We start from the raw sequence: 57,671 nt of genomic DNA, 5'->3' as shown, positions 1-57,671 counted from the left end.
GTAGGTGGTGGCAGCAACGCTATGGGTATCTTCTATCCGTTTATAGAAGATTCATCTGTAGAATTGATTGGCTGCGAAGCGGCAGGTGAAGGGATTGACACAGAAAAGCATGCTGCTTCTATCGCTCGCGGCAAACCGGGTGTCATACATGGGGCCATGACTTATTTAATGCAGGACGAATACGGACAAGTGACACCGGCGCACAGTATTTCCGCTGGACTGGATTATCCAGGTATTGGTCCGGAACACGCTTGGCTGCATCAGAGCGGGAGAGCTCGCTATGTACCAGTGACTGACCAACAGGCGCTTGAAGCTTTTTACATGCTCTCCCGTACAGAAGGCATTATTCCAGCGTTAGAGAGTGCCCATGCTGTGGCCCAAGTTGTAAAGGATGCTCCTACACTAAGTAAGGACGAGATTATTGTGGTCTGTCTATCTGGACGTGGAGACAAAGATGTGGAACAAGTTGCCGCCAGAGGAGGAATTTCGTTTGGAACGCATTCAGAAGGCGTTTGAAAAACGCAAGGGAAAAGCGGCTATCCTGCCCTTTTTGACAGCAGGTGATCCAAATTTTGACGATTCGCTCGCTTGTTTCCGCGCTCTTTTGCAAGCAGGGGCCGATCTCGTTGAAATTGGTATACCGTATTCTGACCCATTGGCAGATGGGAAAGTGATTCAAGACGCAGCATTGCGCAGTCTACAATCTGGGTTTTCATTGCCAAGAATCTTTGAAATGACACAGTTGTTACGTCGCGAATCGGAAGCAGGACTTATCTTATTCTCTTACGTTAATCCTGTCTTTCAATATGGATTTGAACGCTTCTTTCAGGATGCTAGGAAAGCAGGCGCAGATGGCATTATCATACCTGATTTGCCTTTTGAAGAGAGTGTGGACGTCCGTCAAGCTGCCGATGCAGCTGATATAGCCCTGATTCCCTTGGTTACGCCTACGTCAGGTCGAGACAGAATCGCGTCCATCAGCAGTGAGGCCCGCGGGTTTGTCTATTGTGTTTCATCGCTTGGTGTAACAGGTGAACGGGTACAAATGTCCGAACGTGTGGAAGAGTTAGTGCGTACGGTACGACAATCCACCCCATTGCCTGTGGCTGTTGGATTTGGTGTATCCACTCCTGAGCAGGCTCAAAATATTGCAGCTTATGCTGATGGAGTGATTGTGGGTAGCGCTTTTGTGCGACGCATTGGACAATCGCTGGATCAAGGTCAAGATGCGATGTTGTCAACAATCACAGAATTTTTCAAAGAATTACAGACGGCTGTTCAATAGCAGCGCAGAAAAAAGGAGTGGAGAGAAGCATGATTATCGTTTTGAAAACAGGAGCAACAGAACAAGATGTGGAGCGGGTCAGTGAGTTATTGCGCAGTAAAGGACTTGGTGTTCACGTCTCACAAGGAATTGAAAAAACAATTATTGGTGTAATCGGTGCCAAGGAACGTGTGGGTGAATTAGCAGTTGAATCGCTGGAATGCGTAGAAAAGGTGGTTTCTGTGAGTAATCCATTTAAATTAGCTTCGCGGGATTTTCATCCTCTTGACACTGTCATTTCTGTAGGCAACTTGAAAATTGGTGGTCCAGAACCGGTGTATATGGCGGGCCCCTGTTCTGTCGAGTCACGGACAGGGATGATTGAAATTGCTCAGCGTGTAAAAGAAGCAGGCGCTCACATTTTGCGCGGTGGGGCATTTAAACCGCGATCGTCCCCGTATTCTTTTCAAGGGCTTGGCGAAGAGGGACTTAAATATATGGCTGAAGCTCGTGAAATAACAGGACTGCCGATAATCAGCGAAGTGATGGAACCAGAAACCGTCAATCTGATGGTTGACTATGTAGACATTCTTCAAATTGGTGCACGCAATATGCAAAACTACGCGTTGCTGCGCGCTGTTGGACGTACACAAACACCTGTATTGCTAAAGCGTGGTTTTAGCAACACGATTGAAGAATGGCTGATGTCTGCAGAGTATATTTTGTCTGAAGGCAACCCTAATGTTATTCTTTGTGAACGAGGTATTCGCACATTTGAAACATATACGCGCAACACACTCGACTTAAACGCTGTACCTGTAGTGAAACACTTATCGCATCTACCCGTCATTGTCGATCCTTCACATGGAGTTGGAAAATGGCGCTATGTGACTGCCATGAGCCGGGCGGCTATGGCTGCTGGTGCGCACGGCTTAATTGTGGAAGTACATCCCAACCCGCAAGAAGCTCTCTCCGATGGACCACAATCTTTGACTTTGGAGAACTTTGAGAATCTTATAGAGGAAGTCAATCGCATTGTTCGCGTGCTAAATCCAGAAGTAACGTCGGCAAACACAAACCAATGAACGTGCGTGTACTTGTGGTAGGATGCGGCTTAATCGGGGTTTCACTAGCGCTTGCTTGGAAAGAAAAGCATCCTGACTGGATTTTTTATGGTTTGGAAAATCACCCTTCACATCGTCAGGAGGCAATGCAGTTAGACGTTTTTACTCATGTGTTTGCCTCCTGGGATGATATGGAGAAAACCGCCTCTGATAGGTCATACACGATTGGATTGCTCGCGGTGCCAGTTGAAGCGGCTATTTCACTTCTCCCTAAAATTTCTGCATACTGTGAATGGTGTATAGACGTTTGTTCTGTGAAAGGTTGCATATGTGAAGTTGCAGAGCAACTTGGATTGCGTCAAAGGTTTCTGCCCACACATCCGATGGCTGGAAAAAGTGTGGGCGGTCCGCAATCGGCCAATGCTGAATTGTTTCTTAATTGTTCTTGGATTGTCATAAAGAATTGGCCAGCATTAGATTATTTTCGAGATTTTCTTCAAGGCACAGGTGCTCATCTTGTGATACTCGACAATGCTGAATTGCATGATGAATGGATGGCTGTGGTCTCGCATACCGTTCATCTCACTTCACTGAGCGTCATGCTTGCCTATGAAGATTATTGGGTAAACAGCGGAGTCGATCCCAAACTGCTTGCTGCATGCACTGGGCCAGCATTTCGAGACATCACTCGACTTGCTTCTTCTCCTAGCCAATTTTGGTTAGAAACTATCCACCAAAACCGTGAACCCATACTTTTGCATTTACAACGTATTGAAGATACATTAAAACGTTTTAAATTTTTACTAGAAAATCAAGATTTTCAAGGTATAGAAAGCGAATTAAAGAGATCTCAAATAGCTAGAAACGAATGGGAGGAGTGGAAAAGTCATGACAATTTCTTTAACCCATCCGAATCGTAGAACTTTTAAAAAAACAGCCAACTTAAGTGGAACTGTGCGCGTTCCTGGAGACAAGTCCATGACCCATCGAGCCATCTTGTTTGCTTTACTGGCTGAGGGAACAACACGCATTGAAGGATGGTTGAATGCGGCTGATTGCCGTTCTTCTCTGGAAGTGGCCAAACAACTGGGCGCCTCTGTTTCTTTTGAGCAAGAGTCCTTACTCATTAAAGGTACAGGAGGGTCTTTGAAAGAACCTGAAAATGTATTGGATTGCGGTAATTCTGGGACAACCATTCGTCTTTTCAGCGGAGCTATTGCTAGTCAAGTTTCTTTTGCCTGCTTGACAGGAGATGACTCTCTGCGCCGTCGCCCCATGGGAAGAGTGCTGAAACCACTCGCAGAAATGGGAGCCATCGCTTACGCGCGCTCAGGCAGTTACGCACCTTTTGCTCTGATTGGCCAATCTCCACTCTCAGCCATTCGCTATACATTGCCCGTTCCCAGCGCACAAGTCAAATCGGCAGTGATGTTGGCTGGGTTACATGCACCAAAAGCTGGTGGAGTGACCACCATTATTGAATCTCAACCCAGCCGTGACCACACAGAACGGATGTTGCTTGGATTTGGAGTCCAGGTAGATATGGAAAAAGAGGGAGAAAAACGCTACATATCCATTCGAGCAGAACAACCCCTGCGTGCAACCTCAGTAGAAATACCTGGTGATGCATCTTCTGCTGCATTTCTGCTCGTGGCTGCCGCTATTGTTCCTGATAGCGATGTAACGATTGAGCATGTAGGGTTGAATCCTACACGTATTGGATTTTTAAAGGTATTACAAAGGATGGGCGCCCATGTGGAAATTTTGAATCAACGGGAGAGTGCGGGCGAACCTCTTGGAAACGTACGTGTACGTTATCAACCACTCAGTGGAACGGATATTCTTCCTGAGGAAATCCCGTCATTAATTGATGAAATCCCCATTTTGGCCATAGCCGCAGCAGTGGCAGAGGGAAAAACCACTATTCGCGGTGCAGGAGAATTGAGAGTTAAAGAAACAGACCGGATTTTAGCTATGGCTAAAGGACTTCAGACGCTCGGTGTACATGTCGAAGAAGCGGACGATGGGCTAACTATTATAGGAGGAAAATTAAACGGCGGAGTGGTGGATAGTTTTCATGACCATCGAATTGCGATGAGTTTTGCAGTGGCTGGTTTGGCCGCTGAGCAAGAAGTGACTATTGAAAATTGGTCAGCCGTTGATATTTCTTTTCCAACATTTTCAGATTTAATTTTGGAACTTCAAAGGGAAAGAAAATTCGAATAAAAAATGAAAATTTGCATTGACAGCGCTTCCATTCCGTTATATTCTTGTAGTCGAAGGGTGATTGTTCTGATTTCTCTCCACTCCTAGCTTTAATACTAGAGCCTGCGATTGCAGGCTCATTTTTTTGAAAACGCATTCATAAATACATTTTACCTCCCACATATAGACCTCACTCTACAGAATCCATGATTTTTCCCATACTGTCCATAAGCTGAATGTTATGCAAATAGGTATAAGCCTCTCGGCATCGTCCATAATGGATACTATATTCTGGCAAACCATGTATCCCTATACAAGTACCCAACAAAAACATGACCGAGAATCATACAAGCCCCAAAGGAGGAGTCGATGTGCGATTGGCAGACTGCCTGGTCCAAGCGGACATCCATACACTGCAGGCTATTGCTCGCCATTATCAATTCTCTTGCGCACTCTATTCCAAAAACGAGATGATCCAAGAAATTTTGCACCATTTTCGCATAAACCCACAATTTCAACTCGAGCAAACTGCTCAAGAATATTTGCAAAATCCAATTTACGCAAGATTAGCACTTCACAAAACAGGTTTTTTTGCTAAAGAAGAAATCCAAGCTATGTTCCAATCTAATCCAACAGATTCGCTGGATCTGCAAGAAGCAATTTCCAGAGGTTGGTTGATTCCTATCAGAAAGTATAACGGTGACACCATCTATGTCTTGCCAGATGAGCTTCGTGAGCATTTACTCTATAGCGTGATCGACCAAATGCGTGAGAAATTGGTTTTTCATGAAGACGATGAAAATATCTCTTTGGACAAAACATCAGTTCTGAGTGATTTGCATACATTTTTGCAATACACAGAGAGACACCAGGTACAACTCACTGTCAACGGTTCAATTTACAAACGGCAGTTAACACAAATACTCGAATTGATGTCAACTCCTGAAGAAATACCGGTCGAGAGCTGGCGCTTTGGTTATGGAAGAAGATTTCATGACTATCCAGATCGTTTTGCTTTACTTTATGATTTCAGCTACTTTACTGGACTGTTAGAAGAGCAAGAAGTTGGGCAACTCATTATAAATTCCAGCCATCCTTGGTTACAAAAGGGTAACTACGAACAGTTACAGTCGCTATTTGAATTTTATATTCGATCTTATCGTCGACCTTTGCCGCGCCTACCTCTGATTTTATCTTTACTTATACATTTGTCCGAAAGCTGGGTTCGGGAAGACACTGTATATGAGGTTATTCAACACTTTTTATCTGACTTTTATTTTGATTCCAAAGAACAGGTGTGGAAACAAAGAATTTTACAAATGCTTCATTATCTTGGAATTGTGCATCTTCATCAAGAAACTTTTTCAGATTCTATACACAACTGGTTTCAAATGAGCAAACTCGGTCTACAATTATTGCTAGGAGATATTAAGTTAAGTGAAGAGAAAATTCGTCCAAACGCGACACTCCATGTACACCCGAACTTTGAAATTGTGATAAGCTCTCCGACTCATCCCTTTTTTGTAGAATTGGGACGCTTTGCAGAAATGATGGAGAGTACGGAGAGTTATCTCCGTTTCAGAATTACCGAGCAACGTGTTCAGGATGGACTTGCGGCAGGTTACTCGCTCTCTGATTGGCTCGAACGCTTGTCTAAGCAAACGGCACTAGCCATTCCAGGCAATGTCGAGCGGACTTTGCAAAAGTGGAGTAACAGGGGTATACAAAAGGAGGTGAAAAGCCTCATCGAGGATTAAAGAAAGAAACCTTTTTGAACGTACACAATTTTGCGAAAAATAGGCGAGTTCTGTGAGGTTTAGCAGGAAAACCAGAAGAACCTCTCGAATAAAATATACAAAGAATTCTTACTACTGCAGAGTCGCATCTCACCAGACCGCTTTCGGATACGCCGCTTTACAAGGAGGAGTCGGCTATGGCCACAACCGTTACAATCGCCGAGAAGAAACATTTTCTCCGTTGGTTTCTCGCGAATTACCAGCTGCAAAGCCGTGAAGCCGAGATGCTGGTCCGGTATATGATGACACGCGAGAACGTATTGCGCCGAGTTCATTTTGTGGATAATTTTCGGCATCTGCCAAGAGTCATGGTCATTTCAACCACATGTGTGCAGGTTGCGCCGTTCCGCTATTATCGCCGCAATAAGCCCGTCAGTACAGATGTTGAACAAGCATTTTTAGACTTGTATCAACATCCAGACGAGGATGTGTATGTAGGATTCTTTTTTAAAGAACGCGCAACCAGTGCTGAATACGCCGCTGTTTTAGAAGAAACAGCGTCTCATGAACTTGAACCTGCAGTAAAAGAATTAATTTCTCTGCAGGCTGAATGGATTATTGATGTATCCCTTCGCAATTACCAGCGGGAACTGCTCATGCAAGCAGTTGACAGAGCACTTGATGGCGGAGACAAACAGGCTTTTATTGAAGCAAGCCGAGCATTGATTGAATTTGATCATATGCAGCCACTCGCTTCAACCAATTGATAAATCTGACGTAATCATCTTCATCCAGACACCACCTTATACCTCAGTCAACGGGGAAAGGTGGTGTCTTCTTGATATGGAGAAGCAGTTATTGCTTGCTCATCAAGGGCTAGGCTGTTGCTGCTCTGCAGGCTGGACAGCGTTTTCGTTGGAATCAAACGTGAACCCTTCACCGAGAACTTCATGAACATCATTGACAATGACAAACGCTGTCGGATCGAGCTTGGCCACAATCTGTTGCACGCGTATCACTTCTTCTCTCGATACAACAACATAGACAACAGGACGCTGTTGACCAGTATATCCGCCTTGACCACTTAAAATGGTAGTGCCTCGGCTCAAGCTATTGTGAATTTCCTGAACAATTTGCTGATACGATCCTGAGATGATATACAACGCTTTGCTTCGTGACATTCCTTCAATGACAAAATCAATCACTCGACTGGAGACAAATAACGCAACGAGCGAATACATGGCCGTCTCATATCCAATCATCAATGCCACCAGACCGATTACAATGACATCAATGATAAAAAGTAATCGTCCCATGGCAATGCCTCGCGCTTGACGTATCAATCGTGCAATAATATCGGCACCGCCAGTCGTTCCGCCAGCTCGAAAAATCAACCCTAGTCCAAGACCTGTAATGACACCGGCATAAAGTGCTGCTAGCAGTTTATCATGTGCATCAACCTGCCAATGAACCGTCAGCCAACTGAATAAAGATACAGAAAGGACACCCAATGTTGTTTTAATAACAAACTGATGGCCAAATTTTCTCCACGCAATCCAGAGTAATGGTAAATTCATGATTAAAAATGAAATACCAATAGCAATATGCAATCGATAAAGAAGCAGGACTGAAATACCGACAAAACCACCTTCCGCCAGGTGGTTTGCAACTAAAAACGCATTTAGTCCTACAGAATAAATCAATCCACCCAAAATAATGATGAAATACTCTCTTAGTACATTCCACATCAGCATGCCACTCACTTTCGCGGACCAGACTGCTGTTTGCGTTGTACGGTTAAGGTATCTGAACGCAAACGAGCCCTTTTTCCATGGTGAGGCAGATGTCCAAAAACTCTGCCGCTCTTTAGTATGGCTTAAATTTGTTCACGATGGAATGGGGCGTGGTAGGTACGCAAAAGTGCAACTAAAAAAAGTAACGATAAACAGCCGAATGCTGTATAGCCATATTGGACAATCGACTTAAATCCTACAGCCGATAAAAGACCAGCTAGGGAGAGAATGAGCGGTAACAACCAACGTCTTTGCTTACCTTGATTTGGTGACAAAAAGGCAAGCGCGTAAACATTGCTAACAATAGTGGAAAAAATTTCAGCCCAGAGTACCAAGGGAAAAATCCATTCCAACCAAGCTCCCGCGTGTGCCGCAACATAGGCCATAGGCAATGCGTAATTACGCGCCTCTTGTCCGTAACAAAGCAAGATAAACGTTACCGTCAACAACATCATTCCAAGTGCCAAAGATCCCAGTAGAGAGCCTAGTTTTAATTCCTTTTGATGATGGGCAGTCGCCCCAAGTGGAATAAGTACTCCGGCAGACAATCCTACATTTAATCCTATGTAAAATAGAACTGACAAAACTGCATGCAGAAAACCTGGATTTGTGTTACTGATTATCCATTGGGAATGAACGGGCCATTTATGTTGAAGAAATGTCTGCAAGCCAACGTAAATCACAAAACTGACCATGAGTGGAACAATAATCACATTGGCACGCATTAAGCCATGAATGCCATGACGCACGGTAAACCAAGAGAGCAAGGCTGTCAAAAAAACGCCTAAAAAGTACGGTGCATGCAACCTCTCCCGAAACAATTCACCAGCTCCGGCCAACATGGCGACTGTCAATCCAAACATCATCATCACATAAAGAATGTCAATCAGCCATGCACCACGTTTGCCAAACATAACTTTGGTAGCGTCACGAAATGTATGGGCTCGGAGAATACGACCTAGTCTGAGCATTCGATAGCCGAAAAAAATAAAAAGCAGCGTAGTCAATAAAACCATGGAAAATGCAGGAATACCAAAGCGAACAAAAAACTGATCCACCTCTCGGCCAGAGGCAAATCCTGCTCCTACCACTGTTCCGATATATACACATGCAATTTGTACACTGCGCCAGATGGAGCCATCTTGCATGCCGATGTCCCTCCCTTCTTTACTATCCTATTGAAGATATTGGACACCCATTCCACCACAATCCAGCTTGATGAAAAGAAATACTCTGCATAAATTTGCTCATTTTTTAGAATGATTGATTTCAGAATACATAGACAATTTTTTGAGAAAATAGCAATTGCTATAATGACCGTGGAGGTGGATGTCATAAACTTATCCTTCATTACGAGTCACGATGAAGAAAAGCATGCGTGGCTGGTCAAACTCTGTTTATACCAAGTTAACCATGTTAAATTCAGTTATCATGAAAAATCGGAGTTCACTTCATTCTAAGTTTCATGAAGAAGGGGATTGCAAAATGGAAAAAACACCTATAACAGTAGCTTATGGAGACGGAATTGGTCCGGAAATCATGACAGCAACATTACGTATCATACAAGCAGCAGGTGCCCAATTGGACATAGAGACGGTCGAAATTGGTGAAAAAGTTTACAAACGCGGCGTAGACTCCGGTATGGATCCAGGAGCTTGGGAAAGCATTCGCAAAACTCGAGTTTTTCTAAAGTCTCCGATTACCACTCCACAAGGTGGGGGATACAAAAGTCTTAACGTAACCATGCGCAAGGCTCTAAACTTATACGCTAACGTTCGTCCTACCATCGCTTACTCCCCATATGTAGAAACCAAACATCCTTCTATGGATTTGGTCATTATCCGAGAAAACGAAGAGGATTTGTATGCAGGCATTGAACACCGACAGACTCATCAGGTTTACCAATGCCTCAAACTCATTACACAACCAGGTTCGGAACGTGTCATTCGCTATGCATTTGAATATGCTAGAGTCAATCATCGCAAAAAGGTTACTTGCTTTGTGAAAGACAACATTATGAAACTGACAGACGGATTATTTCATAAAGTTTTTGATCAGGTTGCATCTGAATACCCAGATTTGGAACATGAAACGCTTATTGTTGACATTGGGGCAGCACGGTTGGCAAATACACCAGAAAAATTTGATGTGATTGTTATGCCAAATCTCTATGGTGATATTTTGTCTGATGTAACAGCAGAAATATCCGGATCTGTCGGTTTGGCCCCATCAGCCAACATTGGCGATGGTTTTGCCATGTTTGAAGCTATTCATGGTTCTGCACCAGATATTGCTGGACAGAATATTGCTAATCCGTCTGGCTTGTTGCTTGCAGCCGTGATGATGCTCGTTCACATTGGTCAGTCAAAAGTGGCAGAGCGCGTTCATCAAGCGTGGTTGCGAACAATTGAAGACGGTATACATACTCGGGACATCTATCGAGAAGAAATAAGCCGTCAACAAGTAGGCACAGACGAGTTTGCGGATGCCGTGATTGCTCGACTAGGACAGCATCCTCAAGTATTAAAACCCGTCTCCTATCGAGAAGATATTGTCATGGCTCGTCGCCATATCAAGCCTGTTGAAAATACGCTCAAACAATTGGTGGGTGTAGACATATTTCTTGATTGGCAGTCAGGAAGTGCTAACGATTTGGGCAGCCAGTTAAGCACCATTTCTGTAGGTGAACTCAAGCTTGAAGTGATCACCAATCGCGGTATCAAAGTGTGGCCAAACGGGTTGCCGGAGACGTTCTGCACCGACCACTGGCGGTGTCGATTCCGCAAAACAGATGGAAGCCATGTAACCGCTGATGAGGTGATTTTGATACAAAAGAATATTCTAAATGCTGGATTTGACATTATTAAAACAGAAAATCTCTACACATTTGATGGTGTACCCGGATTTTCTGCAGTACACGGTTAATTCATCAAAAAAGAACGTTTTCAAAATTGGCTGTGAAGCCCTATTGTGAATGACTTAGTGCACAAACCAAACTGCCTTCCTCGCACTACAAAGTGCCGAAGGCAGTTTTTAATTTTCAGAATACCAGACAACGGCTTTAAACAAACATAGGCTCCATTCAAAAGCAAAAAATTGGATTTCCTGGATGACCACAAAATTACGAGTTGAAATATGAAGCAAGCCCGGTATCTCACAGCGCTTGTCTCATATATATGAATTGAATTCTGATAGCTTGTCTGTGAAAGGGAGGTGATAGACGTGCTGTTCACTATGCTATGGTCCTCACTTCCCGTTTCATCAGGCATCCCTTAAAGGAGGTGCGCGATGAACGCGCTACAAGCAATGATTATGGGTATTGTGCAGGGAATCACGGAGTTCTTGCCTATTTCTTCATCAGGTCATCTCGTCATGCTCGCAAAAATCTGGCATTTGAATCCAGAGGCTTCCGGAACTCTATTTGTCCTTTTTTTACATCTTGGTTCCCTTATTGCCGTCATGTATGCTTTGCGTAAGGAACTGATGTGGTGGTATCGACATCCTAAGTCCCGCTTGACGTGGATGATTGGCGTCGCGCTTTTGCCAACAGCCGTGATTGGCGTTCTGTTTGAAGAATGGTTTGAACATCTTTTTTCTACAGGGGCTACAGTAGGTTTAGAATTTGTCATTACCGGATGCATTCTTTGGTGGATGGACAGTCGTACTGACGGAATGAAAACAGAAGAAACGATGCATGTCAAAGACAGTTTATGGATAGGTGCATTACAAGGCGCAGCCATCTTACCCGCTTTATCACGTTCTGGGCTTACCATAGCCGGAGGACTTTGGAGAGGAATGGAACGCCGAGCAGCTGCTCGTTTTTCTTTTTTGCTCAGCATTCCAGCTATTTTAGGAGGCATCTTAGTAGAATTGGACGATCTCTTTGAAGATCCGGTTGCTGCTCATCACTTGCCTTGGATGCCTATACTGGTAGGTACGGTTTCCGCAGCCGTTGCTGGATATATTGGCGTTCGTTTCACCTTTTGGCTGCTTGAAAAGTGTCGCATGCGGATTTTTGCAGTCTATACTTTTGTACTGGCTGCCTTTATTCTATCCGACCAGATCTTTTTTCACCGATTTTTTCCGCCGCTTTTTATTCTCCACTAAAAAGAATTTTCGCAATCCAACACATTCTTGGTATAAAAAAACCTCCAAATCCACACATTGTGGAGATGGAGGTCTTTTAACGCTTCTTTATCCATAGCTATCAACCATTGATTTGACGCCGCTGCCAACCGAGGAATGCAAATGCTGCAAAAAGCATGATCACCAGTGATAAAACCCAGATATGCAAATTTTTCCATGCCAGAGACCAATAGGGCATAGTGCTGGATTCGCTGGTTGTTGAATGAGTCCACATAGCAAAAGCTGGTGAAATATTAGCTATTGCTGGACCAACTTCCTTCGCAAGACCTGCTTTAAAGAGAATAACAGTAATCAATGCTGCCAGAACAGCATGCAACAGACGAGCCAAAAAATAAGGTTTCATGCGGATATCCGTTTGTGTCAGAACACTGGCAACCTGGGCATGAACTGCTAGACCGCTCCAAGCAATAATACCACTGATAACGGCTAATTTTTGAATCATAGGGGCCGCCACGGCTGCAGCTTGAGCCGATCCGATATCTAGCTCCAACACACCGGCAAGCATTGGATGTACCAATCCAGTATTCAGTCCGAAGAAATGAAATACATACATCAAAGGCCAGCCAATAAGCGTCATCAATCCAGACAGATGCAAGATTTCAATAAGTACTGCAAAAAAAACAATAAATCCACAAATCATAAGAAGGGTTTGAATGGATTCAGTAACAGAATTGCCCAGCAGTTTCCCAAAAGGCCGACCATCTTCTTCGTGAGCCTCCAACATCGCTTGATAAGCTCTTTTGAGAATAAAGGGACGAGGGCTTGATGGATTCGTTTGCTGTTCAGTATGGACGCTTACAGATGCCTGTTGTTTGTTGAGTCTTTCTTCCTTACGTCCCCAGAATTTAAAGAAAACACCTACCAAAAAGGAAGAAATGTAGTGTGCCAGCGCAATAAGTCCGCCGAGTGCAGGGGATTTGAGCATGCCCACAGCAACTGCCCCAAACATGAAAAGCGGATCGGCCGTATTCGTAAAAGCCAGTAAACGTTCTCCCTCTATACGCGAACACTGACCTGTTTCTCGAAAACGGGCTGTAATGACTGCATCCATGGGATACCCAGCAGCAAGCCCCATGGAAAGTGCAAAAGCACCTACCCCTGGAACACTAAAGAGTGGACGCATCAGAGGTTCTAATAAAACACCAAATCCTCGTACAACACCAAGACCTAGCAATAATTCTGACAAAATAAAAAACGGCAAGAGTGAGGGAAATACTACATCCCAAAATACTTTCAGTCCTGACATACCTGCTTCAAATCCCTGTTTGGGATACACGCACAACGCAATGGTAAAAATGATGGCCATGGCAGCCAAAAGCAATGTCGACCCCCTGCCTCTGCTTACCCTGCTCAAAACAACCAACTCCTTCGATTATGGCGCTCTCTTTGTCCACAGTTATCCGTTAAATCTTATGAGGCAAGTCCGCAAATATGTGAAAGTTACTTTTTTGCCAGTTGATAAGAAGAACCAGTATAATTTCTCAATGGGGCCTCGAGATTCATACTAGCTCGTCAGTTCATTCGATGATCCTAAAAGGAGAAGGTCATACAATGGAACTTGCCGCTGTTGCCAAACGAGTAGACGACTATATTTCTCAATTCAAGGAAGGTTATTTTCAGCCGATGACGTTGGTTGTCAGGTTGACGGAAGAATTGGGGGAACTTGCTCGCGAGATAAACCATGTCTATGGAGAGAAACCCAAAAAATCGAGTGAACCTGAAGGTAGTATTGCTTTAGAGATAGGGGATATATTGTTTGTCTTAACTTGTCTCGCTAATCGACTGAATATCTCGCTGGAAGAGGCTTTTGTCGCCGTCATGGAGAAATTTGAAACTCGCGATGCCAATCGTTGGACGCGCAAAAATGGGAAAGAGGCATAGGGATAGACGTACAAGCGATGTTCATTTCCGTCGGCATATGTTGCTGGTGGAGGGGAGTCGCTGTGAACGGCGAGGACTATTTGCAAGAAGGATACGCCTATCTCTATGAACAAAATTTTTATCGGGCGGAACAATCTTTTCTTCAGGCAATTCTTTGCGATCCTAGTAATCCAGAATATTATTTTCACGCTTCTGTGACTATGCATCGCAATCAGGCCTATCAAAAGGCGTTGCAACTCGCGCAGATAAGCGTGGAATTAGCGCCGGATTGTGAATTGTATGCACAAAATCTGCAAGAAATTGTCGCATCCATTCTTGTACAAAATGCCTATCGGGCGCTTTCAAATGGAAACAAGCTACAAGCGGCAAAAGATTTTGCCGAAGCTTGTCTTCGCGATCCGTTTAATGTAGAAGCATTTCATGGCTATGAGTATTTGCAACATCTTTTACGCAGGGAGTCGTAGAACTAGACTTCCTGTGCTGGACAAGCTAAGAAAAGAAGAAAGGAGTTCTGATGGATGACAAAACCCATTCGTGTAGTGGTTGCGGGCGCTGCAGGAAAAATGGGACAAGCTGCCTTAACCGCTATTCAATCTGATGAGCGATTGCAATTGGTTGGTTGTCTCGTTCGACATACTCCTAAGAATTTGCCAATAGAAAAAGGTCGAGAAGTGGTAGTGGGGAGTCAGGTCCAATCGCTCTTAAAACAGACAGAGCCTGATGTATGGCTCGATTTGACAGACGCTGAAAGTGTCAAAAAGCATGTAGATATCGCTATTAGTGAGGGAGTTTCACCTGTTGTCGGAGCTACAGGTTACAATATGGAACAAGTGGAGGCTTGGGATCAAGCATGTCGCGAAAAAGATATTGGCGGTCTGGCTTGCCCGAATTTTTCAGTGGGAGCTTTGCTGATGATGCGATTTGCCAAAGAAGCCGCTCGCTTTTTCCAACATATCGAGATTGTGGAATACCATCATGCTGGTAAAAAAGACGCACCTTCTGGTACTGCGCGCAGAACAGCAGAAATGATTTCAGACGAAGCCCTTCCATCTGAACGGATTGAACCGCCATTACAAAGTCGTGGCATGATGGTCGCTGGTATACCTATACATAGTGTGCGCTTACCGGGCCTTGTCGCTCATCAGGAAGTACTGTGTGGCGGAGTAGGAGAGTTATTAACTATCCGTCACGACTCCCTGTCCAGGGATAGTTTTATGCCAGGTATTCTCGAGGCTTGTGTGGCTGTAAAAGAATTAAAAGGTATGGTTTATGGATTGGAACATGTACTTTTTTGACAGAGAAGCGTTTGAGAGAGTATAGCCCTACGACATTCACACAGAAAGGAGGCCACAGCCATGCGCATTGGTATCAGTTGTTATGCTACAGTTGGCGGTTCAGGAGCCGTGGCTACAGAACTGGGCAAAGCATTAGCCACCAGAGGCCATGAAGTTCATTTTATCGTATCTGACGTTCCTTTTCGTTTGGGTGAATTTCGTAACAACCTATATATTCACGAAGTAGAAACTGTATCGTACCCGGTTTTGCGGACACCCCCATATGATTTCTCATTGGCTGCCAAGATGGCCGATGTTGTTGCCGAATACCATCTCGATATTTTACACGCTCATTACGCCTTGCCTTTTGCTGTCTGCGCTTTTCTTGCCAAAGAGATGCTTGGAGAGAATAAAGTGCGCACAGTAACCACGCTCCATGGAACAGACGTGACCGTTCTCGCGCAAGATCGCAGTCTCAAAAATGTCATGCGTCTTGGTATTGAGCGCAGCGATGCTGTAACCGCCGTCTCTCACAGTTTAATTGAGGAAACGCGTAGTCTGTTTGGCACGGAAAAGGAAATCGAATGTATATATAATTTTGTCGATCCGGATATCTTCCGTCCGCAAAGTGAACGACAAACGCGCGCCTGTCTCGCCAGACCTGGAGAGCGTGTGCTCATGCACGTTTCTAACTTTCGTAAAATTAAGCGAGTACCGGATGTCATTCTCGTCTTTCAAAAGGTTCTTCAACAAGTCGATAGTCGACTTATTTTAGTTGGTGAAGGGCCAGAACTTACAGCAGCAAGAGATTTGGTTCGTCAACTTGGTCTACAGGAAAAAGTCAACTTTCTGGGCAAACAAGATGAAGTAGCCTCGCTTTTTGCTGCAGCTGACGTATTCCTGTTGCCATCAGAAAAAGAGAGTTTCGGACTGGTTGCTCTGGAGAGTATGGCTTGCGGAGTTCCGGTCGTCGGTTCCATCGCAGGGGGCATTCCTGAAGTGGTGAAACCTAATGAAACTGGATTTTTGTTTCCCATTGGCGATGTCGATGGAATGGCTAATGCTGTCTTGCGTCTCTTTTCAGACGAAAATTTATATCACCGGTTATCCGGTGGTGCCAGAAAAACTGCCGAAACACAGTTTAATGTTGCAGAGCAAGTAGCTCATTATGAACGAATTTACCAACGACTCATTGAGGATGCAAGCCGGTGATTGACGTTCATTCTTTTGTACCGCCATCGATTCTTTCCATTCTTAAACGTATAGAAGATGATGGATACGAGGCAGTCATTGTTGGCGGTGCTATTCGCGATTATTTATTTGGCCGGAATATCAATGATTGGGACGTGGCAACTTCCGCACGTCCCGAACAAGTGCAGAAAATTTTTTCACATACAATTCCTACCGGATTGCGTCATGGAACCATTACAATAATTGAAGCAGGTGAAATTTGCGAGGTTACGTCCTATCGGAAAGAAAAGCATTATAACAATGGAAGACATCCTGAACTAGTGGAATATACAAAATCGCTTTATGAAGACTTAAGCCGACGGGATTATACAATAAACTCCATTGCTTTATATCGCGATGGAAGGTTGTTTGACCCGTTCGATGGTAGAATAGATATTCAAAATAAGATCCTTCGTACGGTAGGCAATCCGCAACAACGTTTAGCAGAAGACGCCTTGCGTCATCTGCGTGCTTTTCGTCTAGCGGCTGATTATGACTTGGAAATAGAATCCATGACTTGGCAAGCTATGTGTCAAAACGCACACATGACCTCGTGCTTATCACGAGAGCGGATGAACCAAGAGTTATTACGCTTTGCCAAATGTGATTGGACCGCCTGGGCTCCTAAGCTTGGTGCTGGACTCTGGTTACGTCATCCACTTTATCCAGGTTTGTCTATACTAGCAGATGGCATGATAGCAACAAGAGAGCATGATGAGCACAATTGGCTGCAAGTATTACAGTCTTTTACTGCAAAAGAATGTCAAGAAATTGCGATTGGACTTTGGCTCCTACGTGCTTATTCTGCAACGAAAACCAAACCAAGTTTGGAATCATTGCAAAATTTGCAAAGAAGCCTTGGAAAATCTAAACATTGGTTGACAAGTTGGATGGAACGATTGGAGTTATTGGAAGAACTGCTTCCGCTCTCCGTTGATCTCTTTATTCCTTTATTGGCTAAAAAACTGATCATCAAAGAAAAAAACCATAAGGATGCTCATATTTTGCTAGCCCTTCTGGCTATGCAAAAAGACTTGTCGGTTCATCCATTACTCTTAAAATATCAAACCCATCTAAAGACGCTTCCCATAGAGCATATTCGAGATTTGGCTGTTCGAGGCAGCGACATAGCCTTACATCTAGCTCTATCAGGCCCACTTATTGGACAAGCTTTATTTATGGCTCAAAATGCTGTCATAGAAGGCCGTGTTGACAATAAAAAACCGATAATTCTTGATTGGCTTAAAAAGCAGATGGAGGAAAACAATGACTTGGAGAAGTGATACTGAGAATATCCGCCTACATTTAGCCGAACTGTTTATTGAGCATCTCGGAGAACCCCTTTCTGGAGAACAACTCTCGCGAGAGATCGGTATCTCACGTACCGCTATATGGAAACACATGGAATATTTAACGGAAATAGGATTTCAATTCGATGCTGCTCCAAGACGTGGGTATACATTGAAAGAAATACCTGACTGTCCTTTGCAGCCTGTCGTCGTTCGCTATTTAAAAAATTCTACGACCTTAGGCCGTCAAGTGACGCACAGAAGCCGAGTCCATTCCACCAACACAATCGCTTCAGAATTACTAAGCCAAGGAGCTCCCCATGGTACTGCAGTTACTGCTGACGAACAAAGCGGTGGTCGAGGGAGAAGAGGAAGGTCCTGGATTTCTCCATTTGGCGGGCTCTGGATGTCACTTCTTTTAACGCGACCTTTGCCACTGCATAGAGCAGGCGAAATTACACTATTAGCAGGAGTTGCTACTGCCAGAGCGCTTGAACATACTTTTGGTTTACCGGCACGTATCAAATGGCCCAATGACATTCTGCTCCATCAGAAAAAAATTTGCGGTATCTTGGCTGAAATTCGAGCTGACGGAGAAAATGTGCATTCGGTTATTCTTGGTATAGGCATGAACGTCAATCTCACTGAAAATGATATTTTGCCAGAACTGAGAAACAAAGCATCATCCTTACAGATGGAAACTGGTCAACGTTTTTCACGGGCTGAAGTGATGGGGGCCATTCTGAACGAATTCAATCCAATGTATACTGAACTGGTGGAAAATGGAGGTGGTTTTGCCAAAGTTCAAGAAGAATGGTTAAGCCTTTGTGCACATCTGGGAGATTGGATTGAAGTGCAGCTGGGTACAGAACGCAAGCGCGGATTGTGTCTATCGATAGACAGAAATGGTGTTCTGTTGATGAAAATGGACAACGGTCAAGAAATTCGAGTTCCATCTGGAGAAATTGTTGCTTCAGAAACCATTTGTTACTAAGTCACAACCTCTGATGAGCCTTTTTGCCGCTCCCTATGCTATTTTACTGCATGGATTGCCTGCACTTGGCGGGCATAGGGAGAACGCTGTCGCACCATCCTGTGTTTAAACAAGAACGACGGAGGTGAGGAGCGTGTCACATCCAAGTTTTTCTTCAAAAAAGCTCTTTAGGACAGGCAAACAGCAAGTATACAGTAAACGCTTGTCTGAATTCGCGCAAACTCAATCCATATCCATTCAACATCCACAATTAGCTAATCCTACTCATGATTTACTGCAAAAAGCTTGCGCTTATTATGAGTTACAACTCTATACATCGGCCAAGGAAATTTTTCAAAAAATCACGAACATCTATCCTCACCCTGACATCTATTGTCTATTGACATCTTGCTGTATTTATCTGAATGATTTGGACGAAGCGCAAATCTATTTAGAAGAAATAATTTCCTTTTCCAACCCAAAATATCGAGCTTCCATTTGGCAATTATCAGCAGAATTAGCTCTTCAACAAAATCATTACTTAGCTGCGATTGTGGCTTTGCGACAATATCTTAAATATAAACCTATGGATGGGGGAGTCTGGAAAGTATTAGGGCTCTGTTTGCTAACGGAAAAAAAATATCGCGAAGCACTGTTTGTGTTTTTCCGCTATGCTAGGCTCACGCCACCTGATGCTGATACACTATTACTCCTTGCCTATACTTTTTGCAAATGCGGCAATGATATACGAGCAATGGAAATTGTGCGTGCAGCACTTAAGCAATTTCCATACCATGAATATTTAGCTTTATTAGGGAGTTTTTTAGCATTCCGATTACAGCGTCCTTTAGAAGGTTTAAAATATTGCCATAGAGTGCTCTATCTTCAGCCTGAGCATCCAATCGCTCACATGCACGTTTATTTGCACAAATGGTACAATACTCAACATAGCGTCCATTAAGGAGGACAAACTTTTGGATTTGGTTGTCCTAGATATAGAAACAACTGGTTTTCGCCCGGATAAAGATGAAATTATTGAATTAGCTGGCGTACGCTTCCGAGAAGGTATTGCAGTTGATGAATTTTCTACACTGGTCAAACCGAATCAAGGTGTACCGCACCAAATTTCCGAATTGACCGGGATCGATAAAAGTATGTTAATAGACGCGCCTTCTGTGGAAAAAGCATTGCCAGATTTTTTGGATTTTATAGGCCAATCTCCAGTGGCAGGACACAATGTACGTTTTGATATTCAATTTTTAGAAGCAAATGCCAGAAGAATAGGCATATCTTCTCCCAAATTAGAGAACTCTCTAGATTCCTTGGCTATAGCTCGCATTATTTTACCTAAAAATAGTGAATACAGTTTGGCAGCTCTCGTCAAGCAGTTAGATATTACTCATGAAGAGCAACATCGGGCACTTGCAGATGCTAAGGCTACGGGTGAACTCTTGATAAAGCTTCAAAAAATAGCTTCCAGAAAATGGCCTACAAATTTGCTGTCGGAAATTTGCCGATTGGCTTCTTTTATTTCTCCTACTGTAGGTGCATATTTTGAAGAAATTCGGACTTTGGCTGAAAATGAGAAAAGTTTTCAAGCCATTCGCCCCTTAGATCAGATTCAGGGTCTTAGTTTTGCAGTAGTCACTGAAGATCACACAATCCAAGGTTCTAATTCGTTATTAGAGAACAATGAATTAACATTACCGGAAAAATCGGCCCATCTTCTTTCTTCAGAAGGACCTCTGCCACAGATGTTCTCACAATTTGCGGCTCGAGAAGCTCAAATGGACATGGCACGAATGGTGGCTGATGCCCTGGATAATGGTCAACATCTTATGATAGAAGCTGGAACAGGTACAGGGAAGTCGCTTGCTTATCTGGTTCCCTCTGCGTTATATGCCAAAAGCTCAGAAAAAAAAGTGGTTATTTCTACTCATACACTTGCTCTACAAGATCAGATTGAACATAGAGATTTTCCAATTCTGAAAAAAATGTTCCCTTTTCCAGTACAACTTGCAGTTTTAAAAGGACGCACCAATTATGCTTGTTTGCGTAAAATTCGCCAAGAATCAGCTTCGCTTATGATGACCTCCGATTCTTATGAGATTCAGTCATTCATGATGTTTATGAGCTGGTTGGTGGAGACAGAGAGAGGATTAAAAGATGAACTCAGTGTAGCAGCTGCAAGTTCTGGCACCTGGCAACGCATTCAAAGTGAGAGTGATTCATGTATTGGCAAACGGTGTGCTTTTTTTAAACGTTGCTACTATTTCCAAGCTAAGCAAAGCGCCCAGCAGGCAGACTTGGTGGTTACCAACCATTCACTGGTCTTCTCTGATTTAAAATCCGATCATCGCGTACTGCCAAGTTTCGATTATTTAATTATGGATGAAGCGCACCACGTGCGAGATGTGGCAACCAAACATCTAGGATCTGAGGTTCACTGGCTTCAATTTTTAGGTTTGAGTTATCGCTTGTCCAGAGAAGGCGTCCGCCACTCTTTACTTCAAGATTTGCGACGTAAATATACCGATTCACCGCAAGCTGAAAGAATCATTCCATCAATTGAAAGAGCAGAAGAACACATTTTATCGTTGCGTCAAGTTATGGAAAGGATATTTTTACTATTTTCAAATTTGATTCCAAACGAAAGTAAGGAACTTCGTCTCTCAGATAAAATTTATCGGGCTCCAGAATGGGAAGAATTTCTTTCTTTACAAAAACAATTAGAAAATAGAATGGTGTCTTTGCAGGAAGAAAAAAATAGCTGGCAAAAGTGGGGGGAAGAAGACGAAGATACGGATCGCGGTGGCCGGATGCTGGACGCTCTAGGCTATCTTGAACAGCTCATGGCACAATGCGCTCTTCTATTTAAATTACCTCTTCTCACTGAGACTGAAGTCTGCTGGCTAGAAAAGAATGGAACACGTGAAAAACCACTTCTTTCCTTACACTTTGCTCCTCTCGATGTATCGGATATTTTATGTCGAGAACTTTTTCAGAAGAAAGATTCCATTGTCCTGACATCAGCCACATTGACCGTCAATCAGTCGTTTGATTATGCGAAACGGCAACTGGGACTAGAAAAAGAAGAGGATTTGCTCACAGCGACACTGCCCTCTCCGTTTGATCTTGGTCAACAAGCGCGTCTTTGTGTTCCACGTAATATACCGGAGATGTCTAAACTTTCGCCGGAGGAAACTGCTCATTGGCTAGGTCAGGCATTAAGCCGTCTGGCAATGGCAAGCGGAGGGCGCATGCTCGCACTTTTTACGAGTCATGCTTTACTAAAAGCGACGGCTGCTCGTATGCGGAGTTCTTTAAAAGCGGCCAACATCAATATTTTGGCACAGGGAGTACACGGCAATCGCACTCAAGTACTGCGCGCTTTTAAAACACATCCAAGATCTGTTCTCTTAGGAGCGCAGTCTTTCTGGGAAGGGATCGATTTGCCAGGAGATGAGTTGACAACGGTGGCTATGATCCGATTGCCCTTTGCGCCGCCTAGTCATCCAATAACAGAAATGCGCCATGAGCAATTGAAGCAAGAAGGGATTAATCCCTTTTTAGAAGACAGCTTGCCGGAAGCCATTGTTCGTTTTCGCCAGGGATTCGGACGCTTAATTCGTACAAAGGACGATCGCGGTGTCGTTGTCATTTATGACAAACGTATCTTGACTGCACGCTATGGATCTTCATTTTTGCACGCTTTGCCGGGAGTTCGCCCGCTCATTTCTGACGAGGAAACGATTTATCAAGAAGTACAACGTTTTTTACAACCAACTTCTGATGAAGAAACAGGTTGAATGTTCTCTCATTCCAAGTATGCGTCATATCAGGAAATTGGAGTTGAAAAAGGATGCGTCCAACAGCAGACTATGCCGTGATCGGCGGAACAGGCGTTTATACAGCAGGACAGCTTGAACACTTACAAGTTTATGAAGAGATGACTGAATACGGACATGCTCAAGCTATGATTGGAGAAATCAGAGGCAAACGTGTCGCTTTTTTGCCGCGTCATGGCTTAAAGCATCAAACTCCTCCGCATCTTGTCAACTATCGGGCAAATATTAGGTTATTGCAATTGCTGGGAGTCCAAAAAGCGGTGGCCACGGCGGCTGTAGGCTCACTTCGTAAAACCCTTCGGCCAGGTCAACTCGTTTTGCTAACAGATTTTCTTGATTTTACACGCACGCGTTCATCTACTTTTTATGAAGAGGGGCGGGTTGTACATATCGATATGAGCGATCCATACTGTCAAACAGTACGTTCTTCTCTCGATGTAACAGCCAAACAGGAGAATCTAGATGTAATACCTTCTTCCACTTATGTTTGTACAGAAGGACCCCGTTTTGAAACTCCTGCTGAAATTCGCTACTTTGCACAAATTGGCGGAGATGTTGTAGGAATGACCAGTGTACCTGAAGTGGTTTTGGCAAAAGAAGCTGGAATTTGCTATGCATCGATTGGTATTGTCACCAATTTTGCGGCAGGAATTTCTACACAACCACTGACCCATGAAGAAGTGGTCACAACCATGTCAGAAAATATCGAACGAGTTCGCAAACTTATGGAACGTTGGATAGAGGAGGATAATCTTCAACACCGTCCTTGCTCTTGTGCTCAAACTGTGCAAAGCATGAGTCATCTTTAATAAAAATAATCTCGGAAAATTTCCCCGGTGCCAAGAACAAATTTACAAAAGGAGACATAATTGAATGTCACTACGAGCTATTGAATGGGACGAGCATAAAGAAACATTGAAATTGCTCGATCAACGAGTTCTTCCGCATCAGTCGAATTGGATAGAATGTTTGAACGAAGAAGACGTTGCAGCAGCGATTGCCGCCATGGTTGTACGCGGAGCTCCAGCCATTGGACTGACTGCAGCGTACGGCATCCTTTTGGCTGCCATTCAGGCTGTCAAAAATCACGAAGCTTTATGGCCCCGACTCAAACGAGCTGAAAAAATGCTCATTGCAGCACGTCCCACAGCTGTTCATCTGCAGTTCACGCTGGAGGAAATGCTCAAAGGTGCTGAACAACTGGAGGATAGAGATAAAACGATAAGTTATTTACTCTCTAAAGTCAGGAAAATAGAACAGGAAGATTCACTCAGTAACCGAAATATCGGTGCTCATGGAGCCAATTGGTTACAGAAAAGAAGAGGAAAACAACCACTGGTTTTGTTGACTCATTGTAATACAGGCGCATTGGCAACTGCAGATTTTGGAACTGCGCTCGGCATTATCCGTACTCTGCAGGAACGAGGAAGCATATCGAACGTATTTGTAGACGAAACTCGTCCCTATCTTCAGGGTGCTCGTTTGACTGCCTATGAATTGGAAGCTGAAAACATACCCTATACGCTGATTACCGATAGTATGGCAGCTGCAGCAATGCGTTTAAAAAAAGTTGATGCAGTTATTGTTGGAGCTGACCGAATTGCCAGCAACGGTGATACAGCGAATAAAATTGGAACATACAGTCTGGCCGTTCTGGCCAAAGCTCACCAGATTCCTTTTTGCGTGGCAGCGCCACTCGCCACATTTGATTGGTCACTTCCTTCTGGTGAAAAAATTCCGATTGAAGAACGACCTGCTGAGGAAATGGTGATTTGGAATAAAACACCAATTGCTCCTCAGAATGCTCGCGTATGGAATCCAGCTTTTGATGTAACGCCTTTTGAATGGATCTCAGCAATTTTTACAGAAGAAGGAGTCATTGAATCTATAGCAGACTTGGAGCGCTTACATCAACGAAACACTCCTTCCATTACCATGTAATTTCAGGAGGACGCTATGACGAAAACCATTTTAGAAGTCGGAGCACTCGTAAAAAATGCACAGGAATGGATCTCTGGTCCTGCATACCTTGTTTTTGACGGTCAACAAATTGAGGAGATCGGTGAAGGAACCTACAAGAAACCTTTATTAGGCGCTCGTAAAATTGTACGTCCTCATTCATTGGCTATACCTGGGCTCATCAATACGCATGGACACGCTGCCATGACACTACTGCGTGGCGCAGGCGATGACATGCCTTTAATGCACTGGCTCAATCAACGTATATTCCCTTTGGAAGAACAATTAACAGAGCGGGCAATCTATATTGGAACGCTGCTCGCCTGTTATGAAATGCTTAAGTCAGGTACCACGACCTTTACAGATATGTACATGATGATGCATCATGCTGCCGAGGCAGTGGCCAATTCGGGAATGCGCGCAATGCTTTCATGGGGAACTGTCGGATTCACGGATGAAAATCGTAAACGTGGAATTGAAAATACTCGCAGTTTGGCAAAAGCCTGGCACAACGCTGAAAATGGCAGACTGCAAATTTCTGTGGGACCTCACGCACCTTATACATGCCCAGCTGACTACTTGCGAGAACTGGCTAAATTGGCTGAAGAATTGCAATTGCCCATGCAGATTCACCTTAGTGAGAGCCAAACAGAAGTTGAACAGGCACTCCAAACATGGGGAAAGACGCCGATTGCTCAAGTGCGCGACTGCGGTCTATTTTCTGTACCAGTACTTGCGGCACACTGCGTACATCTAACAGACGAAGACATAAGCATATTGGCAGAGAATTCTGTTTGTGTAGCGCACAATCCTCAAAGCAACTTAAAGTTGGCTTCTGGCATTGCACCATTGCCAAAAATGCTCGATGCTGGAATTACTGTGGGCTTAGGTACCGATGGGGCAGCAAGTAACAATAATCTCGATATGTTTGAAGAAATGCGTTTGGCCGCTACTTTGCATAAAGGCATCTCCTATGAAGCAACCACCATTCCTGCCGCAACAGCGTTTGCTATGGCTACGGAATATGGAGCACGCTGTCTGTTTCAAGAAAACAAACTCGGAATACTGGAAGTGGGGAGAGCGGCAGATATTACCTTGCTCAATCTCGATAGTCCTCATTTGACTCCCATTTATGATTTGATTTCCAATCTGGTCTATGCTTGCGGGGCAGACGATGTCACCGATGTTTTTGTGGCAGGTGAGCATGTATTGGCCGATGGAAAACCGACGCGTTTTGATATAGAATCTGTTCTTCATGAAGCTCGCCAAATTGCTTCTAATCTGTCACGCAAGTGAAACGATGTCAAAACACTGTCCGTTCGATTGAAATAGAGGAGATAGGACATTAGTATTAAATTTAAATCATGCTAAAGCGGCAAGCGGACATACGAGCCACTAGACAAGTTTTAAACACCGTGTAGTCCTGAGAGAGTGAGGAGACACCATGCGCATTCTTGTTACGAATGATGACGGTATTCAAGCTGAAGGCATACAGATATTGGCTGAGCTTGCTGCAGAATTAGGAGAAGTGGTTGTGGTAGCGCCAGACAGTCAACGCAGTGCAGCCAGCCACTCCATAACAATTCGAAACAGGCTGTATCTCCAGGAGCACCATTTGCATCATTCTCAAATAACCGCCTTCTCTCTCTCCGGTACTCCAGTTGACTGTGTAAAATGGGCTGTAACTGAGATGGGATCGTTTCAACTTGCACTGTCTGGAATTAATGAAGGAGCCAATTTGGCGACAGATGTCCTGTATTCCGGAACAGTAGCAGCAGCTGGTGAAGCTGCTCTACAAGGTATTCCTTCCGTTGCATTGTCGCTTTGTGGACCGCCTTTTACATTTTCTTCAGTGGTCGATCCGGTTCGAAAACTCCTTAAACAAGTCGTTCATTTGACTTTTCCGTCGGATACTTTTCTCAACGTCAATATTCCACCTCATATCCTGCTAGACAACGATGCACCTGCTTGGCAAGTTACAGAACTAGGCGCACGTACCTTTCGCGATCAATTTTTCAAAAAAACAGATGAGCAAGGGCGCGTCTATTACCGATATGCTGGTGAAGCTGTAGAGAAACCCGAAGGAGAACGTAAAGACGTTCTGACAGTGCAAAACGGTTTAATTTCAGTAACGCCTTTGCGCTATAGATTCAGCGAATTATCATGGATGCATGATTTAATTCAGCAATTGGAAGAGTCAGACATAACTGAACTTCCGTTTAATAGAAAGGAAGTCCGTAAGACTTATGGAAAATAAAATGCCCATCATTGCAACACATGAATGTACAGCGGTAGATGATTTATATTTACTGGTAGATTTTTTGAATCGCAATCTCAAGAACAAAGACGTGATATTTGGGTTGTCAAAGTCAACTGCCAATGAAGGAAAAATGTTAATTACTCTATATAAGGCTTCTGAGGAGTCATGAAAAGAAAAGTTATTTTTATCAGTCTGAGCGTTTTTTTTCTTCTTTTATTGCTCGCCGCAGCTTTGACAACCTATTTTGAGCAAACTTTGCAAAGTCACTGGTCGGAAGAAACGCAAGCGGCAGAATACGTTTTGAATCACTCACCGATTGAAAAAATAGAAACATCGACAATGTTTACCGCATCAGGCTTGGAAAATGTATTTACTGGCAAGGATATTTTTGGCCAATCTTGGATTGTTTTTTATTTTCCAGACCAACAAAAACTACATGCTGTACTCGCTAAAAATATCATTAATACGACACAGATTGAGACCATATGCCGCAAATTCTCTTTACAGCCTTCACAACTGAGTTTAGGCTGGTTGAATCAAGAGCATGCAGCAAACATGAATACCAATCCTGGACCTGTTTGGGAAGTTTACGGGAAAAAACAAGGTGAAAATACTTATTATTACTTTAATGCTGCAAACGGTGACCTGATTTGCCAATATGTGCTCCAACACCATACTTTATAGCGTGCTATACTAAATGCAGATGAATCATTGGAGGGAGCGTGATGAATTGTCACGAGTTCGCATTGTCCCCGTTCTGGTCATCGCAATTGTCACGCTTGGGATTTTGTTTGGAGCCTGGCAAGGATATCAACAATACCGTTTGATTGCTCCTCTACAGGCGGAATTAAGTAAGATACCTGGAGTAGAGTCGGTTACCATTAACCGCTCACCATCAGATACAGTCGTTATTCAATTAGGTCCCGTTCAAACGCTGGTCAATCATGATTTGCAGTCCACATACAATGAAATCCAGAATGATGTTATTGGAACGCTGGGCAGTGGGGAATCCATTATTCTCAAGGATAAAAGCGACCAAACGCTTACACTGGATTATGAGTCTTTGCAACCTATCATATTTGAAGGACTCAACCACGGAACTTACACGCAAATGATTGCCAATGTTGAAAAAGCAGCGGCCAAAGAAGGTATACAGGCACGTGTCACAATGGATTACCATAATATTTATATCCAACTGCAACAGGGAAGCCACTACTTGTACGACTTCCATGCGTATCGGCTTGGTCAAGGGGGGGCTGTGCAGTGATGAAAGAATGGCTGATAGGCATTGGTTTAGCCGTCGTCATTTTTGCAGGATTATTTCTTAACGTCAACGTTCTGCCCATTCTCTTTTTAGCTGGGCTAGCTTTCGTAGCCTGGTTCATGATGGAGAGACGTACAGCTGTTGCTGGCGCTGGTAGAGAGACTCCTGTCAAACATCAAGTATCGTTTGATCAAATTGGCGGTCAAGAGAACGCAAAACGGGAACTTCGAGAAGCGCTGGATTTCCTTAAATATCGAGAGCGTATTAAAACTTTAGGCATTCGACCTTTGAAAGGCATTTTGCTGACAGGACCACCGGGTACAGGTAAAACTCTGATGGCTAAAGCAGCGGCAACTTATACGGATTCGGTATTTTTAGCAGCTTCAGGCAGCGAGTTTGTAGAAATGTACGTGGGCGTTGGAGCGCAGAGAATCAGAGAATTATTTCGAAAAGCTCGTCAATTAGCCAAAAAGGAAAACAAAGACAGTGCGATTATCTTTATAGATGAAATTGACGTTGTAGGTGGTCGAAGAGGACAGCATAGCCACCAAGAATATGACCAGACTTTAAACCAATTGCTCACGGAAATGGATGGTATGAGTACAACTCAATCTCCACTGGTCTTGGTCATAGCTGCTACCAACCGAGTGGATATCCTGGATCCGGCATTGCTTCGTCCGGGACGTTTCGATCGTCAAATTAAAGTGGATTTGCCCGATAAAGAAGGACGTTTGCATATTTTGCAAATTCTTACGGCAGGAAAACCACTTTCAGAGAATCTTAATCTCGAACACATTGCCAGAGAAACATTTGGTTTTTCTGGCGCTCAATTAGAATCTTTAGTCAATGAGGCGGCCATTGCTGCGTTGCGTGCCGGTTCGAATCAAATTACTCAAGAAATGTTTCGTGATTCAGTGGATAAAGTACTAATGGGCGAGCGTACGGGCCGGAGACCCACGGATGATGAACTGCAACGGGTAGCCGTGCATGAACTTGGTCACGCTATTGTCAGCGAATTAATGCGGCCAGGTACAGTTTCACATATTACCATCGCTCCACGTGGCAATGCTCTTGGTTTTGTTCGCCAGATTCCAGAAGCGGATCGTTATCTGTATACTCTTGAACAATTGCAAGAACAAATTAATGTTGCGCTAGGTGGATGTTTGGCGGAAGAACATCACTACGGTAACCGCAGTACAGGTGCCCAAAATGATTTTGTGCAGGCATCCTCGCTGGCCAGAACCATTGTTACTTGTGGTTTATCCCGAATTGGTATTGTCGACGAGGAACATCTTCCAGAAAATGTTTTAGATACAGAAGTACGCCATATTTTGGCTGAACAAGAACGTATCACAAGAGAAATTTTGCGACCTTATCGCGAAGATATTGCACAGTTTGCCTTTGATATTGTGCGCGAAGAAAGCGTTGATGGTTCTGTGTTCCGTGATTGGCTGAGCAGTATTCAGGATAAAAAAGAACAAGGTGAGATGAAATCTTCGGAAGCACATCGGACGCCAGAAACAGTATTACTGGCTTAAGTCACAAATTACCAAAACCCCATATGCCGGGAGGCATGATTGTAAGGAACAATAAAAACTATTCAAGGGCATCTCCAATGAAGATGTCCTTTTCATTTTCCACTTACGAAAAAGGGGGAAAAATGTCATACTATTGTTTATAGAAACAAGCGTCCATAGGAGGAGACATTTTGCCAACCAAAACATCCATACAAAATATCGGTCAATTTCTCGGTCAGTCAGTAACCTTGCAAGGATGGCTCTATAACAAGCGTTCCAGTGGCAAAATCGTATTTTTGCAACTGCGTGACGGCACAGGTACGATTCAATGTGTAGCAGTGAAAGCTGAACTTCCAGAAGAAGTCTTTCAAATATGCCAATCTTTAAAGCAAGAAGCTTCTTTGCGTGTAACTGGTGAAGTCAAAGAGGACGAACGTGCTCAAAATGGTTATGAGCTAACGGTTCAATCCGTTGAATTGTTGCACCAATCCGATGACTATCCCATCAGTTTAAAAGAACATGGTGTGGATTTTTTGCTCGATCATCGACATCTTTGGATTCGCACTCCCAGACAGCGTGCTATTTTAAAAATTCGTTCAGAAGTTCTTCAGGCTATGACGCTTTTTTTCTCAGAAAACGGATTTACACGAGTTGATCCGCCCATTCTTACGCCAACTTCTTGCGAAGGAACGTCTGAACTATTTCATACGCAATACTTTGATGAAGACGCCTACTTGACTCAAAGTGGCCAGATGTATATGGAAGCAGCCGCCATGGCTCTTGGAAAAGTCTATTCCATGGGACCTACTTTTCGCGCAGAAAAATCTAAAACGCGCCGTCATTTGATTGAATTCTGGATGATTGAACCTGAGATGGCATTTGTCGATCACGATGAAAATATGCGCATTCAAGAGCAATTTGTCTCTTATATTGTTCAACATGTACTCAAGCACTGCGCAATCGAGCTCAAAACGGTGGGACGAGATATCAGCATACTTCAAAACGTTCAACCACCGTTTCCACGAATGACTTATGACGAGGCTATCAAGTGGCTCAATGACAATAACTATGAAATCGCATGGGGTGAAGATTTTGGAGCACCTCACGAAACAGCTTTGGCGGCTCAATTCGATCGACCTGTTTTCATTGAACGATACCCTACAGCCATAAAAGCTTTCTATATGCAACCTGATCCGGATCGCCCTGAGGTGGCACTTTGCGCAGATTTATTAGCTCCAGAAGGATACGGAGAAATTATTGGCGGAAGTGAGCGTATTCATGATTTCGCCCTGCTTGAAAAACGTTTTGAAGAACATCAACTTCCCAAAAAAGATTACGACTGGTATCTGGATTTGCGTCGTTACGGCAGTGTCGTACATTCCGGCTTTGGCATTGGATTAGAGCGGACTGTAGCTTGGATTTGTGGTCTTGAACATGTTCGTGAGGCTGCCGCTTTCCCGCGCATGCTCTATCGATTGAAACCTTAATGGAAGTTCTGTTTCTCCTCAAAGTAAAGAAAACTGTCCTTCGCATCTGACCATGTTATACTTTGAGGAGAATAGGGGGAAACGAGATGAAGCCATCTTCTCGAACACTGCATGATGCAGATTTTTTAAGTCAACCTTTTGTTGCCGTGCCAACCTTGTTACTCTCGTCCTATTCGGAATTGGATGTAAGTGCATCTGAATTTATGGTTCTCCTTCATATCTTAGCCGCATCACAAATTGAAGGTACCACAGATATTTCTGGTGCTGAATTGGCCAATCGTTGCAAAATGACGTCCATTGAAGTGATGCGTTGTTTAGACCGCCTTGTACAAAGTAACTACTTGGCGGTGGGCGAGCGAATTGACGAACAAGGAGCACATTGTACTTATTTTGATTTGGCTCCCTTATGGCGCAAAATTCGTGGTCAAAAAGATACCCCTTATCGGGAGTGGAGAAAAGATCCAGTCACTCTTTTTGAGGAAGAATTTGGACGACCACTCTCTGGGCTAGAATTAGAACAGCTTAGACAGTGGCTTGAAGTTGACAAATTACCTGAATGGATGATTATTGAGGCATTGCGCGAAGCGGTTTATGCCAATAAATTCGCATTTAAATATATCGACAGGGTACTTTATCAATGGCAAAAAAACCGTATCCGCACCAGACAAGAATTAGAAAATTACAGAGAGAACTTTCGGGCTGTTCAACAACAGCCAAAGACATCTGCACCATCGTCTCGTCGGCCTACTTCAGGTATACAAAATTATGGAAAGTCAACGCAAAACGGAAGTACGTCTCAACGAGATCAGCGATATAGCGCTTTTTATGAGTTGTTTCCGGACGCCTGAAGAAGTAAAGATCAATTTTGCGAACAAGCCAAAAGGAGAGCCAAACGAATGCGTGTACTTGTCACTGGAGGTACAGGTTATGTAGGATATCCCATCGTTCGCAAACTGTTGCAGGAAGGATATAAAGTTCGCGTTTTTCAACGTGGTCAGCGACCGCTAGAAACACTGAAAGACGTGGAAAATACTCAAGTAGAAGTTATAAAGGGAAATATTTTAGATGCAAAAGTGGTGGAGCAGGCAGCACAAGAATGCCAAGCCATTCTCCACTTGGTTGGAATTATCAGAGAAGATCCACGACAAAATATTCTTATGGACAATATCCATCGAGTGGGCACTCACCATATCGTAGAAGCTGCTAAACGAGCTGGAGTGCCGAGAATTGTTCACATGAGCGCTCTGGGTGCCCGTCGCGATGCAATTTCTAAATATCACCAATCGAAGTGGGAAGCTGAGGAAGTTGTTCGTAACTCACAACTGGAATACACAATTTTTCGACCTTCCGTCATTTTTGGTAAAGGTGGGGAAGGTCCTAATTTCCTCCGCCAACTGGGTGATCTCGTTCAGAAATCTCCCGTTGTACCCATTCCAGGAAATGGTCTACAGCGTTTACAACCTGTCTCAATTGACACAGTAGCATCCGTTTTTTGCGCGGCTCTGAAGGAAGCAAACAGCATCGGGAAGACGTATGATCTTGCCGGATCGCAAACATTAACCTATTTAGAAATCTTGCGCGCAGTTGCCAAGACCTTGAAACGTCCTTTTTATCCTCTGTTTTTACCGTTTTCACCTCTGTTGGCCACAGCCAAAAAATTAGAGGTTTTTTCTTGGTTCCCTATTACTTCTGATCAATTACAAATGCTGAAAGAGGGAAACGTATCTCCACGTTGGAAAGAGGTGTACAGTGACTTTCATCTGACACCTCTTTCGTTCCAAGCGGAATGGTCTTGACTCTAAAGCTTTCTAGTTCTCTGCTGAGGTTGACACAGACTGACCAGGCAGCGCAAAATCAGTCAGTTTGCGTTTTTGCTCTTCAAAGCGCTCAAGCGCCAATTGAATCAAACGGTCCACCAGTTCTGCGTAACCCATTCCGGTAGCTTCCCAAAGCTTAGGATACATACTGTATTGAGTAAATCCTGGCATGGTGTTGATCTCGTTTAAATAAACTTTACCCGTGTTTTTCTCAATAAAGAAATCTATACGTGCCAGTCCTGCACAATCTGCTGCCCGATAAGCCGCAATGGCGATTTCCTGCACTTCTTGTCTCTGAGCGTCACTCATAGGCGCAGGAATTAATAATTCCGACTCTCCGCTTATATATTTGGCGTTATAATCATAAAATTCTCCAGCGGGTATAACCTCGCCTGGTACAGAGGTTTGAGGATTATCATTGCCTAACACAGCGATTTCAATTTCACGAACTTGAAGCCCTTGTTCTATAATTAAGCGTCGATCATACCGAGCTGCCAACTGCATAGCTTCATGGAGACGGTTTCGTTCTGTTACCTTACTGATGCCAACACTCGATCCAAGATTTGCCGGTTTGACAAAGCAGGGATATCCAAGTGTTTCCTCAATGCGTCGCTCTACTACTTGTGAATCGTTTTCCCATTCTGATCGTAATACAGACATATATTTGACTTGCGGAAATCCATGAGCTGAAAAAAGCTGTTTCATAGCAATTTTATCCATACAGAGCGCAGAAGCGAGGACTCCCGAGCCTACATAAGGTATACCTAACATTTCTAACATACCTTGCATTGTCCCATCTTCACCATAGGAACCATGTAAGACAGGGATAATAACATCCACTTTCGGCGTATCATGGTTTTCCGTTGTATACTTGACATGGTGAGCAGGGGTTACGTTGGGGGACAGGTGAGACCACGCTTCTCCCATTTCTTCGCCAAGACCAGGGTGGACAGTATGACTCGGTAAAGACTCTACCAAACCGCGCTGTAAAGCAGTCTGCGCAGCTTCACCCAGTACAAATTTACCTTCTTTGCTGATTCCAATGGGAATCGCTTCGTATTTGCAGGGGTCTAATGATTGAATCATAGAGCGCCCGGACATTACAGATACTTCATGTTCGCCTGACTTTCCACCAAAGAGTACGCCAACCCGCAATCGTTTCAAATCGCTCTCTCCTTTAAATAAATCCTTTTATGATTCAAACACAGGGGGATGCTCATGCTACCAACCACAATTTCACGCTTACTCCAGGCCTATCCTTTTACACTGCTGCAAGGAAATCCTGAACAACCTGTTACCGGTATCTCCATTGATACTCGAACCTTACAACCCGGAGACGTGTTTGTAGCCTTTACCGGCACTCGGGTTGACGGCCACGAGCGGATTGAAGAAGCATTCAGTAAACAAGCTGCTGCTGTCATCATAAGCCGTCCTGAGGCACAATACGCTCTACAAAACTTCGCACATTTTCCTGTTTTGCTGGCTCAAGACACTTTACAAGCTGTTCAAGCCATTGCTCGACAAGAAAGAGATTCGTTTGATGGTCCTGTATTTGGTATTACAGGCAGCAACGGAAAAACCACCAGCAAAGAGATGCTATTAGCTTCTCTCTCAACTGTCACACAACCTCTTGGTACAAAAGGAAATTTCAACAATGAACTCGGCATGCCTCTTACTATACTACAACGTTCGCCTAAAGATGGTGCTATGGTACTGGAAATGGGGATGAGGGGAAGAGGGCAAATTGCGGAACTTTGCCAAATTGCACGTCCAACCTGTGGACTCATTACCAATATTGGACACAGTCACATTGAATTGCTCGGCAGTCAAGAGGCTATAGCCGATGCAAAAACCGAATTATTTGCAGCGTTGCCAGCTGACGGCTTTGCGATTGTCAATATGGACGATCCATTTTTAAAAAAACGTATTCATCGAACGAAAGCACAGATAGTGGATGTTAGTTTGCATGACCAAACATGTTCCGTATACGCAAATGATATTCAACTTGGGGATGAAGAGACCTCTTTCACATTCGTGATGAACGGCCATCGACACTCTGTCCGTTTGTTGGCAAGTGGGTTACACAATGTGCAGAATGCATTGCTTGTGCTCGCTGCCGCATCTGCCTGTGGTTATGAAATTGACGGCTTAATTCAAGGAATGGCCACTTATCGACCGACACAAGGAAGACTTTACCCTAGAAAAGGCGCTTATGGACGCACGATTCTTGACGATTCTTACAACGCCTCGCCTCTGTCAGCTCGAGCAAGTCTAGACGTGTTAAAAATAACTGGCGATGTCAAAAAGAAGTGGGCCATTCTTGGAGATATGTATGAACTAGGAAACTATACGGAAGAAGGACATCGCACTGTAGGTGAATATGCCGCTCACCTAGGAATTCCTGTTATATGTATTGGACAATTTGCAAAGATTATGGCTGATGCGATTGCCCAAGCTGGTGGAAAATGCGAATACTTTCCCAGCATAGAGGAAGCACTTCCACATTTACCATCTTTGCTTCCTGTGGATTCAGTCGTACTCGTCAAAGCTTCTCGAGGCATGCAATTTGAAAAGATTGTTGAGCATTTGGTGAACGGTTAAAAATTCGCCAAAAAAATCACAGTCTCACCCCGTGTCTGCCATTGACACAAAAGATGCATTTGATAAATAATACAGTGTCTAAACTAAAAGAGAGACTTGGTTATCTGAGTCAACCAAGTTCACTAAGCGAGGAGGCAACACCTCTCTATGAACGCCCGTAGATTGTTAATTATTAACGTCATTATCTTATTAGTCATCGTCATTGCCGGGTTTGTAGGGTACTACTTTTATAATCAATCTACCCTTTATCTGACAACTGATGATGCATCCGTAACTGGTAAACAAATTGTAATTGCCGCGCCTGCTTCAGGCAAAGTTGTGGATTGGAACGGAACATTTGGACGTACCTTCACAAGTGGGGATACCGTAGGGGATGTTCAAATGCAACAGGGTACTAAAACAGTGGACGTCGCTATTCCAATGCCTCAAGATGGTACCGTCGTGCAAAATGAAGCGGTAGATAACGAATTTGTAGCGGCTGGCACACCGCTTGCCTATGCCTACAATATGCAGCAACTTTATGTGACAGCCAATATTAAAGAAACTCAAATCAGTCAAATTAAGATTGGACAAAATGTGAATGTTTATGTGGACGCATTTCCAGGAATCACAATCAAAGGTACGGTAGAAGACATCGGAATGGCTACGGCTAGTACATTTTCGCTTCTTCCTACACAAAGTACCACAGCTGATTTCACAAAAGTAACGCAGGTTATTCCTGTGCGTATCGCTTTACAAGGTTACCAGGGAATCGGCTTGGTACCTGGCATGAGTGCTACAGTCAAAATCCACAAATAATCTTAGCTGGAATAAAACATACGCCATGTATCTCGTTCTATCAAGATCGGGCTAAGGCTAAGAAAAAAGTCAACTGAATTCGGACATAAGAAAGCTCTTAACTTCGTGTTGCTTAAAAAAGCACCTGTTAAGAGCTATTTTTCGTAAAATAGATAGAAAAATCTATATAAAGGATGACTGATCCACTATGAATAAGCCGAATATCGAGGCAGAACAGTTTTTTTCGGTTGACATGCGAGTTGGGACCATATTGTCAGCAGAGAGGTTTGCAAAAGCAAAAAAACCAGCTTATCAATTAACCATCGATTTTGGGCCTCTAGGTATTCGTCATTCCAGCGCTCAAATTACTCAAAGATATCAACCAAACGATTTAATTGGCCGTCAAGTAGTGGCTGTAGTCAATTTACCTCCGCGAAATATTGCAGGTTTTTCATCTGAAGTGTTGGTTTTAGGTTCGATGGGGGAAGATGGAGATGTTATTTTGTTAAGACCAGATGAAAGAGCCGAAAACGGATCGCCAATAGGATAAGCATATTTAACTGTATTTTTGTTGACCAAATTGATAGGTGGTAATTTCAGAATGGATTGTATCAGTTCGAATCTTTTTGATATTCCACCGATTCGGTTGCTGATCTAAAATCCTGGCTGGAGCAAGAACAAAAATTGATGAATGAAATTCAAGAAGCAATTTCTGGACAACGTAAAAAAACAGGAGAATTCTTAAGAGAACTATATGCTTGACTGAATGACTATTCGACAAGCCCCTTTTTTACAGCCTCCAATTTAACATAATATATATTATCGGACGTTATATTCTCGAAACGAGATCGCCATTCTCCCCAAAATACATAAATGGATTTGGGTGTGGAAACTATATCCACATATTCAATATTTTCAATTTCAAAATGAGGTGTTACTTTGGATCACGTTCACCTTGCAAGAGCTCTATTTGGCATGTCTCTGGGTTTTCACATCATTTATGCAACACTCGGAGTTGGTATTCCTTTTATGGTTACAGTGGCTGAAGTAAGCTATGCGCTTACAGGCGATCACGATTATGCCGTCATGGCAAAGCGCTGGACACGCGGATTTACCGTATTATTAGCTGTCAGTATCACAACTGGTACCACTGTCGCATTACAACTGAGCCTTTTATGGCCCAAATTCATGCAGTTGGTCGGCCAGGTCATTGCATTACCATTTCTTATTGAAGTTTTTGCTTTCTTTTTAGAAGCGTTGTTTATGTCTATCTATGTGTATGCAGCCGATCGTATTCCTCGCCGCTGGCGGATTCTGAGCGTTTTATTAGTTGCCATTGGAGCAGCCGCTTCTGCGCTCTTGATTACTGATGCCAATGCATTTATGAATGCTCCCCAAGGATTCCGGTTAGTCAACGGTCGTGCTGTAGACATCCATCCTTGGCAAGCTGTATTTAATCGCGCTCTGCCAACCTCTGATTTTCACGTGATGATGACTGCTTATATGGCGGTTGGATTTGTAACGGCGGCTATTGCTGCTTATGGATTGCTTAAAAAATCTCATACTGAAAGAGAAAGGAAACATCAATACAAAGCTCTCATGCTATCGCTCGCTCTGGGCGGGCTATTTGGTCTTGTTGCTGCTATCAGCGGTGACTCTGCGGGTAAATATTTAGCCAAATATCAGCCAGAAAAATTAGCCGTAGCAGAAGGATTGTTTCAAACACAAGCACATGCGCCTCTTGTCATTGGTGGTTGGGTAAGCGGTACCCGACAGGATGTCATTGGCGGTATAAAAATTCCTGATTTTCTTAGTTGGTTAGCTACAGAGCGACTGGATGGCGTGGTATTAGGTTTAAATTCCTTCCCTCGCGACACTTGGCCGCCCCTTTTTCTGCACCTTTTTTTTGATGGTATGGTGGGTATTGGAACTTTGTTAATTTTTTTCGCCATCTTTGCCTGGTTAGTGAAAACCTTACGCAAGCAACATGAATATCCATTTCCCAATTGGATGCTGGTCGTAACTGTGTTGACCGGCCCTCTTGCCATGCTCGCTATTGAACTTGGCTGGATTTATGCTTGTATAGGACGTCAACCATGGATTATTTACCATGTCATGCGCACTGCCGACGCTGTTACCTCAGCACCGTATGTAGGATGGATGTTTGTGCTTTTTATGCTGCTTTATTTATTACTCGCCATTGGATCTATTACCGTACTTCGTTTTTATTTTTCACGTCACCCACTCTCGGACGATATAGACCCTAGCGCACCAAAACCAAGAAGGGTGGTTTGGCTTCCATGACTGCAGCCATTTGGGGAATCTCCCTCCTTTGGGCCATCGTTTTTATCTATGGCATCGCAGGCTCAATTGACTTTGGAGCCGGTTTTTGGGCGATGGTATTCTTTAAAGAAGAACACGCCAGTGCAGCTACCATCGCCAACCGCTATCTATCTCCTCTTTGGGAAGTCACCAATGTCTTTCTCGTCCTTTTTTCTGTGTCCTTAGTAGGGCTATTCCCAACAGCTGCTTTTGTGTTTGGCAATATTCTTTTGGTACCCGGTTGCTTGATTCTCATCTTTTTAACCTTGCGAACAGTATTTATGGTCTACGCACATTCGATTGATCGATACCAACAACCTCTGCGAGTTATCTCCGGAATCACTGGCGTTATCATCCCTGCTCTACTCATGAGTGTGTTCCCAATTGCTCAAGGTAACTTTCTCATACAAAACCATGGGCGGTTGACACTTTCATTAACACAACTGTTCAGTAGTCCCACCACTTATGTGTACATCTTGTTAGGTCTAACCAGCGAGTTGTTTTTATCAGCCATGTTGTTAGCAGACTACTCGCGAATTGCAAACGATTCAACCGCTTTTTATTTATATCGCAAACAAGCAATCTGGTTAGGTCCTATAAACATGGTATGGGCTTTTATTGCTTTTTTTTGGATTGCTCAGTCAGCTCCTTGGTTGGAAAAAGACATGCTCTCCCAATGGCCTTGGTTTTTGGTCTCCGGAGGCTTCTTTGTACTCGGTTACCTCCTTACCGTATCCACCAGAGAAAATTTACATCTGCGTTTTCGCTTGGCTGTCGTTTCTCATGTTGTCCAGTACGGCTGCGCGATGATTGGCTATGGTCGGGCTCATTTACCGTATCTTATCTATCCATATGTAACCATCCAGGACAGCTTTACCAACTCAGAAATGTTTCGAGCCTTGATTGTCGTTCTTATTCTCGGAATTGCTATACTCTTTCCAGGATTTATATGGTTTTGGAGACTTTTCTTAGAGAACCGAGCTTACGTATCAAAAGAGGACTAAATAGATAAAAATCTTTCTCCTATCCGTGTTTCATGGTCAGCATAAAAAAACAGACACCGGCATATCAAAATCGGTGTCTGTTTGACTTGGTATCTGTAAAGCTTATAACGAATCTTTCTAATCAATTCATATGTTTGATTCAACGTCTCCCTGCCAGCCTAACATACCACCTGTTAAATTGTAAATTTTTTCATAACCAAGACTGGCCAATAATTCACAAGCTTTACTGCTCCTACCACCACTACGACACACGATAACAGCTTCCACATTGGGTTCAATTTCTTGGTAACGTTCATTCAATTCACCAAGAGGGATAAGTTTCGCTCCTGGAATATGACTGGATTGAAATTCTTCTGGCTGACGAACATCAATAATTTGTAAATTCTTGTTAGATTGTAAGTGCTCTAATACATCATTGGTTTGCCACTGTGTAATTTCCATAGCATAGAACCTCCTTAGCTTTGCCATTTGACAGACTTTCGCATATAGGTCTCCGTATTTTACTCATATAACATAGTCAGAGACATACAAGCAGTTGCAGAAAAGAACAGATTGTTTTATTCTGAACATAACATATAGCGGAAGGGCGAGGCTGACAATTCAGCCCTTCCGCCGGGGTACTAGGAGCGAGGCTTAGCTTGGTCGGCAGCCTCGTTTTCGTCTGTTTTCCTCAGTTCTGCAGCAGTTTTGCGATACTCCATAAAAGCTTTTAAAACTCCGAGTAAAGCAACACACAGGCCGCAGAAAGCTTCCAACCAACGAAAGATGCTCATTCACCCCTCACCTCCCTCCGTCTATGACGTCAGGAGGAAAGGCGGAAGGTGCCCTTCCTAGTATCTATTCTATCAAAATCAACTCTTTACGGGTAATTCATTTTCACAAACAAAGGAGAGTCGCCCATGACTCATGTTGTGCGATTAGAACAAGTCACTGTCAAACGTCAGAATAACCTGTTAATAGACCAAATAGATTGGACGGTCGATCGCGATCAGAATTGGGCAATTGTAGGTAGAAATGGCGCGGGAAAAACTACACTTCTAAAGCTGTTAACAGGCTATATCTGGCCAAGTAAAGGAAGTGTTACTGTACTGGGAGAAACTCTGGGCAAGGTAGAACTTAGTGAATTGCGAAAAAAAATTGGTTGGATCAGTGCTGCGCTGCTGAGCGAACTTGAACAATCCAGTGCTTCCTCGAATGTTCTTGATGTGGTTTGCAGTGGTTATTTTGCTTCGTTTGGCTTATGGAAAGAGGTACCGACTCACATCCGTATCCAAGCATTTGATTTATTAGAACAGATGGGAATTTCGTCTTTAGCTCAAAGAAATTTTTCCGTTCTTTCACAAGGTCAAAAGCAAAGTGTCATGCTTGCTCGTGCATGGCTATCGAACCCAGAACTACTTATCTTGGATGAACCATGTGCAGGGCTTGACGTGCCTGCTCGAGAAGCTTTACTTCAATCTTTATCTGCCATATCTCAACAAAAAGACGCTCCTACAATGCTTTATGTAACCCATCATATTGAAGAAATTCTCCCTTCTTTTCAGTATATAGCTCTGTTGGATCAAGGAAAATTGGTTGCACAAGGACTGCTTGCAGAGATTTTAACGGGAGCTACACTCTCAAAATTATGGCATCTATCTGTGGATGTCCTGTGGCGTGAAAACCGCCCCTTTTTAATCCCCGTGCCAACAGGTCAGAAAATATGACTATTTTTAAAATACGTTATCCATCCGACTCTTACTGTGTCATGGGTTACCTATCCCTCCCCGCAGAATATGAATGGAACGAAATGAGACTAGAACACCATCTGTTGCAGGCATTACCAGAAAAAGATAGACCTTGTTTGAAAGTAAGCAAAGTAGCAGAAAATTTCCCCAAACGCTTCCAACTAAAAGCAGATCACATGCTAGCAGATTTCTTTCCAGCAATAGTCTATTGCAGAGGCGGAATTGGACGTGTAGGTCAGGTTCGTCTGGAATGGATGCATGATTTCTCTCAATTGGGTTTTGTCGTGTTTGCTCCATGCTATCGTGGCAGTGAAGAAAGCGATGGACACGACGAATTTGGCGGAGCAGAAACAATGGATGTATCCGTCGCTATTTCTATGCTTCAATCACTTCCCTTTGTTCAGAAGAATAGAATTTCATTATTAGGTTTCTCTCGCGGTTCTATTAACGCTGCACAAGCGGCATATTTCAATCCTTCTATACACAAACTTATTCTATGGGGTGGTATCTCCCATTTGGCCAACATATACGAAGAACGAATAGATTTGAGACGAATGCTGAAGAGAGTCGTTGGCGGAACACCTAAACGTTATCCGGAGCGATATGCATCGAGATCACCCGAGATCATCGTTACAAAGTTGAATTCACCAATACTCTTGGTACATGGCACGAATGACCAACAGGTTGATTTTTCTCATGCTATACGAATGGAAAATGTTTTGCGGGAAATGGGTAAAAATCCAGTGACACATTTTTACTATGGACTTGGACATCATTTGCCGCGCCCGATTCATGAGGCAGCTGTAAATCGAATGTGCGATTGGCTCTGTCAGAAATAGAATGATGAAAAGATTGTATATTCTTTTCAATTCGGAAAAACACTTTCTTCGTACAGAAGATGGATTCGTAGCGAAGAGGGGTTGACGAAAATGAATGGAAAGAAAATTGTACATTGGAAGAAATTTTCTAAACTGACGTTGTGGAGTAGTGCACCGTTTTTATTGGCATGTCTACTCAGTGGCTGTGGCCATATGCGAGTTGGCGCTAGCAGTACTCCCATTCAACCCATACAACTTGGCGTCAATACCCCCTCCTCCATTACTCCAAGTGTGGGAGACGTATCGAATATTTACGCACAAGCAGTGCCGAGTATTTGCACCATTACCAGCGTTCATCAAAACCATACCAGCGATAATGAACCCACAGAAGATATAGGCACTGGTTTTATCATTGACAACCAGGGAGATATAGCCACCAACGATCATGTCATTGCAGGCAGCGAAACTGTGTTAGTAGCGATTGGCTCACAGACTTATCAAGGCAGAGTTCTTGGCACAGATAAGTTGGATGATTTAGCCATAGTACGTATTCCCACCCATATCTATCGACCACTTTCCTTAGGAACAGCCACAGATCTTCGCCCCGGACAAAACGTCATTGCTATTGGTAACCCTTTTCAATTGACAGATACGGTCACAAGCGGAATTATTAGTGGACTTCACCGTAGCATGCCATCCATTGGCCAGCGTGAAATGAACGATTTAATACAAACGGATGCTCCCATTAATCCTGGTAATTCGGGTGGTCCTTTGCTCAATGCGAATGGTCAAGTGATTGGTATCAATACTATGATTGTTTCACCTGTCAAGGGATCCATTGGTATAGGATTTGCTATCCCTATCGATCGACTAAAAAAAGTGATGCCCGATTTGCTTTCGGGTAAGCAAGTTAAATACCCGTGGATAGGGATTACTGGCTACACCGTCACTCCCATTCTCGCTCAGCACTATCATCTACCTGCTCCGTACGGCGTTTTAGTCATACAGGTTTTGAAAAACGGTCCAGCTGCTCAAGCTGGCCTTCGTGGCATCCATAACACGGATAGTGCCAACTTGTCCAACGCTGAACTGATAACAGCCGTCAACGGCAAGGCAGTCCACTCCGTATCTGAATTGACATCAACCATTAGTGAGTATCGGATCGGACAAAAAATTTATCTGACTGTATTCGAAAACAAACGAGCACAAAATATCCCTTTGATACTGGGAACCTTTCCAGAAGATGAATAACCTGCGAACATTTTCTCAAGATGATGATTTTAGTGCAGTAGGTAATGGAAAAGATCGAATTGCGACTCGCATTTTTCCTGATGCGGCTGGGTGAATTTCTTCCAGCCGTTCTACGCTGATTTGTATATCGCCCATTTTATCTTTAATTTGTTGGCAGAAAGCTGAAATGTCCTGTTGATTCAGTTGCCCATTATCCTTCAGACGCAAAATCAATTGCTCAACAGACACTTGTTCAATTTGAAATTGCTGAATACTTGGCAATAGACGGGCAATATTGGTGAAGTACTGACCATTGACCAGTAAGCCGTCGCCTCTAAGAAACGTATCATCTTCTCGCCCATCGACTGAACGGATTAAAGGCAGCGTTCGGCCGCAGGAACAAAATTCACTGCTCAGTTGTACCATATCGCCCAAACGGTAACGCAATCGCGGCATCACATAATTGTGCAGATCTGTCACGACCAAAAAACCTGTTTTCCCTTCTGGTAACATCTTACCTGTTTGCGGGTCGACCACTTCCATAAGAGTGTTGTCTACACTTGCGTGCATGTTACCCTGGGGACACTCATATCCCATAATGCCGCCTTCGCGAGCTCCATATTCATTGATAACTGGAGCACCAAACACTTCTTGCAGCAGTTTTCGCTGGGCATCTGTCAACACTTCAGCGGTGGATACAATACCTTTGATACGATGCAGGCGAAGCGGTTGCCCAGTAGCTTGAATACCTCTGGCCAAAATTTCCATTGATGATGGCCAACCATAAAGATAGACAGGTTGGAACGACTCAATAAGCGACCGATATTCCAGCATTCTCTCCGGTTGCAATGCAAATGCGGGAATGAGAACACGATTTTTTAGCCAACGCTCTTTCAGACGCCAAGACATCATAGCAGATTGCTTCAATTCAATTGGCGAGCCCCAAACCATCAAACACGGATCCCAGGGACGGATGCCCCACCACGACAAACCTCGCCATCTAGCAGCTTCCGAATATTCTACCGCATGACGATTCATATAAAATGTAACAGGTTCCCCTGTCGATCCTCCTGAACGATTGAGGAAAATGGAAGACGTGTCTGCCGTATCAGAAAGGAAGTCATCTCTTCTTGGACGAAAAGACTGTTTTGTAAGAAGTGGAATTTCCCGTAAAACATAAAATGGGTTATCCAATTCATTAAGCAGATATTGAAACTCTTTGTACGCTGGGACATGCGTTAAAGCATGTTTCAATAGCGACTGCAATTGCGACTTTTGCAACTCTCGCAGTTCACTGCGATTCATGGTTTCATGGTGTTGCAGTTCAGAAATTCTGTCCATTACACGGTTACCCCGCCAGCGTTTCATAGCGGGGTAAACAGCATATTGAATAAAGCGACTGGTCATATTCATAAAAATCCTCACTACTTCTTTCTTGGCGATCTCGTTTATACTGGTGGCCAAGCTTCTTTTAACTGTACTAGCGCTTCAGCTAACAGCGGGCGTGGGGTACCAATATTCATACGCTGAAATCCAGCACCACCAGTACCAAACATACTACCAGCATTCAACCCCACTCTTGCCTGATCCACCAACCATTTCTGAAGCTCGTCATCGGAGAGATGCGTCTCGCGAAAATCAACCCAAGTCAAATAAGTACCTTCAAGCGGCGATATTTTTAAACTTGGCAATTCTCGTTGGAAAAACCCTTCCATGAAACGATAGTTCTCCTGCAAATAAATCAGCAATTCATCAAGCCAACTGGCGCCATGACGATATGCAGCTTCGCAGGCAATCGGTCCAAAAATATCTGCATCTTGCACAAACGTTTCTTCGAGAACTATCGAATATCGTTGTCGCAAATTCTCGTCAGGAATTACGATAAACGCCGTATACATCCCTGCAAGATTAAACGTTTTACTAGGCGCGATACAGATGGCTAAACGATGAATGAAAGGTTCGTATACATTCAGCATAGGCAGATGTTGATGAGGTTTATACACAAAATCACAATGAATCTCATCTGCAAGTACATGAACGTCGTATTCATCACAAAGCTTGGCAAGTGTCAACAATTCATCTTTCGACCAAACACGACCTACTGGATTATGTGGATTACACAAAATCAGCCACTTAGGACGCTCTTTGGAGAACAAGCTTCGCAAATGGTCGAAATCCATGGTGTATTTGCCCTGATGCTCTATCAAAGGATTTTCCAACAATTTGCGCCCCTGCCGCTCGATCACAAACTGAAACGGATAGTAAACGGGTGGCTGAATAACAATTCCATCCCCAGGTTCGGTCCAGGCCCGAATGCCCATGGCCAAACCATGGACAACGCCTCGTGAAGGAAGAATCCAATCTTGTTGATAGTGAACCTGATGCCTTTTGGCAAACCAATTTTGAATGCTCTCATAGAGCGAATCTGGACGAATGGCATATCCATAAACCCCGTGCTTCACTCGTTCCATGAGCGCCTGCTGCACTTCTGGAGGTGATAAAAAATCCATATCCGCTACCCACAGGGGCAGGATATCATCCCTGCCAAACCTTTTTTGCAACGTATCCCATTTGGAAGACGCAGTATGCCGGCGAGGGATGATTTCGTCAAATGAGTAAGTCATATTTGCTATTCCTCTCCTGCTGCGGCTCTTTCAAGGAAGACCATTTACGCCTGCCGTCCGCCACCATGTACATAAATGACCTGTCCACTCACGTAACTGGCGTCATCACTGGCTAAAAACGCGGTGACATTGGCTACATCCTCTGGGCGGCCCACACGGCGCAAAGGGATAATTTCTGCCGCACGACGTTGATTTTCTTCAAAGTCAATACCGATTCTATCTGCCGTTTGTTTGGTCATATCTGTCACAATAAAACCAGGTGCTACAGCGTTAACATTGATGTTGAAGGGACCAAGTTCAATAGCCAATGTTTTAGTAAATCCTTGTAAGCCTGCCTTTGCTGCTGCATAGTTGGCTTGACCCCGATTTCCAAGCGCAGAAGTAGAACTGGTATTGATAATTTTTCCGTAACGTTGGGCAACCATCAGTTTTTGGGCCTCCTGGCTGCATAAAAAACTGCCGCGCAAATGCACATTCATGACCGTATCCCAGTCTTCTTCTGTCATCTTGAATAATAGGTTGTCACGAATGACTCCCGCATTGTTGACAAGAATATGTACCGTTCCAAAACGATCAACAACTTTTTGAAACGCCTGCTCAACGCTTTGCTTATCAGAAACCTGACAGCTAACAGCCAATGCCTCGCCACCAGCTTCTTGGATTTTTTGAACAGTTTCTGAGCAAAACTCCTCTTTCAAATCAAACACTGCCACTTTGGCTCCGTCTCGCGCTAAAACCATGGCTGTGGCTTGCCCAATTCCTCGAGCTGCTCCTGTTACAACTGCAACTTTGCCCGTAAATCGACCCATTTGCATCCTCTCCTTGCAGCAAATATCAGACTATAATTCTATGCAAGTACTCCTCTATCTCCTTTTGATTCTATCGTGTTTCAAACGGAAATGCTACGATGATTCAGGGATTTTGCGTAACGCGTCAATTCCGCTGTGAGAGAATAGCGAAGGAAGGGAGTCACTAAATAAATTCCACGAAAATGTTCTAATACTGAATTCACTAATTCACGCGCTATATCCATCCCGACGTGCAACGCTTGGCTTGGTTCAGCTTCGTCCATCAAGCGTAAAATAGTCTCAGGAATTTGTATGCCTGGAACTTGATGATGCAAATATTGAGCGTTGCGCGCGCTGACTAAAGGCATAACTCCTACAAACATCGGTACGGTTAAATCTTTGGCTACTTCTGCCAACCTTTTGATCAATTTCACATCGTATACAGGCTGGGTCATAATGTAATCCGCGCCTGCCTCGATTTTTCGTCGCAATCTTTCTACCGCCTTGTCAAAATTGCGTACATGCGGATTAAACGATGTACCAATGACAAAGCGACTTGCAGGTTCAAGCGACATTCCTGAAAAACCAATACCGCCATTAAGGCGCTTGACCATACGCGTCAATTCTGTCGATGAAACATCAAAGACAGAGGTTGCGCCCGGCAAGTCGCCGAAACGAGACGGATCGCCCGTAACCAACAAAATATGATGAATATCTAATACGTATAGCCCCATTAAATGCGACTGTTGTCCAATCAGATTTCTATCCCGACATGCTATATGCACCAGAGGTTCAATTCCTCGCTGCTTGAGCAGGGCTGCTAAGGCAAGATTGGAGACACGAATTGAACCTAGTGAATTATCGGCAAGAGTGAGAAAATCGGCACCTGATTCGGCCAGAATCGAAGCACCGCGAAGAAACTTAGAGCAATCCAGCGTTTTAGGTGGATCGAGTTCGACAATGACGGTTCGTTTTTGAGCGACTTTTTCAACGAGAGATTGATTTCTATTGGAAAGCAATTCTATTTTCGCTTCAATCTTAGGTGTTTCGGATAAATCAGATACGCTAGTCTCACCAGATTTTTCCTCTTTGCCAGCAGACAGAACGGATTGTGTTGAAGATTCGTTGAAAACGGTCTCCTCCAATACTTTCCGCAAACGCTGAATATGTTCAGGAGTTGTTCCACAACAACCGCCTAGAATCCGTACCCCATGCCGCGCTAAATCAAGCATAGTTTTGGAAAAATATTCTGCGTTGCCCGTATAGGCGTACTTACCCTCTTCAAAATGCAGCAAACCAGCATTGGGAATAGCTGCGTACATACCATTTTTTTCTAAATGAAGAGATTCGTAAGAGCGTAAAATACCATACGGTCCTAACCGACAATTCAGTCCAACCGCATCGGCACCAGCTTGCTGAAGCCACTGAAAGGCATGCCCAATTTCCATACCATCGCGGGTTACCCCTATTTCATCTGGCGATAGATTAACAATGATAGGTAAATTTGTTAAAGATCGTACTGTTGAAAGAGCCCAATAAGCCCACTCACTCTCCGCAAACGTTTCTAAAACAAATCCATCCACTCCAGCTTGCAAAAGCGCTTCCGCTTGCTCTGCAATTTGACGGCGATATTCACGCTCCATGCGCTCCGGTGACAATGCGTTCTCGTGAATAAATTCAACAGGTAGTGCGCCAATACTACCAAAAACAGCCGCTTGTGATGCAGCCGCCTGTCTAGCAGAATTCACTGCTGACAAGTGAATTTGAAAGAATTGGTTTTCTATACCGACGCGGGAAAGTGCAAAGCGACTTGCTGAAAAAGTATTGGTTTGAATCAAAGTAGCACCTGCGTTGACATAAGCTTCATGGACAGAACGAACCTGTTCAGGATTTTCCAAATTTAACTGCTCTGGCAAAACGCCAAGTGGTAGACCAATTTGATGCAAAAAGGTGCTCATGGCACCATCCGTCACAATAAACGCCTGTCCGTCTTTGCCTATGACGTTAGGAACCGCCTTCCAAACGTTGCTCTCCATGTTGATCTCCCCTCACCCAGCTTTTATTCTCTCTGGATTTATTCTGCATCTGCATTAAAATATCTCGCTTCCGGATGTGAGAAAACGAGCGCAGTGACACTAGCTTCCGGCTCCATCATGTAACCGTCTGTCAATTGAATGCCTATCCGTTGCGGTTTGAGCAGCGCAAATAGAGTTTCCTGCTGCTCCAAATCCGGACAGGCAGGATAACCAAACGATACACGAATGCCCTGATAACGGGCTATAAAGCGTTCTCTCATCGTCATTTCCAACGGATCGGGAAAACCCCATATATCGCGGATCATATGGTGCACCCGCTCAGCAAAAGCTTCCGCAAGTTCCAGGGCAGATGCTGCTAGTGCGTGAGAACGCAGATAGTCTCCTTTTTCTTTTAGCCGATCCGCTTTTTCACGTATACCCGCCCCAGTTGTGACGGCAAACATTGCGATATAATCAATGCTTCCCGAACCTTTTTCGCGCAAAAAATCTGCCAAGCAAAGATGAGAACCTCCACGTTGACGAGGAAATTGCAGCACATGAAGAACATCAGCAGAAGAATGCGGCGCGGAAAGAATGGAAATCTCCCCTGTTAAACGATTACCTACGGCTGGGAAAAATTGATATACGGCATGAGCTTGCAAGCTTCCATCTGCAATCGACTCACGAATCACATCTTCTACGAGTTCTTTCAGTTGCGTAGCCTTTTCATCACCATCGGCGAGCCGTTTTTCCACATTCCCCGACAAGCCAAGATGCTTACCCAGCAACATTTGCCAGTTAAGATAAGGCATAATTTGTTCTATCGGATAATGCCGCAAAAGATGATCTCTCAAGTCAGGAGGCTGAAATACTGGCGCCTCGCTGGATATATCGGATAAACGTATGGAATCCGCTGGTTCCTCTTTAGGTACTGGATGGGATTGACTGCGAAACATTTCCTGTTCTTTCGATAACTGTTCCGTCAACGTTTTTCGAGTTCCCTCATCTTGCCATGCATTCGCCAAAGCCAATCCATCCATGGCATCTTTGGCATACATGACGGTTCCACTATAGGCGGGCGCGATTTTGGTCATTGTGAATTTTTTGGTCAGTGCCGCACCACCTACGAGCAGCGGAATCGTAATGCCTGCTCGCGATAATTCCTCAGCTGTAATCACCATCTGTTGGGCAGATTTCACAAGTAAACCAGAGAGGCCAATAAAATCAGGATGATATTCGCGAGCTGCAGCGATTAGAGTCTCCGGAAGAACTTTAATACCCAAATTGTGTACATAGTAACCATTGTTGGAAAGAATAATTTCTACCAAGTTTTTTCCAATATCGTGAACATCACCTTTGACAGTGGCTAAAATCACCGTCCCTTTGTTAGCTGAATCCAACTTGTCCATTCTCGGTTCCAGAAAAGCCACTGCTGCCTTCATCACTTCCGCGCTTTGTAAAACTTCCGCTACAATCAATTCATTATTGTTAAAAAGCCTTCCTACTTCGTTCATCCCATCCATCAGTGGTCCATTAATAATTTCCAGTGGCGTCATTGTCTGCAATGCCTCTTCTAAATCAGGCAGTAATCCATCTTTACTGCCCTCTACCACATAATGAGCCATACGTTCCAGAAGCGACAATTGAGAACGTTCTACAGCCACATGCTGTTTTTTTTCTCGATAAAAAGCGGTAAACTCCGCTACCACTGCATCAGACGTTTCAAATAACAATTTTTCCGCAAGTTGACGCTCCTCGTCCGAGAGGCTTGAAAAACGTTGCAGACTTTGTGTATTGACAATGGCGTAACCCAGTCCCGCCTTCGTACAGTGATAGAGGAAGACAGAGTTAAGTACTTCTCGTCCAGCTGGAGGTAAACCAAAAGAAACATTGCTGATACCAAGAATTTGCGGACACTCTGGAAGCTCTTGATGAATGAGTCGAATCCCCTCAATCGTCTCTTTAGCCGATCCGATATATTTCTCATCACCTGTACCCACCGGAAAAGTGAGTGGATCGATTAAAATGTCTTCGGCAGCAAGTCCGTAATTTTCGGTTAAAATTTGCACTGAACGTTTCGCAATAGCCAACTTGCGCTCCCGGCTGACAGCCATTCCTTCTTCATCAATCGTTCCTACTACAAGTGCTGCCCCATAACGTTTGGCTAGTTCAGCAAACTTCGCCAGACGTGGTTCTCCATCTTCCAAATTGGTAGAGTTGATAATCGCCTTGCCTTGAACATGTTGCAACGCTAATTCCACTACTGCCGCATCGGTGGAATCAATCATCAACGGTACTCGAACTTTACGCACCACTTTAGGCAAGAAAGCCTCCATATCAGCCAGTTCGTCACGATCGGGATCGGCCAGGCAAACGTCAATAATTTGTGCTCCAGCCCGAACCTGTGCGCGAGCAATATCAGAAGCAACGTCCATTTCGCCTTCAGCAATCAATTTGCGAAACTTTCGCGAACCAATGACATTCGTTCGCTCGCCAACAAGAATGGGTCGATTTTCTGGTTCCAGAAGAACAGATTCGAGACCTGCCACCGCATGAGGATGGTGCTTAGGAACACGTCGGGGAGCATAGCCTGCAATGCGTGAAGCTAAAGCCCGAATATGATCGGGAGTGGTACCACAGCAACCACCCGCTATATTCAGCCAACCCTCTTTTGCAAAATCCTCCATCTTGCGTGAGAAACTCTCTGGTGTTTCATGATAATGACCCGATTCATCAGGTAAACCCGCGTTTGGGTAGCAGGAAATAGAACAGGTGGCCAGTTCTGCCAATGTACGAACGTGATCGCGCATAAATTCTGGACCGGTCGCACAATTGAGTCCTACCGCCAACGGTTTCAGGTGTTCGACTGAGAGATAAAATGCGTCAATGGTTTGTCCACCCAGTGTGGTTCCCATCGCTTCAATCGTTCCGCTAATGACTACAGGCACACGCCTGCCAAATTTTTTCCATGCTGACTGAATAGCCAAGCCTGCTGCTTTCACGTTCAGCATATCCTGAGAAGTTTCCAGCAACAGTAAATCGACACCACCCTCAAGCAAGGCCAGTGCTTGTTCTTCATAAGCAGCCAATAATTCGGCAAAAGTGGCACCACCTGTCAAAGACAAACTTTTCGTGGTAGGTCCCATAGAGCCCGCTACATATCTTGGCTGTTGAGGTGATGAAAAATGATGGGCAGCTTCTCGGGCAAGCTTGGCCGAACATAAATTTAATTCCCGGGCATACGCTGATAGTCCATACTCGGCAAGGACGATAGACGTGGAGCCAAATGTATTGGTAGAGACAATGTCTGCTCCTGCTGCTAAATATTCCTCATGAATCGAACGAATAAGATCGGGACGTGTTTTCGACAGCCACTCGTTGCAACCTTCATACGCTTCTCCACCAAACGCTTCGGCTGTCAGATTTTTTTGCTGGATCATGGTTCCCATGGCCCCATCCAAAATAAGGATCCGCTGTTCAAGAAGTTCCTGCAAAGAAGCAGTATGGACTAGATTCATGTAATTTCTGCACCACTCTTTCTCTATCTTCCATGACTATCAAAAAACACTCCCGAAAACGGGAGCGTTGATACATGCTGCGAACCTTTATCTTTCGAGTCCGCACCCGCGACTCGCTGGAATTAGCACCTTGCACTGCTGCGCGGTTGCCGGGCTTCATTGGGCCAGTCCCTCTGCCACTCTTGATAAAGGTGTGATGTATGTAATTTTAGCGTCTTTTTTCAGTTGACTGCGACGCTAACTGCTGCTTGGAGATCAATAGACAACACAATTTTCTAAAAGCATAGCATAAAGCTTACGGATTGTCATTAGAGAGACGTTACCAGTCCGCCATCAATCAACAAAGATTGTCCAGTGGTATATCCATTGGCGTTCGAAACCAAGAAAGCGACTACTGCAGCAAATTCTTCTGGCGTTCCATAGCGACCGAAAGGAATCTTCGCCTGTGCTTCTTTTTGATAGGTTTCCATAGATTGGCCTAAACGTTGAGCCGCGATTTGATCGAGATAGTCAATACGGGCGGTATGAATTCTCCCTGGTCCAACAGCATTGATTAAAATGTGTTCAGGAGCTAAATCCGCGGCCAGTGTCTTACAAAGACTCACCACTCCTGTCCGAAAGACATTGGATAGTACAAGATTGGAAATGGGCTGTTTGACACTGGACGATGTAATAGCAACAATTCTTCCCCACTGTTTACGTTTCATATGAGGCAACGCCAGTCGAACGGATCGGACAAAGCGAGGGTGTAAAATATTTTGTGTAAACTCCCAATCCCCTAACGGGAGTAACAGATTGGGAGGACATCAAAATGACGAAGGTTTCGAAGGAATTCATACAGCAATTCATCAAGGAGAATGACCTGAAGTCCACGGAAGACGTTCAAGCCGCACTGCGAGATTTGTTCGCTAGCACGATGCAAGGAATGCTTGAGGCCGAACTGGAGACGCATCTAGGCTACGCCAAGCATGACACGAAAAGCAAGACGACAGATAACAGTCGCAACGGGCATAGTCGCAAGACTCTTACCTCCGAATACGGTGACGTAGAGATTTCAGTCCCCAGAGACCGAAAGGGTGAATTCGAGCCTGAAATCATTAAAAAGAATCAGACCAACACCGTCGGCATCGAGGAACAGGTCATTGCCTTGTATGCACGGGGTGTCAGCACCAGAGACATTCAGGCCCATCTTCACCAATTGTACGGACTAGACGTATCGCCCACACTCATCTCCAACATCACGGACAAGCTTCTTCCGATGATGAAGGAATGGCAAAGCCGGCCACTACAGAGTGTGTATGCAGTAGTGTTTCTGGATGCCATTCACTACAAAGTGAAGCAGGAGGGCCAGGTGATAAACAAAGCTGCCTATATGGTTGTGGGCATTGACCTTGAAGGGCAAAAGGACGTGCTTGGCATCTGGATCGGAGAGAACGAGTCTGCGAAGTTTTGGCTGAACGTGCTTAACGAGTTGAAGAGCCGTGGTGTTGAAGATATCCTCATCACCTGCGTCGACAACCTGAAAGGCTTCAGTGAAGCAATTGCAGCCTGTTATCCTAAGTCCGACATCCAGAAATGCGTCGTTCACCAAATCCGTAATTCGCTCAAGTACGTGTCGTATAAGGACTACAAGCCCGTAACAGCGGCACTAAAGCCCATCTACAAAGCCAGCACTGAGGATGCAGCCCTGGAAGAACTGGATAAATTCGAGCAGACCTGGGGCAGCAAATATCCCCTTGTCGTGCGGTCCTGGCGAAGCAACTGGGATGAACTCGCCACTTTCTTCCGATATCCGATGGAGATGCGCAGTTTGATTTACACAACGAATCTGATTGAAGGCTACCACAGGCAACTTCGTAAGGTGACCAAGGGAAAGAGCATCTTCCCGACGGACGATTCCCTCACCAAAATGCTATTCCTGGCCACGACGGAGGTTACGAAACGCTGGACCATGCGGATTCAGAACTGGGGGCAGATTCTCAGTCAGTTGACGATATACTTTCCGGATCGTATAGAACAGTACGTCCGCTAAGGTCACTCAAAGGAGTTTACACAAAATTATTGACAGACCCGACAAAGCTCATAAGCGTTAATTCGAATGCTTTTTCCCAGAGCGAATCTTCTGTCATCGATTGAAAATCACCCGCTGGTGGGCCGCCAGCATTTTGTACCAAAATATCTGCTCCGCCAGTTTTCTCTTGTACAAACGCAAACAACTGCTGCAAGGATTCAGCTCGAGAAACGTCGCAAGCGAAAGTAAGAATCTCGGCGCCGGAAAATTCATTGCGAATGTTTGCAGCAGCGGACTCAATTTTTTCTGACGATCGCGATGTCATGACAACACGCGCACCTTCCGCAACCAGTTGCCTTGCCACTGCATAACCCAGACCTTCACTTGAAGCCATAACAAGCGCCGTTTTTTCCTGTATACCAAGATCCATTTCATAACCTCCTTGGGATGTCTCATTTGAATCATTCAGTAGTGGCGATAGAATCAGTTTGAATAAAAGGCCATTCAGGGAGGACAACTCCCCGAATGGCACTCATGGGCAGGGCTCAGGTAGAACGACGTGCCAGATGACGCAAATTGGCGCGATGAATCGCTTTCCAGGGAATAGGCGTCACTTGGGCGTTATCCATTTCCTGATTGCTGTGGCTAACCACATTCTCGAACCGATGATTCATTCGCAAAGCCCCTGGCATTGAGAATGCTTGATTATGGTTCTCGGTGTGTTGATTGGCCATGACTACACCTCCCAAATGTAAGTTAACCACGGTTAACAAAAGCTATCCGAAAAAGTCTATGAGTCTTAGACCCCAGGCAGATTTTTTTGTTCATTAAGCACAGGAAAGCGTACACGTTCATTCAACCATTTTGCCACATGCCCAATCTCGATTCGCTCCTGATTCATGGTATCTCTATCGCGAATAGTCACTTTACCGTCTTCCTCAGTTTGAAAATCGACAGTAATACAATAGGGTGTACCAATTTCGTCATGCCTTCGATATCTTTTGCCAATAGAACCTGAATCGTCAAAATCGCAAGAGAAATCATTTCTCAATTCATGAAAAATGGTCTCTGCCTGACTGGAAAGTTTCTTTGATAAGGGAAGTACCGCACATTGAAATGGTGCAATGGCAGGATGAAGATGGAGAACAACCCGTGTATCATTTTCCGCGACTTGTTCTTCTTCATAGCTATCAGCAAAAATGGCCAAAAACAACCGATCTACTCCTAATGAAGGTTCAATACAATAAGGAATATAAGGCTCTTCACCTTCTTCTTTCACTAAAAAATCTTCGTGAGAATATTCGGCGTGTTGACGCAAGTCGTAGTTGGTACGGTCGGCAATCCCCATCAGTTCTCCCCAACCAAATGGAAATTGATATTCAATATCCGTTGTTGCAGCGCTATAGTGGGACAACTGTTCCTTTGCGTGGTTACGAAGACGCAAATTGTCTTTTTGTAAACCTACAGCAAGCAACCATTCATAACAAAAATCTCGCCAATATTCAAACCAACTTAAATCCGTTCCTGGTTTGCAAAAAAATTCTATCTCCATTTGCTCAAATTCTCTGGTTCTAAAAGTGAAATTGCCGGGAGTAATTTCATTTCGAAAACTCTTTCCTATCTGGCCAATGCCAAAGGGAATTTTTTTCCTCATAGTTCTTTGGACATTCATAAAATTCACGAAGATACCCTGCGCTGTTTCTGGTCTTAAAAAAATTTCATTGGAACTTTCTTCTGTCACACCTTGAAATGTTTTGAACATCATATTAAACTGCCGCACGGGCGTAAAATCTTGCGCTCCACAATCAGGGCATTTTACATTCCATTCTTGAATGAGTCGCTCCATTTCTTGAAACGGCAAACCATCTGCCGATATTTCTTGACCTTGTGCTTCAGCTGCTGATTCAATCAACTTATCCGCTCGATGACGTGATTTGCACTGTTTACAGTCAATCATGGGGTCGTTAAAGTTGCCCACATGTCCGGAAGCAACCCAAACTTGTCGATTCATGAGAATAGCCGAATCCAGTCCAACATTATAGGTGTGATTCTGAATAAACGTTTTCCACCATACTTGCTTAATACGATTTTTCATTTCGACTCCAAGCGGCCCGTAATCCCAGGTATTCGCTAAACCACCATAAATTTCTGAGCCAGGGAAAATAAAACCTCTACGTTTGGCAAGAGAGACTAACTGTTCCATGGTAACGGGCATGCTGGTTTCCTCCAATTTCTCTGCTTTCTTTATTGTGGATATGATACAGAAGAGCAGCAACTCGTGCAATTCAATACCGGTAAAAAGTTTAGAATAAAGAACATTCAATGTATAATAGAGCCCGATCGCGTCTAAAGGAGTCGATGAAGGTTTTGGATATTCGCATGGTATTTCTCGACATTGATGGAACTTTGTACACTGAGGGACAGTTAATTGATAGTGCTGTTCAAGCTGTACAGCAATTACACAGAAAAAACATCCCTGTTTCACTCTGCACCGGGCGTTCCTATATTCATGCGAAAAACATCCAATCTGCTTTACAGATTCAAAACGGTGTATATTTTAATGGCAGTTTGGCTATAGCCCAGCAAAAAACCGTCTACTCGACGCCTTTTTCCACTGAAACGACCCAATCGCTGATCGACCTGTTACAACAGTACGGCCATCCTTTTATCATGCATACAGACTCTCGCGTGCTTTCTTTTAATCAAGATTACCTTCCGTACAAAGAGATTTTAGATGCGTTCCATTTTCCCGAAATCGAAATTTTATTAGAAGATCAATGGGATATTCATTCATATCCGATTTATCAGTTTAACGGATTTTTTGAAAAAGATTGGGATTCACTGATTGAACAATCCGCCACTGACTGTTTCGTCTACCGTTGGGATAATCAGGCTGTCGATTTGCAAATTCTCCATAGTGACAAACATTTAGGTGCTCTTAGTATTCTGCATGAATATAAGATTGATCCACAGCATGCCCTGCACATTGGTGATGGTGGAAATGATATTGGTATGTTTCATGCACTTGGATATTCAGTAGCTATGGGAAATGCCTCCGTGGACATACAAAATGAAGCAAAAATGGTCACTCTTCCCGCTGAAGAAGATGGTGTCTATCATGCGCTGCGCAACTTGAAACTCATTGAGTAAATCCATTCGTCACAAGTTTATAAAGCTATTTTTTCTTCCATTCCTCGTCTACAGCAAAAATCTGCTCAATCATTGGCTC

The 57,671-nt window shown here is 44.0% G+C and carries 53 protein-coding genes and 1 riboswitch (1 of these 54 only partly in view); of the genes, 38 read left to right on the top strand and 15 right to left on the bottom strand.

What is annotated here, in order from left to right:
- The 7 genes from trpB to ACOJUR_RS09510 form a co-directional block, all read left to right on the top strand.
- Positions 1-516 carry the 3' portion of a tryptophan synthase subunit beta gene (gene trpB / locus ACOJUR_RS09540; RefSeq protein WP_420950532.1) on the top strand. Its footprint begins 702 nt before the window's first position, so the window shows 516 of its 1,218 coding nt (coding positions 703-1,218); its start codon lies off the left edge, out of view; its stop codon occupies positions 514-516.
- Positions 491-1,285 carry a tryptophan synthase subunit alpha gene (trpA, locus tag ACOJUR_RS09535; protein ID WP_420949877.1) on the top strand — a complete coding sequence of 265 codons (795 nt, stop codon included), beginning with the start codon at positions 491-493 and terminating at the stop codon, positions 1,283-1,285. The genes trpB and trpA overlap by 26 nt, the downstream gene beginning before the upstream one ends.
- Positions 1,286-1,314: 29 nt before the next feature.
- Positions 1,315-2,349: a 3-deoxy-7-phosphoheptulonate synthase gene (gene aroF / locus ACOJUR_RS09530; protein WP_072873211.1), complete on the top strand. Its 1,035-nt coding sequence runs from the start codon at positions 1,315-1,317 to the stop codon at positions 2,347-2,349.
- Positions 2,346-3,248 (top strand): prephenate dehydrogenase, encoded by a 903-nt coding sequence (locus tag ACOJUR_RS09525; RefSeq protein ID WP_203115478.1) that lies wholly within the window; start codon positions 2,346-2,348, stop codon positions 3,246-3,248. Before aroF ends, ACOJUR_RS09525 begins: the two co-directional genes overlap by 4 nt.
- Positions 3,217-4,554, top strand: a complete 1,338-nt coding sequence (aroA, locus tag ACOJUR_RS09520; RefSeq protein ID WP_203115479.1) for a 3-phosphoshikimate 1-carboxyvinyltransferase — start codon at positions 3,217-3,219, stop codon at positions 4,552-4,554. The genes ACOJUR_RS09525 and aroA overlap by 32 nt, the downstream gene beginning before the upstream one ends.
- A 311-nt stretch (positions 4,555-4,865) precedes the next feature.
- Positions 4,866-6,290 carry a hypothetical protein gene (locus ACOJUR_RS09515; RefSeq protein WP_420949876.1) on the top strand — a complete coding sequence of 475 codons (1,425 nt, stop codon included), beginning with the start codon at positions 4,866-4,868 and terminating at the stop codon, positions 6,288-6,290.
- A gap of 176 nt (positions 6,291-6,466) precedes the next feature.
- Positions 6,467-7,036 (top strand): YpiB family protein, encoded by a 570-nt coding sequence (locus ACOJUR_RS09510; RefSeq protein ID WP_072873207.1) that lies wholly within the window; start codon positions 6,467-6,469, stop codon positions 7,034-7,036.
- Between the two features lie 102 nt (positions 7,037-7,138).
- Here the strand turns inward: ACOJUR_RS09510 and ACOJUR_RS09505 are convergent, their stop codons facing one another.
- A complete protein-coding gene (locus ACOJUR_RS09505) occupies positions 7,139-8,017 on the bottom strand; it encodes a YitT family protein (protein ID WP_420949875.1) in 879 nt (292 codons plus the stop codon).
- 128 nt (positions 8,018-8,145) lie between these two features.
- The gene (locus tag ACOJUR_RS09500) at positions 8,146-9,210 is read right to left on the bottom strand and encodes a YkvI family membrane protein (RefSeq protein ID WP_420949874.1); all 1,065 of its coding nucleotides are present in this window, start codon (positions 9,208-9,210) and stop codon (positions 8,146-8,148) included.
- A gap of 337 nt (positions 9,211-9,547) precedes the next feature.
- Between ACOJUR_RS09500 and ACOJUR_RS09495 the strand changes: the two genes are divergently transcribed.
- The gene (locus ACOJUR_RS09495) at positions 9,548-10,987 is read left to right on the top strand and encodes an NADP-dependent isocitrate dehydrogenase (RefSeq protein WP_072873204.1); all 1,440 of its coding nucleotides are present in this window, start codon (positions 9,548-9,550) and stop codon (positions 10,985-10,987) included.
- Positions 10,988-11,350: 363 nt separating this feature from the next.
- Positions 11,351-12,169, top strand: coding sequence for an undecaprenyl-diphosphate phosphatase (locus ACOJUR_RS09490; protein ID WP_072873203.1), 819 nt, complete (start codon positions 11,351-11,353; stop codon positions 12,167-12,169).
- A gap of 100 nt (positions 12,170-12,269) precedes the next feature.
- On the opposite strand, the gene ylbJ is transcribed toward ACOJUR_RS09490, so the two are convergent.
- Positions 12,270-13,562 (bottom strand): sporulation integral membrane protein YlbJ, encoded by a 1,293-nt coding sequence (ylbJ, locus tag ACOJUR_RS09485; protein ID WP_420949873.1) that lies wholly within the window; start codon positions 13,560-13,562, stop codon positions 12,270-12,272.
- Positions 13,563-13,759: 197 nt separating this feature from the next.
- On the opposite strand from ylbJ, the gene ACOJUR_RS09480 reads away from it, so the two are divergent.
- The 19 genes from ACOJUR_RS09480 (at position 13,760) to ACOJUR_RS09390 (ending at position 32,986) form a co-directional block, all read left to right on the top strand.
- Positions 13,760-14,089: a nucleotide pyrophosphohydrolase gene (locus tag ACOJUR_RS09480; RefSeq protein ID WP_072873202.1), complete on the top strand. Its 330-nt coding sequence runs from the start codon at positions 13,760-13,762 to the stop codon at positions 14,087-14,089.
- 62 nt (positions 14,090-14,151) lie between these two features.
- The gene (locus ACOJUR_RS09475; protein ID WP_072873201.1) at positions 14,152-14,553 is read left to right on the top strand and encodes a hypothetical protein; all 402 of its coding nucleotides are present in this window, start codon (positions 14,152-14,154) and stop codon (positions 14,551-14,553) included.
- 54 nt (positions 14,554-14,607) lie between these two features.
- Positions 14,608-15,384, top strand: a complete 777-nt coding sequence (dapB, locus tag ACOJUR_RS09470; RefSeq protein ID WP_420949872.1) for a 4-hydroxy-tetrahydrodipicolinate reductase — start codon at positions 14,608-14,610, stop codon at positions 15,382-15,384.
- A 60-nt stretch (positions 15,385-15,444) separates the two neighbouring features.
- Positions 15,445-16,575 (top strand): N-acetyl-alpha-D-glucosaminyl L-malate synthase BshA, encoded by a 1,131-nt coding sequence (gene bshA / locus ACOJUR_RS09465; RefSeq protein ID WP_420949871.1) that lies wholly within the window; start codon positions 15,445-15,447, stop codon positions 16,573-16,575.
- Positions 16,572-17,876, top strand: a complete 1,305-nt coding sequence (locus tag ACOJUR_RS09460; protein WP_420949870.1) for a hypothetical protein — start codon at positions 16,572-16,574, stop codon at positions 17,874-17,876. Before bshA ends, ACOJUR_RS09460 begins: the two co-directional genes overlap by 4 nt.
- Positions 17,860-18,876 (top strand): biotin--[acetyl-CoA-carboxylase] ligase, encoded by a 1,017-nt coding sequence (locus tag ACOJUR_RS09455; protein ID WP_165611936.1) that lies wholly within the window; start codon positions 17,860-17,862, stop codon positions 18,874-18,876. The genes ACOJUR_RS09460 and ACOJUR_RS09455 overlap by 17 nt, the downstream gene beginning before the upstream one ends.
- A 133-nt stretch (positions 18,877-19,009) precedes the next feature.
- Entirely contained in the window at positions 19,010-19,816 is an 807-nt protein-coding gene (locus ACOJUR_RS09450; protein WP_306953763.1) for a tetratricopeptide repeat protein, read from the top strand.
- Between the two features lie 13 nt (positions 19,817-19,829).
- Positions 19,830-22,664 carry a helicase C-terminal domain-containing protein gene (locus ACOJUR_RS09445; RefSeq protein ID WP_420949869.1) on the top strand — a complete coding sequence of 945 codons (2,835 nt, stop codon included), beginning with the start codon at positions 19,830-19,832 and terminating at the stop codon, positions 22,662-22,664.
- Positions 22,665-22,717: 53 nt separating this feature from the next.
- Positions 22,718-23,512 (top strand): S-methyl-5'-thioadenosine phosphorylase, encoded by a 795-nt coding sequence (mtnP, locus tag ACOJUR_RS09440; protein ID WP_420949868.1) that lies wholly within the window; start codon positions 22,718-22,720, stop codon positions 23,510-23,512.
- Between the two features lie 64 nt (positions 23,513-23,576).
- On the top strand, positions 23,577-24,644 hold the full coding sequence (mtnA, locus tag ACOJUR_RS09435) for an S-methyl-5-thioribose-1-phosphate isomerase (protein WP_420949867.1): 1,068 nt from the start codon (positions 23,577-23,579) through the stop codon (positions 24,642-24,644).
- A 15-nt stretch (positions 24,645-24,659) separates the two neighbouring features.
- Positions 24,660-25,958, top strand: a complete 1,299-nt coding sequence (locus ACOJUR_RS09430) for an amidohydrolase (RefSeq protein WP_420949866.1) — start codon at positions 24,660-24,662, stop codon at positions 25,956-25,958.
- A 148-nt stretch (positions 25,959-26,106) separates the two neighbouring features.
- Positions 26,107-26,919 (top strand): 5'/3'-nucleotidase SurE, encoded by an 813-nt coding sequence (gene surE, locus ACOJUR_RS09425; RefSeq protein WP_420949865.1) that lies wholly within the window; start codon positions 26,107-26,109, stop codon positions 26,917-26,919.
- A complete protein-coding gene (locus tag ACOJUR_RS09420) occupies positions 26,909-27,091 on the top strand; it encodes a YpmA family protein (protein WP_072873191.1) in 183 nt (60 codons plus the stop codon). Before surE ends, ACOJUR_RS09420 begins: the two co-directional genes overlap by 11 nt.
- Positions 27,088-27,606 (top strand): hypothetical protein, encoded by a 519-nt coding sequence (locus ACOJUR_RS09415; protein ID WP_420949864.1) that lies wholly within the window; start codon positions 27,088-27,090, stop codon positions 27,604-27,606. Before ACOJUR_RS09420 ends, ACOJUR_RS09415 begins: the two co-directional genes overlap by 4 nt.
- 46 nt (positions 27,607-27,652) lie before the next feature.
- Positions 27,653-28,189: a hypothetical protein gene (locus tag ACOJUR_RS09410; RefSeq protein WP_072873189.1), complete on the top strand. Its 537-nt coding sequence runs from the start codon at positions 27,653-27,655 to the stop codon at positions 28,187-28,189.
- Positions 28,189-29,724, top strand: coding sequence for an AAA family ATPase (locus ACOJUR_RS09405; protein ID WP_083574048.1), 1,536 nt, complete (start codon positions 28,189-28,191; stop codon positions 29,722-29,724). The genes ACOJUR_RS09410 and ACOJUR_RS09405 overlap by 1 nt, the downstream gene beginning before the upstream one ends.
- Positions 29,725-29,894: 170 nt before the next feature.
- On the top strand, positions 29,895-31,190 hold the full coding sequence (gene asnS / locus ACOJUR_RS09400) for an asparagine--tRNA ligase (protein ID WP_420949863.1): 1,296 nt from the start codon (positions 29,895-29,897) through the stop codon (positions 31,188-31,190).
- Positions 31,191-31,276: 86 nt separating this feature from the next.
- A complete protein-coding gene (locus tag ACOJUR_RS09395; RefSeq protein WP_072873186.1) occupies positions 31,277-32,038 on the top strand; it encodes a DnaD domain-containing protein in 762 nt (253 codons plus the stop codon).
- Between the two features lie 48 nt (positions 32,039-32,086).
- Positions 32,087-32,986: a complex I NDUFA9 subunit family protein gene (locus ACOJUR_RS09390; RefSeq protein WP_420949862.1), complete on the top strand. Its 900-nt coding sequence runs from the start codon at positions 32,087-32,089 to the stop codon at positions 32,984-32,986.
- Between the two features lie 12 nt (positions 32,987-32,998).
- On the opposite strand, the gene ACOJUR_RS09385 is transcribed toward ACOJUR_RS09390, so the two are convergent.
- Positions 32,999-34,171, bottom strand: coding sequence for a D-alanine--D-alanine ligase family protein (locus ACOJUR_RS09385; protein WP_072873184.1), 1,173 nt, complete (start codon positions 34,169-34,171; stop codon positions 32,999-33,001).
- Positions 34,172-34,225: 54 nt separating this feature from the next.
- On the opposite strand from ACOJUR_RS09385, the gene ACOJUR_RS09380 reads away from it, so the two are divergent.
- The 5 genes from ACOJUR_RS09380 to ACOJUR_RS09360 all read left to right on the top strand — a co-directional run bounded on the left by ACOJUR_RS09380 (position 34,226) and on the right by ACOJUR_RS09360 (position 39,711).
- A complete protein-coding gene (locus ACOJUR_RS09380; RefSeq protein ID WP_420949861.1) occupies positions 34,226-35,608 on the top strand; it encodes a UDP-N-acetylmuramoyl-tripeptide--D-alanyl-D-alanine ligase in 1,383 nt (460 codons plus the stop codon).
- A 147-nt stretch (positions 35,609-35,755) separates the two neighbouring features.
- A complete protein-coding gene (locus tag ACOJUR_RS09375) occupies positions 35,756-36,406 on the top strand; it encodes an HlyD family secretion protein (protein WP_072873182.1) in 651 nt (216 codons plus the stop codon).
- Positions 36,407-36,593: 187 nt separating this feature from the next.
- Positions 36,594-36,935, top strand: coding sequence for a tRNA-binding protein (locus tag ACOJUR_RS09370; protein WP_420949860.1), 342 nt, complete (start codon positions 36,594-36,596; stop codon positions 36,933-36,935).
- Between the two features lie 389 nt (positions 36,936-37,324).
- Positions 37,325-38,689: a cytochrome ubiquinol oxidase subunit I gene (locus tag ACOJUR_RS09365; RefSeq protein WP_306953781.1), complete on the top strand. Its 1,365-nt coding sequence runs from the start codon at positions 37,325-37,327 to the stop codon at positions 38,687-38,689.
- Positions 38,686-39,711 carry a cytochrome d ubiquinol oxidase subunit II gene (locus ACOJUR_RS09360; RefSeq protein ID WP_072873168.1) on the top strand — a complete coding sequence of 342 codons (1,026 nt, stop codon included), beginning with the start codon at positions 38,686-38,688 and terminating at the stop codon, positions 39,709-39,711. The genes ACOJUR_RS09365 and ACOJUR_RS09360 overlap by 4 nt, the downstream gene beginning before the upstream one ends.
- Positions 39,712-39,837: 126 nt before the next feature.
- Here ACOJUR_RS09360 and ACOJUR_RS09355 read toward each other — a convergent pair whose 3' ends face one another.
- The gene (locus tag ACOJUR_RS09355) at positions 39,838-40,152 is read right to left on the bottom strand and encodes a rhodanese-like domain-containing protein (RefSeq protein ID WP_420949859.1); all 315 of its coding nucleotides are present in this window, start codon (positions 40,150-40,152) and stop codon (positions 39,838-39,840) included.
- Between the two features lie 179 nt (positions 40,153-40,331).
- A complete protein-coding gene (locus ACOJUR_RS09350; RefSeq protein ID WP_165611934.1) occupies positions 40,332-40,484 on the bottom strand; it encodes a hypothetical protein in 153 nt (50 codons plus the stop codon).
- Positions 40,485-40,610: 126 nt separating this feature from the next.
- Between ACOJUR_RS09350 and ACOJUR_RS09345 the strand changes: the two genes are divergently transcribed.
- The 3 genes from ACOJUR_RS09345 (at position 40,611) to ACOJUR_RS09335 (ending at position 43,507) form a co-directional block, all read left to right on the top strand.
- Entirely contained in the window at positions 40,611-41,417 is an 807-nt protein-coding gene (locus tag ACOJUR_RS09345; protein WP_203115489.1) for an ABC transporter ATP-binding protein, read from the top strand.
- A complete protein-coding gene (locus ACOJUR_RS09340; protein ID WP_420949858.1) occupies positions 41,414-42,277 on the top strand; it encodes an alpha/beta hydrolase family protein in 864 nt (287 codons plus the stop codon). Before ACOJUR_RS09345 ends, ACOJUR_RS09340 begins: the two co-directional genes overlap by 4 nt.
- A gap of 90 nt (positions 42,278-42,367) precedes the next feature.
- Positions 42,368-43,507: a S1C family serine protease gene (locus ACOJUR_RS09335; protein WP_420949857.1), complete on the top strand. Its 1,140-nt coding sequence runs from the start codon at positions 42,368-42,370 to the stop codon at positions 43,505-43,507.
- 15 nt (positions 43,508-43,522) lie between these two features.
- Here ACOJUR_RS09335 and ACOJUR_RS09330 read toward each other — a convergent pair whose 3' ends face one another.
- From ACOJUR_RS09330 to ACOJUR_RS09305, 6 genes are all read right to left on the bottom strand, one after another.
- A complete protein-coding gene (locus ACOJUR_RS09330; protein WP_420949856.1) occupies positions 43,523-44,899 on the bottom strand; it encodes a phenylacetate--CoA ligase family protein in 1,377 nt (458 codons plus the stop codon).
- 35 nt (positions 44,900-44,934) lie between these two features.
- Positions 44,935-46,110 (bottom strand): MalY/PatB family protein, encoded by a 1,176-nt coding sequence (locus tag ACOJUR_RS09325; RefSeq protein ID WP_420949855.1) that lies wholly within the window; start codon positions 46,108-46,110, stop codon positions 44,935-44,937.
- A gap of 44 nt (positions 46,111-46,154) precedes the next feature.
- Positions 46,155-46,919 (bottom strand): beta-ketoacyl-ACP reductase, encoded by a 765-nt coding sequence (locus ACOJUR_RS09320; protein ID WP_072873161.1) that lies wholly within the window; start codon positions 46,917-46,919, stop codon positions 46,155-46,157.
- Positions 46,920-46,999: 80 nt separating this feature from the next.
- Entirely contained in the window at positions 47,000-48,934 is a 1,935-nt protein-coding gene (locus tag ACOJUR_RS09315; RefSeq protein WP_420949854.1) for a bifunctional homocysteine S-methyltransferase/methylenetetrahydrofolate reductase, read from the bottom strand.
- 38 nt (positions 48,935-48,972) lie between these two features.
- Entirely contained in the window at positions 48,973-52,431 is a 3,459-nt protein-coding gene (gene metH / locus ACOJUR_RS09310; RefSeq protein WP_420949853.1) for a methionine synthase, read from the bottom strand.
- A gap of 84 nt (positions 52,432-52,515) precedes the next feature.
- A riboswitch (SAM riboswitch) is annotated at positions 52,516-52,623 on the bottom strand.
- 116 nt (positions 52,624-52,739) lie between these two features.
- Positions 52,740-53,225, bottom strand: coding sequence for an SDR family oxidoreductase (locus tag ACOJUR_RS09305; RefSeq protein ID WP_420950531.1), 486 nt, complete (start codon positions 53,223-53,225; stop codon positions 52,740-52,742).
- Positions 53,226-53,242: 17 nt separating this feature from the next.
- On the opposite strand from ACOJUR_RS09305, the gene ACOJUR_RS09300 reads away from it, so the two are divergent.
- Positions 53,243-54,463, top strand: a complete 1,221-nt coding sequence (locus ACOJUR_RS09300; protein ID WP_420949427.1) for an IS256 family transposase — start codon at positions 53,243-53,245, stop codon at positions 54,461-54,463.
- Positions 54,464-54,479: 16 nt separating this feature from the next.
- Here ACOJUR_RS09300 and ACOJUR_RS09295 read toward each other — a convergent pair whose 3' ends face one another.
- From ACOJUR_RS09295 to ACOJUR_RS09285, 3 genes are all read right to left on the bottom strand, one after another.
- A complete protein-coding gene (locus tag ACOJUR_RS09295; protein WP_420949852.1) occupies positions 54,480-54,872 on the bottom strand; it encodes an SDR family NAD(P)-dependent oxidoreductase in 393 nt (130 codons plus the stop codon).
- 115 nt (positions 54,873-54,987) lie between these two features.
- Positions 54,988-55,176 carry a hypothetical protein gene (locus ACOJUR_RS09290; RefSeq protein ID WP_072873157.1) on the bottom strand — a complete coding sequence of 63 codons (189 nt, stop codon included), beginning with the start codon at positions 55,174-55,176 and terminating at the stop codon, positions 54,988-54,990.
- 65 nt (positions 55,177-55,241) lie between these two features.
- Positions 55,242-56,657, bottom strand: coding sequence for a glycine--tRNA ligase (locus ACOJUR_RS09285; protein WP_420949851.1), 1,416 nt, complete (start codon positions 56,655-56,657; stop codon positions 55,242-55,244).
- Positions 56,658-56,800: 143 nt separating this feature from the next.
- Between ACOJUR_RS09285 and ACOJUR_RS09280 the strand changes: the two genes are divergently transcribed.
- Entirely contained in the window at positions 56,801-57,592 is a 792-nt protein-coding gene (locus ACOJUR_RS09280; protein WP_420949850.1) for an HAD family hydrolase, read from the top strand.
- Positions 57,593-57,671: the final 79 nt, after the last annotated feature.

Source organism: Alicyclobacillus tolerans, assembly GCF_048984885.1.
Taxonomy (GTDB): Bacteria; Bacillota; Bacilli; order Alicyclobacillales; family Alicyclobacillaceae; genus Alicyclobacillus_I; species Alicyclobacillus_I tolerans.
The sequence above is the reverse complement of the archived record's forward strand: the minus strand, read 5'-3'. Positions and strand labels throughout refer to the sequence as shown.

Coding starts and splice junctions, on each gene's coding strand:
- ACOJUR_RS09455 (WP_165611936.1), top strand. CDS start 17,860: ATGACTTGGAGAAGTGATACTGAGAATATCCGCCTACATTTAGCCGAA.
- dapB (WP_420949872.1), top strand. CDS start 14,608: ATGACAAAACCCATTCGTGTAGTGGTTGCGGGCGCTGCAGGAAAAATG.
- ACOJUR_RS09525 (WP_203115478.1), top strand. CDS start 2,346: ATGAACGTGCGTGTACTTGTGGTAGGATGCGGCTTAATCGGGGTTTCA.
- ACOJUR_RS09320 (WP_072873161.1), bottom strand. CDS start 46,919: ATGGGTCGATTTACGGGCAAAGTTGCAGTTGTAACAGGAGCAGCTCGA.
- ACOJUR_RS09495 (WP_072873204.1), top strand. CDS start 9,548: ATGGAAAAAACACCTATAACAGTAGCTTATGGAGACGGAATTGGTCCG.
- mtnP (WP_420949868.1), top strand. CDS start 22,718: ATGCGTCCAACAGCAGACTATGCCGTGATCGGCGGAACAGGCGTTTAT.
- ACOJUR_RS09290 (WP_072873157.1), bottom strand. CDS start 55,176: ATGGCCAATCAACACACCGAGAACCATAATCAAGCATTCTCAATGCCA.
- ACOJUR_RS09355 (WP_420949859.1), bottom strand. CDS start 40,152: ATGGAAATTACACAGTGGCAAACCAATGATGTATTAGAGCACTTACAA.
- ACOJUR_RS09280 (WP_420949850.1), top strand. CDS start 56,801: ATGAAGGTTTTGGATATTCGCATGGTATTTCTCGACATTGATGGAACT.
- ACOJUR_RS09395 (WP_072873186.1), top strand. CDS start 31,277: ATGAAGCCATCTTCTCGAACACTGCATGATGCAGATTTTTTAAGTCAA.
- ACOJUR_RS09505 (WP_420949875.1), bottom strand. CDS start 8,017: ATGTGGAATGTACTAAGAGAGTATTTCATCATTATTTTGGGTGGATTG.
- ACOJUR_RS09405 (WP_083574048.1), top strand. CDS start 28,189: ATGAAAGAATGGCTGATAGGCATTGGTTTAGCCGTCGTCATTTTTGCA.
- metH (WP_420949853.1), bottom strand. CDS start 52,431: ATGAATCTAGTCCATACTGCTTCTTTGCAGGAACTTCTTGAACAGCGG.
- ACOJUR_RS09390 (WP_420949862.1), top strand. CDS start 32,087: ATGCGTGTACTTGTCACTGGAGGTACAGGTTATGTAGGATATCCCATC.
- surE (WP_420949865.1), top strand. CDS start 26,107: ATGCGCATTCTTGTTACGAATGATGACGGTATTCAAGCTGAAGGCATA.
- ACOJUR_RS09500 (WP_420949874.1), bottom strand. CDS start 9,210: ATGCAAGATGGCTCCATCTGGCGCAGTGTACAAATTGCATGTGTATAT.
- ACOJUR_RS09420 (WP_072873191.1), top strand. CDS start 26,909: ATGGAAAATAAAATGCCCATCATTGCAACACATGAATGTACAGCGGTA.
- ACOJUR_RS09295 (WP_420949852.1), bottom strand. CDS start 54,872: ATGGATCTTGGTATACAGGAAAAAACGGCGCTTGTTATGGCTTCAAGT.
- ACOJUR_RS09315 (WP_420949854.1), bottom strand. CDS start 48,934: ATGGAGAGCAACGTTTGGAAGGCGGTTCCTAACGTCATAGGCAAAGAC.
- ACOJUR_RS09360 (WP_072873168.1), top strand. CDS start 38,686: ATGACTGCAGCCATTTGGGGAATCTCCCTCCTTTGGGCCATCGTTTTT.
- mtnA (WP_420949867.1), top strand. CDS start 23,577: ATGTCACTACGAGCTATTGAATGGGACGAGCATAAAGAAACATTGAAA.
- ACOJUR_RS09285 (WP_420949851.1), bottom strand. CDS start 56,657: ATGCCCGTTACCATGGAACAGTTAGTCTCTCTTGCCAAACGTAGAGGT.
- ACOJUR_RS09325 (WP_420949855.1), bottom strand. CDS start 46,110: ATGACTTACTCATTTGACGAAATCATCCCTCGCCGGCATACTGCGTCT.
- ACOJUR_RS09380 (WP_420949861.1), top strand. CDS start 34,226: ATGCTACCAACCACAATTTCACGCTTACTCCAGGCCTATCCTTTTACA.
- ACOJUR_RS09510 (WP_072873207.1), top strand. CDS start 6,467: ATGGCCACAACCGTTACAATCGCCGAGAAGAAACATTTTCTCCGTTGG.
- ACOJUR_RS09335 (WP_420949857.1), top strand. CDS start 42,368: ATGAATGGAAAGAAAATTGTACATTGGAAGAAATTTTCTAAACTGACG.
- ACOJUR_RS09490 (WP_072873203.1), top strand. CDS start 11,351: ATGAACGCGCTACAAGCAATGATTATGGGTATTGTGCAGGGAATCACG.
- ACOJUR_RS09350 (WP_165611934.1), bottom strand. CDS start 40,484: ATGAGCATCTTTCGTTGGTTGGAAGCTTTCTGCGGCCTGTGTGTTGCT.
- ACOJUR_RS09415 (WP_420949864.1), top strand. CDS start 27,088: ATGAAAAGAAAAGTTATTTTTATCAGTCTGAGCGTTTTTTTTCTTCTT.
- ACOJUR_RS09340 (WP_420949858.1), top strand. CDS start 41,414: ATGACTATTTTTAAAATACGTTATCCATCCGACTCTTACTGTGTCATG.
- ACOJUR_RS09430 (WP_420949866.1), top strand. CDS start 24,660: ATGACGAAAACCATTTTAGAAGTCGGAGCACTCGTAAAAAATGCACAG.
- ACOJUR_RS09330 (WP_420949856.1), bottom strand. CDS start 44,899: ATGAATATGACCAGTCGCTTTATTCAATATGCTGTTTACCCCGCTATG.
- ACOJUR_RS09480 (WP_072873202.1), top strand. CDS start 13,760: ATGGAACTTGCCGCTGTTGCCAAACGAGTAGACGACTATATTTCTCAA.
- ACOJUR_RS09345 (WP_203115489.1), top strand. CDS start 40,611: ATGACTCATGTTGTGCGATTAGAACAAGTCACTGTCAAACGTCAGAAT.
- ACOJUR_RS09370 (WP_420949860.1), top strand. CDS start 36,594: ATGAATAAGCCGAATATCGAGGCAGAACAGTTTTTTTCGGTTGACATG.
- aroF (WP_072873211.1), top strand. CDS start 1,315: ATGATTATCGTTTTGAAAACAGGAGCAACAGAACAAGATGTGGAGCGG.
- ACOJUR_RS09515 (WP_420949876.1), top strand. CDS start 4,866: ATGACCGAGAATCATACAAGCCCCAAAGGAGGAGTCGATGTGCGATTG.
- aroA (WP_203115479.1), top strand. CDS start 3,217: ATGACAATTTCTTTAACCCATCCGAATCGTAGAACTTTTAAAAAAACA.
- ACOJUR_RS09300 (WP_420949427.1), top strand. CDS start 53,243: ATGACGAAGGTTTCGAAGGAATTCATACAGCAATTCATCAAGGAGAAT.
- ACOJUR_RS09375 (WP_072873182.1), top strand. CDS start 35,756: ATGAACGCCCGTAGATTGTTAATTATTAACGTCATTATCTTATTAGTC.
- bshA (WP_420949871.1), top strand. CDS start 15,445: ATGCGCATTGGTATCAGTTGTTATGCTACAGTTGGCGGTTCAGGAGCC.